Genomic DNA, 43,267 nt, shown 5'->3' with positions numbered 1-43,267 from the left:
CATGGGTGCAACCTAACCGGCCAATGTCTCTCCGGGCACTCCTTCCTCTGGGCCCGGCACCCTGAGCAGAAACAGGGTGCCGGGCCCGACTCATAGCCCTTACCGGGGCTCGAAGTTGCCCATGCCGCGGCGGCTGGTGATGACGTCGTACACCGTCTGGCGATACCAGTGGTACGAAAGCACCCGGGGCGTCTTCCCGTCGTCCGGCGCTCGGTCGGCGAAGGGGATCTGCCCCCTGCTGTGGTACGACGCGACGGTGCCCGGCTCCAGCGGCTCGCCCCGGGTTGCGTTGCCCCAGACCTCGGCGAAGTCGTTGACGTCCAGCAGGTCCCGGGGATTGCCCTCGGGCAGCGGGTTGACCAGGGCCGGCCCGGACCCGGTGAACGACGCCCAGACGTGCGGCCGGGCTTCCTCCACCCATGCGTCCACGTCGTCCTGGTCCCACACGCGCGGGTTCCTGCGCAGGGGCTGCGGAAAGGCCCGCTGCACGACCCGGCCGCCCTCGCGCCGCTCCTCGGCCCTGGTCCAGCTGACGCCGGTGGCCACCGGCGAGCCGTACCTCGGGCCAAGTTGCTCAAGCGTCAGCTCGACGCCCTTCTTCCGACGGGAGCCAGCCCGGGCAGGAGGCTTCGCCTCCTGCTCACCTGCGCCCGGCACCGGACTGTCGGCGGAGGACGCGGCCGCCGGCGCCGCCGACTGCTGAGCTTTCTGCCAGGTCCGTGGCCGCTGGGAGCGCACCCAGGCGTCGACCGCCGCGGCGTCGTAGAAGGCACCGTCCGTCGGCGGAAAACCCTCCGTGCGCGTCCACTGGGTCGCCGTCGGCCGGATCACGCCGTACCGGTCGACGATTCCGTCCACGTCCAGCTGCTCCGACTTCTTCGCAGGGGCGCTGGCCGGCTCCGCCGGCTGCGTCCCGGCATCTGCCGGCACGGCCTTGACCCTCTTCTGGGACCTCGGGCGGTTCAGCCACTCATACGCAGTCCTCCGGAACCACATTCGGTCCGACACCTCGGGCCGAACCCCATCCCCGGGCGTCCGGTCCGGCTCCGGCATCTTGCCCTTGGAGAGGTATCCGCGCAGGGTGGCCCGCGGAACGGGTTCGTCACGCCCGAGGACCTTGGCCTCGAGCTCGCACAGGTCCTGCAGCGACAGCAGGTCCTTGGGACCCCCCTCCGGCAGGCCGTGAGGATTGTCAGAGTCCTGGCCCTGCGCCCAGATCACCGGGAAGGTCTTCCGGAGCCAGTCGTCGACCTCCTGGCCGTCACGGACAAGGGTCCGGCCAGGCCCGTCCGGCCAGGCCTCGGGGAACCCCTGCGTCACGGTCCAGCCCTGGAACTGATTATCGGTGACCTTGTACTTCTGCTTGATCTCTTCGGAGGTCAGGACGACCTCGTCAGCATCGGCGGGGATCACCGGGATCACTCCTTCGTCGGGCCGGCAGCGGTGCGGGCCGTGGTGGTGGCTCCGGGGCCGGAGACGTGGGTGGATGGTTCACTCGAGGTTCTGGGCTACGGGCGGTGCCCCTATCGCGCAGGGGCACGGATTAAAGTACATCTCGCAAGATGAGTATGCAACGACGCCTCGAGGTCGCGGCCGCAGATAGGAAGACCCGGATGCGTGTGCCGGGCCGAACGGAACATCCGTTCGGCCCGGCACGCGCATCCGGAAGGGCTCAGTGAACCAGGGTGAGATTATGCTTGGTAGAAGAGTTCTTTGCCGCCAACTTCGCGTCGCGCGCCCGTTGGAGACTGCCGAAAGTCTCCTTGCCCTGGCGTTTCAGCAGCATCGGGATCCGATTCGCTGGAATTCCGACCAGAGGCGACTCGCCGAGAACAGAGAGAAGATCGGATTCTGTCTGGTCGGAGTATCCGGAGGAAATGAGCGCTTCAATGTCCGGAAAAACGTCGGCATGCCGCTCCGAGCCTAGGTCGATGAGGTGGTCCTCTTTTCCGCCGAGACTGTAGCACCAGAGGAAGTTGGCCGGAGGGCTCGGCACTACAAGCCGCTTAAATCGACTGATTTCCTTGGTGTAGCAGTAGAATCGGACAGCAGGAGAATTCTCCATGATCCGCATCCAGGTGAGCAGGTACTCGTCGGAAAAGAACTCTCCGGAATCATGCAGCCGGATCCATTTTCCCTCGTAGCGCCTGTGGCTCAATTCCTCCGTCATCTTCTTCTCGAACTCCTCGGGAGAGTCCCGGCAGAGCAGAAGATTGCGGATATGGGCTGCGCGCACGTTCTTGAACCGGTACGTCCCCACTCGCGCGTAGCACAGCTGGGCGCAGACGCCGGCCTGAGGGCACACATTGAAGTTGCTGCCGTCAGGGAGTTCCACAACGAAAGCCGGCAGAGTCCAGTTCCAGACGCCGATTCTGCGGAGATCAGAATTCTGGGTGAGCAGCCACTTGCGGGGGCTTCGCTTCTTTGTGCTGGTGGCGTCGGTCATGTCTGTCACGTCTTCGCTTCCGGAGTGGGTGGGGGCGCGGCGTTGAACCGGCCAGGACAGCCGGCATGAGGCTTGAGGCAGGCGTGGATCCCGAGCGCGGTGACGCCTCCGTCGGCCCGGGCGAGAAGGGCAAGGCTCTTGGCAATGGCGTTGCGGGCGCGGGCCCGGTTCTCGCCGCCGTGCTGGGCATCGTCCGCGTGGCTGGCGATCACGTCCCCAGCGTTCGCGCCCATCTGGTAGGCCAGATCGTCGGGGACATCCCTCAGGTCTGCGATGAAGAGCGGGACCATCAGCAGCAGCCAGTTGGTCCAGGCGGGCGGCACCGTGGTGTTGGCGGGGTCGGTGACCACCAGTCCGAAAGGGCTGGGGCTTGCGTCCATAGCGAGGTCTCCCGAGTCGGTGCGGCACGGCGCCGGTGCGCGACCGCGCGTCGTGCAGGGCGCCCCCGGCTCTGCGCGAGCCGGGGGCGCCCTTGTGGTGGTGGAGGTGTCGGTCAGTCGCCGCGGGCGGGACAGGCGGCGGCATGTGCCGGGGAGTCCCGGAACCGGGGAGATCCTCCGAGGGCGTCGCGGGTCTGGAGGACGAAGTCGCCGAGATCTGCCAGGCAGTTGACTTCTTCCACGGGCACCGGCTGGTCGCAGAGCGGGCACGGGGCGACGAGGTCGAAGACGAGCCGCCGCTGCGCGTCGTAGGTGGCCAGGAAGGTGACCGAGTTGCTGGCGAAGGGAACAGTCAGTGCGACGGCGCGGTAGTGCCGGCCGGCGGCCAGCAGCGGGTGGAGACGGTCGTACTCGGCGCGGACGGCGACCGGCCGACCGAGAGAGCCGAGCTGGAGACGGTGACGGAGGACCCGTTCCAGCCACACGAGTTCGCCGCGCTTCTCGTTGTGGAGAGCGGGGTCCGGCCCCGGCCGCGCGGAGGCACCGCTGCGTGCACGCTCCACGGCAGCCCCGACGGCGGCGAGCTGGAGAGGGTTGAAGACAGAGTTCGTCGTTGTGCCCGGCATGAGGCCTCCGAGAAGGATGGGCCCGGGGACATGGGTCGTGTTGACGTGGTGACGCCCGAGCAGATCTCACGGGCCGCTAGCGGCGGCCTGGATCGGGCGGGTTCTCCCACCCGGTGACACTCACAGTACATGGTGGAACAGGCATTAGCAACGCACGGGCGGGGGCTTGGAGTCACCGACGGGTTCAGTCGGTCGGTCCTTTGCACCAACTTCTGGGAGACCGGCGAACGCCCTCCGGCCGCCGATCGTCGTGATCTAGCGGGAACACTCGGACGACACCGACATCCAGTGGAAGGGACAGCCCCTGTGGACCTCACCGAGTTGCGGGAACAGGCCGTACGGATCCATGACCGCTACGACGAGCTGAATCTCCATAAACGCGGGCGAGTTTGGTCACGCAATGAGTTCATGCTCGGCTTCATGGGCGACGTCGGCGACCTCGCCAAGCTCGTCATGGCTGAGGAGGGCGCCCGCGACGCGCCGGGCGGCCGGGCCGCGCTGGAGCACGAACTCGCCGACTGCCTGTGGTCGGTGCTGATCCTGGCACACCGTTACGACGTCGACCTCGAACGTGCCTTCCAGCGCACCATGGCCGAGCTGGACGAAGCCATCACCGCCCGGCTCCCGCGGCGGACGTGACACGGGAGCCGGGCGAGAGACGGGCCGCCTGGCGGGCCGGCCAGAGGCCGGCCAATCACTTGCGCCGGACCAACAGCCGTGCCTTCTCCGCCCGCACGGCGGCTGCTGGTAGTTGGCTGGTCAGGTCGTAACCCGGCGCCGGGACGGTGAGCCGGTGAGCAGGACCCCGGCCGTAGGCCGGCGGGCAGATCGACGTCGGCGCCCGGGGTGCGCGACCAGCCGGCCTCCCCGTCGGCCTCAGTCCTCCCACGCTGCGGTCTCCAGCTGGCCGACCTCATCGAGCAGCAGCTGGGCGCGGTCGAACGCGGCCTGCTTGTGACCGTACGAGGGCACCACCAGGTGCATGGTCTCGTGCGCCAGGGCACGGTCCGCTTCCTCGCGCGTGGTGACCAGCGCCAGGTTGACGGCCATCAGCGGCTTGGCCAGTCGGGCACCCTCAGGGCCGCGGTACACCTGAGCGGCGTAGTGCGCGTAGAAGGGCATCCCGGTCACCGAGGCGTAGGCCTGAAGGTCGAGGACCAGGTGGAACGGCCGCTGCGAGATACGCGCGAACTGGCGGGCCCGCCGGCGCAGCCAGACCGTGTCGACCGGGAGAGAGCGCTCGTGATCGGGCAGGGGGCTGCGCAGCGCCGCGTGCCGGGCGTCTGTCACCGGGTGGCCACGGTGCACGGTCATGGGGTCCTCCTCTCGGTCGGGTTCTGCATAGTGCGGGCGAGGTCAAGCAGGGCTTCGCACGAGATGCCGAAGTGGCTGGCGAGTCCCTCGAGTACGGCACCCTCGAGGACGGGTGCCGGCTCGCCGGCAGCGTGAACCGTCGCTGCGTGGGCTCGGAGTACCACGTCCTCGTCGACGTGCCACGAGGCCGCCAGCCGCGCCGCGACCTCGCGCCTCAGGGTACGGGTGTGTCCGTTCTCAAGCATGGCGTAGCCGCTGCGCGTCAGCCCGGCGGTCGTGGCCGCGTCGGCCTGGCTCTGGCCGGCGGCGCACCGCAGGTCCTCCATCGTGGTGATGTGCCCGGGACGCAGTTCGTCGACGGTGCTTCCGATGGCGTCCGCGAGCGTGGTCAGTGCTTTCCATTCCGGGATCCGCCGACCGTCTTCGTAGGCGCAGATCAGAGCTGGCGGCATGCGGGCGGCCCGCCCGAGGTCCTCCTCGGACAGGTGCTGGCTCGTTCGGGCGCTGCGGAGCGCGGCTCCGTCGAAGCCGCGCACGCCGCGACGTCGTGCTGCCATGCTGTTCACCTCCCTGATGTGCTGCGCCGCTGGCCGAGCGGTCCGCCGGTGCCCCGCTGTCTACGGGGCCGGTAGGCCATGATGCCAATACGGCTGCCGGCACGTTCGGCGCCGGACTCCGGGCTGCTCAGGCATAGCGTCCCTGCCAGGAGTCGGCGTCCAGGTCCCGTAGCGCCGCGTCTTCCTCGGGGGTGAGGCGGTTGGTGAACTCCTCCCAACGGGTCAGCTCCGTCAGTTCGGGCCCGTCTGCCGGTTCGATGCGAGCGCGCTGTTCGTTCACGAGGTCTATCTCGACGCCGTCGTCGACGAGGCGGACAGCCTCCCAGCGCAGGGAGCGGCGCCTTGCCAGGCCGAGGTTGAACAGGTAGCCGTCTCCGGTGTCCTTGCCGCCGACCAGCGGCCTGATCCACACCACCGGCTCGGCGTCCTCGAAACGGTGGTGGCGGGCGAGCGCCGCGCGGAAGGCTTCGCTGCCGTCGGGGTTGAAGACGAGCAGGCGTGCCCCGGCGTCCACAGGGTCGCCCGTGGTGCTGTGGTTGCCGGCGAGGAGGTCGGAGAACCGCCGCTTCCACTGGATGTCCGTTGTCATCGTGAAACTCCTCGTCAGCTGTAGTCGGTGTCCAAGCACAAAACATCCTCGACGGGCTTGCCGCCGAGTTCGGTGATGCCCCGGGCCGCGAATGAGGCCAGGATCGTGCTGCGTTCGCCGGCGGACTTGCACACGATCCGGCTGGGCGCCTCCGTCCCGAGCAGATCAATCCCGTTGCCGAACATCACCTCGTTACCGTCGTAGCCGAACTTGGCGATCTTCATGGGATCCCGGGTTATCGCGTCCTTGCTGTACTTGTAGTGGTTCGGGTTGATCGCGCCGTAGTGGTCGCTGGCGTAGCCGTAGTAGTCGCTGCGCTGCATGAGAACGCTGGGGTCGTCCCAGATCAGCACACCTTTTCCGAGGTCGGAGCCGCTGTGCTGGACCCGCAGGAAAACGCTGTTGGCGCCGCCGGTCATCTTGTCGTCCTCCTCGCTCATGCCCACGCCGCTGCCGATGCCCATGACGGCCCGCTTCTCGGTGGAGGCCAGCACACCGGTGCTCAACAGACTGCCGAGGTCTCCGCTACCCAGGCTGTGCGTCAACGACCGGCCCTTGAATGCCTCTTTGATCTCCTCCTGCTTGCCGGTGACGTCGAAGCGCGACCAGGTCAGCCACTTGCCGGTCGTCGCAGGCGTCGGCTGGTAGCCGGGGCTCGCCGCCAGCGCGTCGCCATCGGCGAACCCGGATGCCTTGGCCACGGCATCCCGCACCACCTCCACCTTCATCGGCAACACCTTCTGTGCCGCCTCCAGGTGGATCCGCTTCATCTGGGTGTGCAGGGCCTCGCTGTCGAGTCCCATCAGCGTCTCCATGCGTTTGTGGACGATCTCCTGGACCTGTAGGTCCTGAAGGCCCTGGGCCGTCTCCATGGCTGCCTTCATGCCGGCTGCATTGCCCAGCCCCTGCGCGCTGATGTTGTTCGCCAGGTACGTCCACTCGCCCTCGGCTGCCGTCATCGGCTGGTTCATCAGGTGCAGCTGCTCCAGGCGCTCCACCAACTCCTTGCCGTGGCCGGCACCGGGCGGCGCATGGACCTCAAGCTGCCCACGCAGCGAGTACTCCGTGTTCGACGGGTCGTTGTCCTTGTAGGGCCGGTAGACCGCCTTCCACCCGTCGCCCATGTCAATCTCGTACTCGGTACCGGTCGCGTGACTGCGGGCCACGCCATCCCAGGAACTCTGCCCGGTCTCCGGGTCCAGACTCGCCTTGATCCGGCTTGCCTCGCGCACGGTCGCGTGGAGCGTTCCCGGTTCCGGGTCCGTGTCGGGCACCGACACCTGCTTGGTGACCACCTTGGTCTCGGTCACCTCGTACGGAGACATCCACGGCAGCGGCGCTCCGCCGTTGTCGATCTTGTCCTTCACCTGGTCCAGCTGGTCCATGTAGTGCTGGGCCATCGCCTTCTCGGCGTCGCTGATCGTCGGATCGTTAAGCACCGCGGAGACTGCGTCGACGGCCGCCTGGTGCTTGGCGATCGACGCATCCGACATCGGCAGCTGATTCTTCAGCTTGTGCTGTACCGAGGAGACCGCCGTTGAGGTCAACTCGCCCAGCTTCTTGTCCTGGTCGAGGCTGAGCCGCGCTTTGACCTCCTCCTCGACCTCGACGTCCTCCATGTGAGTGCCGGGGATGTGCAGCGCGTCGAGAAGCTTCTCCTCCGCCTCCTCGGAGACATGCGTGAGGAGGACCTCCCGCGGGCCGTCGGCCGAGTCGTACGCGACCAGTGCCGCCTCGGAGTTGATGAAGTCGTCGCCCCCGACGAGGATCGGGGCTCCTGTCGGCTGCCCGACCGGCGGCGCCGCCGGCACCGGAGTCAGCGGCGGGTCCGTCTCCTCCTCGTCTTCCTCAACTTCCTCATCTACCCCGTTCTCGGGGAGCAGCTCGGTAGCTTCCTCCGCCACCGGATCCAGTTCACCGCTCTGCTCGTCCTCGGCGAGCGCAGGGGACTCGGGTTCGTCCGAAACCGCGTCCTGGGCCGCGGGCACCTCGTCGTCGGACGGGGCCACCTCGGCCGCGGCCTCCTGGCCGAGCTCGGCGTCCTCGACCAGGTCGTCCAGGGCGGGGTCCAGGCCGGCCTCGGTGGACAGCTGTTGCGGATCATCGGGCGTCAGGGTCGGTTCTTCCGGTATCGCCCCCGTGTCTGCCCCGCTCGCCAGCCCTGCGAGAGCGGTGCTTTCCTCCGCGGCCGGGGCGCCGCCGAGATCCACCGGGGCAGCAGGGCTGTCTGCGAGGGCCGTCGGGCTGACCGCGTAGCTCTGATGACTGGACTTCGATCCTGTGCCCATCAGCTACCACCGTGCTTCAAGGAGGCGCCGGAGGGCAGCTTGAGCTGCTTGACGAAGAAGTCGGCGAAGTTCTCGCGCAAGGAGTTCTTCCTCTCTACTGCGTGGTCCAGGAACGCGTTGGCGATCTGCTCGTGCGTCACCTGGGACTGGGGGATCTTCAGGGCCGTGGCGGCCCGGCTGCGCATCTGCGGCACCCAGGCCACGCCCGACTTGGCGCCTTCGTGGGCGGTGGCGTGCAGGACGGAGCGGATCTGGGCATCCGGGATGGACTCGAAGTTCTTGATCACCGGATGGGCGGCGGCTGGGTTGATCTTGATGCCCTTGCCCAGTTCTCCGCCGAGGGCGGCCTGGTAGAGACGCTGGTGGACGGGGGTGAACCCGCCTCCGCCGCTGGGTGCGTAGTCGACCGACAGCTTGTCCAGGCCAAAGTGCTTGTAGGCCTGTCCGCGGTCGATCTGGACCAGCCCCTTGGAGGGGGTCTCCAGCCAGTTGTCCTTGTGTCCGTCGTGCTCGCCGATGACCCACGAGCCCACGTGGGAGCGGACGATCGCGTCGACTTGGGCTTGCGTCCACTGGCTCGGGCTGGAGGTGAACTGCTGGGCGCCCTGGAGCAGCGGCTGGATAGAGCCGGCCGTCCCATCGGCCTGCTTGTGGTGGTACACGGGCACCGACGGAACGCCGCCCATCGACAGCAGGTGGGAGGCGGCCGCCTCCGCGTGCCCCAGGGCGCCACCGTGATTGTGGTCGGCCTTGAACAGCCACTTCGAGCCGTCCGGCGCATCGTGCACGGTTTTGGCGTACGTGCCGCCGAGGTTCGACGCTGTCGTGCCGGGTCCGAAGGTCCAGGTGGCGACGTCCTTGGCGTCGACGCGTGCCGGCAGGTCCTGGCTGGTCGCCTTCGCGTGCTGAACCTCGGCCATCAGTGCCTGGATGTTCGCGTTGAACGACCCCGGCTTGGGCGTCTTCTTGAAAGGCGTCGCCGCTTTCGGGGAGGCAGGTGCTGCCGGTGGCGCAGCAGCGGTCCCGGCCGGGGCCGAAGTTCCCTGGGGCTTCTGCAGCTTGCTCGCGAGCGCCTGGACCTCTTCGTCGGAGGCCAACTCGCCGCTGTGCACGGCCTCCTGAGCCGGGGCGGTGGCCTGGGCAACCCCCTGAGTCGAGGTGGCGGTCTGGGCGGCCGCCTTAGCCGGGGCGGCGGTTTTGGCGGTCTGCTTCTTGGCCGCGGCGGCCGCGACCTTCTCCTTGATCGCCTGCTGGTCGTACTTGGGGTTGAAGCTCGCGGCGATGTAGTTCTGCACCTGTGCACGTGTGGCCTGGTCGGCGTTGTCCATCCCCAGCTCGCCGGCAACGCCGCGCAGGTCGGAGAGTTTTTGTCCCTTGGCCCACGCCTTGAAGTCGTTGGTCAGGGCGTCGGGGGAGACGAACTTCGAGGCGTCCGCACCTGGGTGGTCGGCGAACGGCTCGTCGGCGGCGAACTGCTGGCTCTTGGAGTACCAGCTGTGCGCGGCGTGCTGCATGTCCTTGAGCTCGCCGGCGTTCTTCGCCCACTCGGCGATCGCCTGCGGCGCCCCAGGGTCGCCCGCCGGCGGCAGGGCCAGCGGCTGTCCGTTTTCCGGCGCGAGGGCGGAGTGCGCGGAGTAGGAGACGTCGAGGGCCGCCAGCTCCTGCGCGCGCTTCGCCGCCAGATCCTTCAGCGCGGTCGCCTCGCTCTCCGGCGTCGTCGACCGCATCAGCGCGACGGCTTCCCGCGCCGTGAGGTGCTGGGCTTCACTCTCCGTGAGCTGCCCCGAGGCGATGGCGTCCTGGATCGCCGGCTGGACGTTGTACGGGGTCAGGCTGAAGGAGGCGAGCGCCTTGTCGACCATCTGCTTGCCGTGGGCTTTGGCCTTTTCGAGGTCTTCTCCGAGCTCGGGGCAGTCGGCCGTGGACAGCTTCTGCTCCGCCGCGAGCATCTTCTGCAGGGCCTCGCCCTGGGCGGGGCCCGCGGTGTACTTGGCGTCGTGGAGGTAGGTATTGATCGACTGGACGAGCGCCTGCCCTGACTCCTTGGCCTCCTCGGGTGTCGCCGACCACGCGCCGCCGGTCAGTGGCGGTTCGGTGCCCTCGATCTCGTGCAGGTCCGCCAGTGTCATCCCGCCGACCGTTCCGCCGGCGAGCAGCTCGTTGTACCGGTCGAGGGCGGCAGCCTGGATCTTCTGCTTGGTCGGGATGCCGTCCGGGTACGCGGGGTCGAGCCAGTGGACCAGTGGGTGCTGGCCCTTGCCCGACAGGCCCACCAGGGCAGGGTGTTCGAACCCCTTGGCCTCGGCGATCTCCCGCAGATCGTCATCGTCGAGGGAGTTCAGGTACTCGAGGGTCTGCGCCTTGAGCGCCTTGGTGTGGGCCTCGATCTCTTCGTCGGAGGCGCCCGCCTCTTTCAGCTTCTCGATGGCCTCCTGGGCCATCTTGACCTGACTGACGAACAGGTCGTACCTCTCCACCGGGTCGCTGGGCGGCAGGTCCTCCCAGTCGATGCCGGCCCCGGGCTCCGCGATCTCCTCCATGTTGTTCATGGCCATCAGCAGGTCGGCCTTGGCCTGGATCTCCTCATCGGACATCGGCGGCGCCGGTGTTTCGGCAACTGCCTCCTCCGAGCCCTCCGCAACGGCCGTGGGGCCCACGGCGTAGGAAGCGTGGCTGGACTTGCTGCCCGTGCCCATCAGGCATCACCGCGCTGCGGAAGTGCGGGAAGGACTTCGGCGAGCAGTTCGTTGAGCACGAGATCGGCGGCGTGGGCGAGGTCGGTTGCACCCTCCGGCACGGCAGCGGGCTCGATCGCGCAGGCGCCGCCGGACTGCGCGATCCAGCGCTCGACGTCTTCGGTGGTGGTGCTTTCGCCCAGGCGTTCCCGCCACGGATCGGCCGGATCGTAGACGAGCGGGACCCACCGCACGATCCGGGCCCCGGGCCCGTTTTCTTCGTTGAGTCCCAGCACGGCGACGGGATCGACCGGGAGGCCGAGGGCGGGGTGCCAGACGAGCAGGATCCACAGCTGGCCAGCGACCTCAGGCAGAGAATCTGCCGGCTCGATGTCGGGCTGGTGGGGGTCGGTCGTCACGGAGGCTCCTCCCGTCGGTGGTGTCACCTGCTACAGGTGTGGGAGGAGCCATCGGTGTGACAGAGCGGGCGGAAAAATCTCAGCGGGCCGGCAGCAGCGAGGACATGTACCGGACCGTCGCGGCGAAGGCGTCCTCAGCCCGTGCGTGGACGTCCTCGCGGCCGTTCGCGGTCATGATGGCGCCGTGCAGGGCGTACTGGTGCGGATTCTGCGAGATGAGAGTCAGCCGGGTGCCGAAGAGCTGCACCATCTCCGCGATCCGGTTTGTCCGGGACAGGCCGGTGAGGATGACCGGCATGTCGTCGGGCAGGTTCGCGGCCAGCCAGTGCAGGCCCGGGCGTTCCCAGCTGTCCCAGACCGCGTTGTCCCGGACGGTCTGCACGTTGACGGCGATCGCCGCGGGACGGGTGTCCTCGATCCAGGCCAGGTAGCGCTCCAGGTCCTCCAACCGGAACCAGTAGACGTTCGGGACGACCGGCACCCCGGCCTCGGCGAACTCCTGCGCCAGCAGCAGGCTGCGCCTCATGTTCAGCAGGTGCTCGGTTCGCGGCCAGTCGCCGTAGATCGAGTAGTTGCAGGACAGCACCAGATCCCACTGCTGTTCCGCGATCCGTGCGACGAGGTCGTCGCGCTTGCGCCTGGTCCAGAAGGCCTCGACAAGGGGGTCTTCGCTGTATCCGACGAGCACGGCCTTCTGATGCGGCTGAAGGGCGAGGGCTTCGCGGGCGGACTGCTGGGTGAAGCGGCGGTAGAGCGTGTGGGTGTCGGGGGAGAAGACTCGCCTGAGGCCCACGCCGTAGGCCGGCCAGTTCAGGCTCGCGTCGAGTTTGGACACGGCAGACCCGTCGGTCATGGGAATGAAGGCCGGCAGGCCGCCCGGCAGGGTGCTGTCGATGCTGATGTCGTCGAAGGTCAGGGTGCCGCCAACGTCGCTCATCCACTGGGCGATGTCGGTCCGGCTTCCGCAGCGGATCGGGCACTGGCGGGCCACACACGCGTTGGCGGGGGCATCGGCTTCCGCCGCGGCGCAACCGCAGAACCGGCAGTCAGTGTTGGTGCCAGAGCACAACGGCTCGACGGTGGCCGGCCCGCCCCGGCCGTCGGGCCCGGCGTAGAAGGCGCAGCTGTTGCAGTCGCAGCCCCGTCCGGGAAGGGGCACGCCGATGGTCGGGGAGGGCAGGAAGACACTGGTCATGCTGCTTCGGTTCCTTCGTGGGTGGCGTCGGTGTCCGATTCGGCGGCGGTAGCGTCACCGCCGAGGTGGGTGCTGAGCTCCTGCAGGACAAGTTGCAGGGAGCCGCGGTCGTAGCGGGTGATCTCCTTGCCGGCCCGGACCTCGACCAGCAGGCCGCGAAGTCCGTCCAGCGCGGTGCGGACGATCCCCGATTCCACGGCCGGCTTCGGCGAGGTCGGCCCGGGATCCGCCTCAGGCGACTGCTCGACTTCAGGGGGCGACGACGGCGCGGCGGGCTCCTCGAGCGAGGCATCGGCGGAGCTGTCGGCGTCGGACGGGTCGCCCTCGGGCGCATCGTCGGCTTCGGCGGTGTCGGGGACGCGGGACAGCTTCGCGCGGCGGCCGGCGTTGGCAGCGTCCAGGCGCTGCTCCGCCTCCTCGATGATCTCGTCCGTTCCGAGTCCGGGCACTTCCAGGCCGACGTTGACGGCGGTGGGCAGGAGATGGAGCCGCTTGGAGGTCTTCAGTGCGGCCCAGATGCCTTCGGCCGCTTCCGCCCGTCCGTTGCGGAGTTCCGCGTAGCGGATCCGGGTGTTCAGACGAATCGCTTCCTCGTCCATCTCCTCGGTCAGGTCCCGAGGCAACGCCCGGAAGGCGCGCACCAACTCCCCGGCCTTGCGTTCGTTGAGCTGAAGTCCGAGGCGGCTGAGAACCTCGCTCCAGGGGGCGGCGCAACTGTGGTCGGTGCCGCGGATCTTCTCCAGAGCCTGGAAGCGTTCGGCCGGGTCCGGGATGGCGTAGACCTCCTGCGGCACCGGCCGGCCGGACTTCAGCAGCTTGCCCACGAGGATGGCGCACCGCTGGTACAGCAGGGCGGCGGCCTGCTCACCGGGACGTAGGGGCTCGCGGGCGAAATTCTCCACGAACCGCCACATATGCCGTTCCTCGTCGGACAGCGGCCCCGGGCAGACCACGGCGGGCAGGGCCTGGAAGTGGGGGTTGTCCGGGCGGTTAGTGGCGCCCCAGCGCATGGCGCGCAGGCGTCGCTCGCCGGTGACGAGACGGATCGTCGGCGCCTTGCCGTCGATGACGATCTCCTCGGCGAGAACCGGCTCCAGCAGACCGATCACGGACATGGAGGAGATGAGGTCCGCGAGCTCGGACGGAGGCAGCGAGTCCGAGGGGTTGCGGGCCTGGGCCTCGGTGAAGGGGGCGCCCGCGCCGCGCAGCGGCAGCATCTCGAACCGTCGCTGCCGCAGCTTGACGCTGCGGTGCAGGATCTCGGTGAGCCGGATCATGCTCCCGCCGTCGGGCGGAGTCTCCAGCGAGGTACTGGTCATCGGGCTGCTTCCCTTGAGGGCCGTTTCAGCGGCGGGTTACTTCGTGGAGAGGTAGAAATCGGCGGCGGCCGGCCGGGCGGACGGTGTGCCCCGCAGCAGCGGCGTGAAGATCGGGGCGCAGGGCCCGTGCTGCTGGAGCTGCTGCAGGGTGGTGACACCGATCGCGATGTCCTCCTTGAGCCGGCTGAGCCGGACGTCCGCGGCTGTGCGCGCGTAGAGGTCTTCCGTCCGGGCTGCCAACCGCGCCGGTCGGCGATCCGGTTCTCCTTCTCGGGGCGGCGCGGCGTCCAGCACGACCAGAACCCGTGGGAAGACCGGGTAGTTGTACATCCACGCCGGCCGCGTGGCATTCGGCTGCCGGCGCGCACGATCCGACCCCTGCGGGACGTACTCGTACAGCCGGCCGTACGCCTGGAGCTTCGCGGCCAGTCGCGCCGTGGTCATGGTGGCCCGGTCCAGCTCGACGAAGAAGCTGAGCATGGTGCGCCGGCCACGCTCCACATGGACGTAGTTCAGGACGGCGTCGCTGATGACATGGTCGTCCTCGAATCGGCGCTGCCCGTCACGGATGCGGTTGGCGACTTCCGGTGTCCAGTCCAGGGGGCCGCACTCGTGCCCGAGTCGTTCCGCGTACTCGAAGAAGGCGATCCCGACGTCGTTGAGCGCGAGGGTGTGCGCCTGCCGGCTGCCGGCGACCGACTCGGGCGTGACCCGGTAGGGGCGGATGGGTAGTTCGCCAGCCTCCTCGACCGCCTCGGCGCCGGACTCGGTCAGGAACCACAGGAACGGCCTTGTCCGCACCCGCCCCGGCCCGGCGCCGCCTCCCTGGGCCCGGACCCGGCTCACCAGGCCGGCCTTGTGGAGCTCGCCCAGATGCCTGCGCAGGTAGTCGGGGCGGCGCGCTCGCTGCTCGGGCGAAGTGAGCAGCACATGCATCTGCTGGGTCGACAGCACCCGGTGCTGGTACAACAACTCCAGGGCCCGGCGGGCGATCGTGTGGAAGCTGCGCGTGCGGGTCGGCACCGCGGGTGCTTCGGGAAGGTGCAGGGTCATCCGAATCTCGACTCGTTCTGCTGGGACTTCAGCGGCCGGACGTTGTCCGGGGCGGTCTCGGCGGAGTTGTCCTGTCCTCCGCTGAGGAGGGTGCCCTCGCTGTCGTGGACGCGGGGTTTGTCCGAGCTCGCGGTAGGCGGCCCGTCGCCCGGTCCGTCGGGACCGCCGTTGTCCGGCGGGGCGGTCTCCTCGGCTCCGGGATCCTCGGGCGGCACATCGGCGGCTGCCGGGTCGTCGTCGTCCGGCGGCACGTCGAGGGTGACGATGAAGCGGCGGAGCCGCAGATCCAGCCGCCGCAGGTCGGTGAGGATGTCGCGGACAGGCCGGCGCTTCAGGTTCTCGTCGATGGCCCTGCTCAGACGCTCCTCGTTCTGCGGCCGGAAGTAGTCGGCGTAGAGGTCTTCGACCGAGGCGCCGCGCACGCGGAAGGGGTCGGTCTGGCCTTCGCCGAGGGTCACCGACATCACGTAGTGGTAGCGGTTGAGCTGGGTGATCGTGTCGGGGGACACCTTCTTTCCCCAGCGGCGGGTCACCAGGGTCGCCTCGTCGACGTCGGAGGCCGTCGTGGAGAGGATCGACAGGTTCTGCAACAACCCCTGCCTGGTGGTGGGGCTCAGCCGCTGCGCCATCTGCGTCATCGCCAGCAGCCGGACGTTGAACTTGCGCAGCTGCTCGGTGATCTGGGCCAGGGTTCCCTTCGATGCTCCGTCCACGCTGGTCAGCTCGTCGATGAAGGAGAAGAAGTCCCGCCGCTGATCGACGGGGGTGTCACGCCGGGACAGGCCGGCACGGAACAGGTCGTAGATCAGCAGGGAGCTGATGATGCGGTCGACGTCACCGGTGCCGGCCGGGCACACAAAGACGATCTTGCCGTGGTCCATGGCGTAACGGATGTCGTACGTCGATCGGCTCGACCCCAGGAAGGCCTTGATCGCGTTCGAGGAGGACAGACGCTCGATGATGTTCGTGACAACCGGCACCGCCTCCTTGGAGTAGCTCGGGAAGACGTTCTCCCAGAAGTCCCGCACGTCCTTGGGCAGGTAGGGCAGCACCGTGGCGCGCCAGACCGGGTCGGTGAGAATCGTGCGGATCTGGAAGATGGTGGGCGCCAGGTTGGGCCGGCCCGCCCGGCAGACCTGCCACGACAGGTACACCAGGGACTCGACCGCGCGCGTCAGGATGGTCTTGGCGCGGCCGGCGCTGTCGCTCCAGTTCAGGGCTGCGGCGAATCCCGTGACGATGTACTGGACGATGTCGGGGATCTCGGCTTCACGCCGGCGTTCCATGGACAGGGGGTTCCAGGAGCCGACCATCTTGTCGAGTTCGGGGCTGGTGAGGTCGATCTCCCAGATCCGGTCGGCGAGTTCCTTGTGGGCGAGGTAGGGCCGTGCGCGAGCCCAGCCGTCGCCGTGCGGGTCCAGGAAGAGGACGCCGAAGCCGTTGTGCGCCAGCGCGATCGCCTGGACCAAGCTCATCTCGGTCTTGCCGAAGCCGGACTTACCGAGGAACAGAGCGAACAGCAGGTACTTGAGCGGGACGCCGGCCAGGCGCTCGCCGCCGCCGGCCTTGGCCACCCAGCCAAGGGGAAGCAGCCCTCGCTGTCCGTTCCAGGACGGAAGCCCCAACGGTGGCGGGGGCACGACCCCGCCCGATCGCAGGATGTTGGCCGCGGTGTTGTTCTTGGTGGGCGGTTTGAGAAGGCCTGCGATCTCCTGGGCGGTCACCCAGGAGTTGCGCCGCGGGACGAACAGCCCGGTCTCGAAGCGCCGGTCGAACCGGTGCCGGTAGAGCCAGTGGTCGGCTCGGACACGGGTGATGCCCAGGTGCAGGCCGACGGGGCGGAGGTAGTTGTCGCCGGACCATGGCTCCAGGGCGGCGAGGACCTGGTCCAGCAGCATCCGGGCGCGGTCGGCGTCCCGTGCGCAGGTGCGCACGAGGAGCTGGAGAGAGAAGACCGGCTCGGCCCCGGGGGCGAGCTTGCCCATGGCGGCCTTCATGTCGGTCATGCGCTGGGTGCGCTGGCCGTGGTGGTGGTACGGGCGCGGCCGGGTCCCGGCCTGATTGCCCTTCATCTCATGGGCGATCTCGGACATCACAGCGCCCAGGTCGAAGCCGAAGCGGTTGCTCTGCTGCGGCATGCCGGGTATCGCCGGTGCGTCGGACGGGTTGCGGCGGGCCTGCGCCAGTAGGCGCCGACGGCGGCTGCCGACCCGGGAAGAGGCGACGGGAACGAGGTCCAGGACGACATCGGCGCTCTCGCCGAGGTCCTCCCGGACGTCGGCGACCGCGTTGGCCAGGGCCTCGAGCGGATCGGGAGTAAGTGGCACTTCGCGCAGGGCGAGGTGATGCGGGAGGGCCAGGGCGAGTTCGGCCCGGGCATAGTGCAGCTGCTGTTCGGCCTCGTCGCCGTGGTCCCCCGACGGCTTGGTGACGTCGACCGGCGCGGCGGACTCGGCGGTTGCGGTGGTCATGGTGTTCCTGTTCTTCCGTGTCTCAGGAGGCGGAGTGGGTGCCGAGCAGGATCTGGGGGCGGTCGCCGCTGGTCTGGCCGCCGGCCTGGACGGGGCGCATCTCGACCTGGGCGTAGCCCTGGTGGCGCAGCACCGTCATGGCCTTGGCCGGCCCTTCCACCCGCATCGCCAGCGCCCCGTCCGAGCAGGTGAAGCGGATACGGACGGCGCTGCCGCGAGGAGAGGAGAACAGCCACCGCGAGACGCTCTTGTGCGCGCGAGCTATCTGGTGCCCGAAGCGCACCACTTCCTCGACCTTGGGGTCGAAGCCGGTTGTCGGCAGCACCTCCAGGGCTGTGCGGTCGGCCATCGGTCCCCGGGAGAGCAGCCACCGGGCGGTGCCGATGGCAGCGCCTCCGGCGAGCATCAGCAGGCCAACCCACCAGGCGTTGTTCACGGCCCAGTTGGTCAGCCGTTCGACGTGGCCGGGGAGGTCCTGAAGAACGCCGAATGCCCCGTCGATCAGGTCGGTCGTCGTCATCGGTCACCGACCGGGGGCAGGCTGGCCGGCCTATGGCCGTACGCCGGTGCGCAGGGTGGAGAGAGTGGGAGCACGGTGGTACCTCCATAGGGCAGACGGATCTTTCGTCTGCTACAGGTGTTGGGACCGGGCTCGGTGTGACACTCGTGCCGAACTTTCTTCGCCGGCAGCCTGAGTTCCGGTGCCTGCTGACCTCTCGAAGCGAAGGTTGAGCAGGAACCAGCCCAGATCCGGCCGAAGAACGCATCGTGAGCGGGGCAGTACGCCATCCTGAGTGCTATGCAAAGCATCGAGACGGTTCAGCGTCGGCTTGCGGCTCGGGAAGCGTCGCTGGCCAAAGCCCGGGAGCGGCTGGCACACAGCAGGCCGGGGACCCCGACCCACCGACGTGCCAGTTTGGATGTTGAGCAGTTGGAGCGCGCGGTGCGCAGCCGGCAGGCTCACTTGGCTGAGCTCACTGCGGCGGCAGACGGCTAACTGAGCGCAAGGGCAGAGGGCAAGGACATGTACAGCGCTCAGACTTCGGTGAGAAGGCTCAACGTTCGTTGCGACAGGTCACCTGCGGCCTCGCCGAGGAGGCCGCAGACAACGGAAACGGGAGGTCAGATCTTCACTCCGTGGCTGCGGAGGTATTTCAGCGGATCGATGTCCGTGCCGTACTCGGGCCCGGTCCGGATCTCGAAGTGCAGGTGGGGGCCGCTCACGTTGCCCGTCGCGCCGGAGTAGCCGATGCGCTGCCCTCCGCTTACTTTCTGGCCCACGGAGACGAGCAGTTTGGACTGGTGGGCGTACTGGGAGTACTTGCCGTCCGCGTGTTTGATCACGACCTGGTAGCCGTACGCGCTGGACCAGCCGGCGGTGACCACGGTGCCCGGGCCGACCGCGCGGATCGGTGTGCCGGTGGGAACCGGGAAGTCGACGCCGGTGTGGTAGCCGCTAGACCACATCGAGCCCGAGGCGTGGTAGCGGGTGCCGATGGTGGTGTCGGCGACCGGGGCGACCCACGTCCCGTTCGACGCCGGGTCGGTGTAGGGCGGGCGCTTCATCACCAGGATCTGCGGCGTCCAGTACGACAGCGGCTTGATCCGGACGGTGGCGCCGGTGTGCGGGGCGTCGATGGCCTGGCTGCCGCCGATGTACATGGCCACGTGTTCGGGCGCCGATGCGCTCCCGCCGGAGAAGAGCAGGTCACCGGGGCGCAGGTCCTTCACCGACGTCACTTTGGTGCCGATGCCCACCTGGCCGTAGGTGTCCCGGGGCAGGTTCACACCCACCGTGCTCCAGGCGTACTTCACCAGGCTCGAGCAGTCGCAGCGGTTCACGCCGTCGAAGGGGGGCTTGCAGTTGCCGCCGAACAAGTAGGGCGTGCCCAGGGCCTTCTTCGCCGCGGCCACGACCTTCTCCAGGCCGCCGGAGACCTGCCCGTCTGCAGGGGCCGCCCATTTCTCCGCCCGCTCACGGATCTCGCGGACGTAGTTGCGGGTTTCCTCGTACGGCGGGATTCCGCCGTACACCTGCACCGCGTACGCGCCGGCGTTGTACGCGGCGAGCATGTTGTCCACCACGTCGCCGGGGACCTTGCGCACGGCGTCGGCGAGCTTGCAGTCGTAGGACACCATCGCCGGGACGGCGTCTTTGGGGTCGAGCGGGTCCTTCTTCCCGTCGTTGTTCCCGTCGACGCCCTCGGCCGCCCAGGTGCCCGGGATGAACTGGGCGATGCCCAGGGCGCCAGCGCCGCCGTCGGGCGGGTTGGTACGGAAGCCGGACTCCTGGAAGAGCTGGGCGGCGATCAACGACGGCGTGACCTCGGTGCAGCCGTACTGTGCGACGGCGTCGAGGATGATCGGGCGAAGCCAGTCGGGTATATCCGCGTTGTCCGCGAGGCCGCCCCCGAACCCCGCGTTCTCCAGGAACTGGCTCGTGTTGTCCTCGCCGATGGCCTCGGAGAGGGCCAGGACCGCGGTCAGGATGAGGCCGAAGCCGAGCAGGGCTGTGACCAGGACACCGATCAGGAGGTTCCTGCCGAGCTTGGACTCCTTCTCCTCAGACATTGGGCAGTCCGCTCACGCGCCAGGTGCCGTCGCCATCGCGCCGGAGCTTGAGCACGACGTGCTCCTGCGACGTGGCCGGCGGACCGGCGGCCGGCTTCTGCGTCACCGCGTAGAGGACCTGGGCGTAGCCGGAGTCCTCGGTGAGGGCAGGGGCCCCGTCCGGCAGGGAGACCCGCAGGACCGAGGCGGTGACGCGGACCCGGCTGTCCTTCCACTCCAGCCACTGCCGGACGCCGGCGCTGCCGCTGCGCCGGGTGCGCAGGTCCGTCGCCAGGTCGCCCGCGGCGTACGCGGCCGCGCGATGGGACGCGTCGTCGTACGAGGAGTCCCCGCCGGGCCGTGCGTCGTGGCTCGCCCACGCGACCACGAAGGCGCGGGCCGCGTCCTGCATCGGCTTGGTCACCGGAAGCGGTGCCGCAGCTGCGCTGGGCGCGGACGACGTCGGCGGCGGGGTGCGCGGCGCGGGGGACGCGGCGCTGGCTGTGGAAGGTGACGGCGAGAGCGCCGTGGGCGCCGGCGCCGGTGTGCCGGTGGCGGAAGAAGGCATGCCGCTGCTGGTGCCGTACAGCAGACTCACTCCGACGGCCGCGAGTACGGCGGAGGCGGCGAACAGCGCGAACGTGCCGCGGCGGGCGTCCTTGTCGTCGGTTTCGGGCATGAGAGTCCCCCGTCGGGTGGTACTGGGCTGGTGATCCGGGCGGCCGGGGCCGAGGGCCCCGGCCGCGTATGCCTACGGCCGCCGCTTGGGCGGGCCGGCCGGGCGGGTGGCGCGCCGCACGGTCCTCGGTTTGGGCGTGGGCTTCGGCGGCGGAGCAGGTGTGGGCGGGGTCGGCATCGCCGGCACCTGCGTGGGGCCGGCCGCAGGGGGCTTGGGCAGGGGCGGCGTCTTGGCGCCCGGCACCTTCGGGGCAATGGCCCCGGCCCGAGTCCCGGGCGGTGCCGAGGACTTGGGATTCGGCTGGATCGGGGCCAGCCCCAGGTTCACCTGAGCCTTCGTCCCCGTCTTCGCGACGAACCGGCCGGCCGCGGCAACGTTGTGCTTGTACTCGGCGCCGAAGTCCTTGGCCTCCTGGACCTTCTTGTCGACGGTCCGCGCCTTGACGGCCTTGAGCTGTCCACGCACCTCATCGGCGCGAGCCTTCGCCGCGGCCGCGCCCCTCTTGGTCGCGGCGACGCCGCGGGGAATGCCGACCGGTGCACCCACCGTGGCCATGAAGGCGAACTTGCCTGCCTTCGCTCCGTACTTCGCGGTGGCGGCGGCGGCCTTGCCGGTGGCCATGGTGGCCCGCCCGCCCCTGGTCTGGGACATCTTGGTGGCGGCCGCCGTCGCCAGTCGCTTCTTCAAGGTGGCCTTCGCCGTCTGCTGGGCCGCGACCTTCGCCGCCGCGCTCGCGCCACCGGTACCGACGGCGGCGGCCGCGTTGGTGGCCAGCCGCGCCGCCGTCCGCAGGCGGCTGGTCGCCTTGCGGTTGGCCTGCGGGGAGCCGACCCAGGCGTTGCGCGCGGACTTGAGGCCCTTGCCCACCGGCTGGGACACGCGGCGCGCCTCACCCCGGGCCTCGCCCCACATCTGCTTGAGCCCCGGCGCGGTCTCGGCGTAGCGGCCCGGGCTGGCGAACACGCTGCGACGGGAGCCGCCGACGCGGGCGTTGGCGAGCCTGCGGTTCAGGTTGACCGCGATGGTCTGTGCCGTCTGCTTGATCCGCCTGTGCCCGGCCAGACCGGCCACAGCCGTGACGTCGATGACGATGAACTTGACGGCCAGCACGTCGCCGGTGTCCGCGTCGATGAGGGCGAGAACGACCAGGATGAAGATGGCCAGGAACAAGATGGCCAGGACGATGCCGAGGACGGCCTTGGTGATCGCGGAGAGCCAGCGCCACAGCGTCGCCCGTCCGCCGCCGGGCAGGATGCCGGCGGCCAGGGCCCAGTGGCCGCGGATGGCCTCGAACGCCAGCCAGCCCTGCGCGGTGAGGAATCCGCCGGTGACCAGGACCATGAGGATGGCCACGATGATCGCGGCGATCGCGACGAACAGGGCCGAGAAGGCCAGGTCGGCCGAGGCACGTTTGGCCTTGGGCTTGTCTTCGCCGCACGCCGCTTCGAACTTGTCGGACGCCTTGTTGAGGGACCCGATGAGGTTCGTGTCGTAGATCGAGTCCATCACCACGACGTTCCAGTAGTCGTCGCCGGCCTCGTTGAGATTGAACTCGGCGAGCTTGAACTCGCGGAACGCCTTGTCGCAGGACCCGTCGAAGGTCTGCCCGTAGACCATGAGTTCGTTGGGCTTGACGATGAACGCGTCGACCAGCGCGTCGGTGATCGGCTTCGCCACGTTGTTGGGGTCGGCGCTGCCCTGGGCGCTCGCCGGGTCGTCCGCGAGCACGATCGAGGCGATCTCCAGGGTGAAGTCCTTGGCCTTGCCCAGCAGGCCCTCGTCCGACAGGAGCATGGTCGAGCCCTGCGGCTGCGCCTGGTGGTGCTGGCCGAGCAGGACCTGGGCCGGCGAGACCAGCACGGTGGTGGCCACCGCGGCGACCACGAGCGAGACGCCGATCTCGGCGAAGCCGCGCGCGCGTTCCTTGAAGAGGATCAGCCAGCCGGCGTAGAAGCCGGCGAAGAGGAGGAACAGGCCCGGCAGGCCGAGCCGGTCGATGACCTGGTTCTTGATCGTGGTGGAGATGTGGTCGACGGGGCCGATCAGGACGTCGGCCAGGCCGAAGTTGAGGGCCCACTTGATCAGCCAGCAGGTGAAGCCGACGACCCACTTCGACAGGCCGAACAGCAGCTGGGCGACAATGTTCCAGATCTTGAGGTCGATGTCCTTCCAGCCACCGGTATCCGTTTTTACGGTGTAGGCGGAGATCGGGACGCCGTCGCGGTCGGTGACGTTGAAGGGCTGGAGGATGCCGTCGCTGGCGTCCTTCAGCTGCTGCTCCTTCAGCTTCTGCGCCGCGTCCTTGGCCTTGGAGCTCTCGTCGGCCGGCCCGGACGTGGCAGAGGTGCTCGGCGCAGGGGTGGGGTCGGCGGAGGCTGCCGGCGCCAGGACCATCGTGAACAGGACCAGCAGTAGCGCGATCAGCCCGAGGCGCCTTCGGCCGGCCGCCGGCCGGCGCGCGGCGTTCATACCAGCGCCCCGTCTGCCACCGCTTCGAGCTCCGCGGCCTCGTCGTCATCGTCGTGGCCCTGACCCGGGGTGGTGTGGATCGCCGCGGCGGCGTGCTCATCCGCCGGGATGAGTACCTTCAGTCCGCCGATCCGCTTGCGCAGGTCCCGGTAGAGGGATTCGCCGGCCCGCAGGGCCCGCTCGGTCTCGCTGACGTTGAGCGGGCTGAGGTTCTCGGTGATGACCTTGATCATCTCGGCGTCCGCCGGGTCCAGGTCGATGAACTCCAGGCAACGCGCCGCAAGGGTCTTGCTGCGGTGGCGGAAGACGAAGATGTGGGACAACAGGGCCCGGATCTTGTCGCCGACCTCGGACTTCGGGCCGATGTCATACGGGTCGTGGCTGCCCGCGAAAGCGCCGGCGTTGTGCTTGCGGCCGTCGGCGATCAACTCGAGCAGGAGGCTGGAGCCCTCCGCGGAGGCCGTCAGCCACCAGCACTCGTCGAGGAAGACGCCGGTGAACTCGTTGGGGTCGGCGAAGGCAACTTCCCTGCACAGCGCCGTCATCAGGTACATCAGCCGCCAGCCGAACCGCTTCTCGACCTCCAGACTCGGCAGGCGGTGTTCGGAGAGCTCCTCCTTGGTGGGCAGGCCCAGGCGGTCGACGGCGAAGACGATGCTGTCGGCGTCCGTGATCCGTACGACCGGCAGCGAAGGGTCGAAAATGACGCGGCCGAGGTCCTTCTTCGCCAGCGACCGCAGCTTGCGGACCAGCTCCGATGCGGCGGCGCGGACCGCGGCATCGTTCGGCTCGTCCGGGTCGGGGGTGCGGGCCCTGTTCGCGAGGGTGTCGATCAGAGCGGTCATGCTCGGCTGGGGGCCGAGCCGGGTGGCCTCGATCGCCTCCGCGAGAGTGATGCCCTCGACGCTCATCGAGCCGATGTCCAGGAGCGGGGTGAGGAAGGACTCGGTGTAGCGGGCGGCCCGCGGACCGCGGAAGACGCGCAGGGGGTCCAGAGAGACGCCGGCGTCCTCGTCGACGTTGATGATCTGCGTGGTGCCGGGGCAGGCACTCGCGAACCGCGACCACTCCTGCTGCGGGGTGCGGTCGATGACCAGGGCGCGGCCGCGGGAGTTACGCTGTCCGGCCCGGTGTCCGGTGGTGAGGATCGAGTACATCGCGCACTTCATCGCGACGCTCTTGCCGGAACCGAGCTCGCCGACGAACGCCGCGCTCGCGCTGGCGTTGACACGGGGGCCGTGGGAGAAGTCCGCCAGCACCGGCCGCACGCCGCCGCCGTTGAGCTGGAGGCCGAAGAGGCTGCCGGTGTCGTCGCCGAGCTGGGCCCCGCAGAAGGGCATCGACATGACGAAGTCGCGGGCGAGGAGGTACTGGGTGTAGTCGAGCATCGGCCGGGGCGTCGTGACGCCCGGCAGCATGCCGTGGAAGAGCGCGACCTGGTCACCGGTCGGCCGCACGAGCGTGTAGTCGTTGCCGCCGAAGTGATTGGCCAGCAACGTCGCCTTCTCGTCGGCTTCCTCGGCGGTGGTGCCCCAGACGCAGGTGGCGACGGTCGCGCGGATCTCGACCTCGGTCGAGGAGGCGGTGAGCCGGTCGCGGTACTCGTCGAGGGCGAAGGAGGCCTTGTCGAGGGAGGCGGGCACGCCCGAGGTCTCACCCTCGTATTCGCCGCGCTGGTGCGCGAGTTCGCGCTGCTGTCGCCGGCTCTTCGGCTCGGCCTTCGCGCCGGACTCGACGTGCAGGCGGACGGCCCAGTCCACGGGGAAGTTGAAGTCGTCCAGCGCAGCCAGGTACTCGCTGCCGGGGAAACGGAATGCCTCGGGCATCTCGGAGAGCACGCAGAATGCCTGGTAGGAGTCGCCGTGCTCGGAAGTGGCGCGCAGGTAGCGGCGCTTGAAGGGGTTGGTGGGGCCCTTGGAGGGGCGGTTGCCGCGACCGCCCTCGTCCAAGATCACCTGGGTGTGGGCGGCCACCGTGTGGCCGCGGCCGCGCAGGGCCCGCGGCGCGCCGTCCTCGGGAAGCAGCGGTTCGCTCAGGCCGCGGCGGGCGCTGTGTCCGTAGATCCACAGGATCTCGGCCTCGGTGGCGGGCCGCATCTTGATGCCGGAGGGCCAGCCGGCGGCCAGGCGGGTGGCCTGCCCCAGGCGCCGGCGCTCCTCGGAGACGGAGATGGGGCCGACGGGCAGACCGAGCGCGCCCATCACCTCGGCCTGCAGGGAGGAGATGACGGCGCGGGTGCTCTGCTTGAGGTCGAGGTGGGGCAGGGGGACGGCGAGGAAGTCGACGCGGCCGGTCAGCTCCAGGTCCTGGAGCTGGTCGAGGACCTTCAGCGAGAGGTCGACGTACTCGGGGGACTGGTCCAGGTCGACGCCGGCGGTCATGCGGGTGACGACGGAGGCGGCGTCGACGCTCGGGCACAGACTCAGCAGCAGGGCCTCGCCCCGCAGGGACTTGAAGAGCGCCTCCAGGGAGTCCAGGCGCTCGCGCTTGGTCGACTTCGAGGCATGGGTGTAGTTGTCGGTGTCGACGCGCCAGACCGCCCACACGGTGGCGGCGGTGGTCCAAAGAAGGTGGCCGCTGATGTGCCGGACGGGGAGACGCATGGCGATCTGCTTTCTGTGCTGGGGCGGTGAGCTGGCTGGTCAGCTCTCGTCGAGGGAGGCGAGAAGGGCCTGCAACCCGGTCTTGGGCGTGGGCCGCGCGCCGGTGACTGGTGCGGCGGCCGGGGGCGTCGTCCGGGCCGGAACGGACGCCGGCTTCGCGACGCGGGTGGGTACCGGCGCCGGCGGGGGCCGCTCGGCGGACCGGACGCGCACCGTGCAGGTGACGGATGCCAGGCGCGGTCGAGTGACCCGCTGCGGCTTGCCGGCGAGACGGCCCTGGGCTGGGGTGGAGGAGTAGATGAACAGGCTGCGTAGCGCGCGGGCGGGGTCCCGGCCGTCCAACCGCGCATAGCGCAGCACCCAGGCAAGGCCCCACGGCACCAGGACCATGAGGACGAAGTTCATGGCGCCGAAGTGGGCCCACAGGCCCCTGGTCATCACCAGGAGCCCGAAGGTGATCACCATCGTCATGACCTGGGTGATCGTGTAGGGCCCTCCCGGGAGCCGGCCGGCTCCCGGGAGTTTGCCGATGACGAGCGGGTGCCGGCGGGCGCGCGTGTACGAGCGCCCGATCAGCTCCTCCTCCGACGCGCTCACGAAACCCGCCAGCCGTCACCTGTCAGGGCGGGCGCGTCGCCGGTGACGTGGACGACAGGCGCCGAGGCCGCGCCGTCGTCGATTTCGGATCCGACCTTGGTCTTCAGCACCGAAAGGTTGCTGATGCCCCACAGCACCAGGGCGGCCAGGACGAAGGCCACGAGGGTGCCGACGAAGGAGCGGGTTCGCCACCAGGCCATGAGGACGGCGATGATCGCCATCAGGCCGGCGACGGTCAGGACCAGCGTGCGGACCTGCCCGGTCTTGGTGTTGGCCCAGTCCAGGATGTCGCCGGCGAGGACGACGTGGTCGGGGCTGGCCAGTGTGTGCATGAACGGTTCCTCTTTCTTCTTCAGGAGGCCGACGGCGAAGGCGTCGCCTTGGCGGCGTCAGGGGCAGGGGCGGTGTGCGGCGCTGCGGAAGGAGTGCCGCTCGCGCGCAGGGCCGGGGCGTCGTCGACGGACGCGACTTCCCAGCGGCCGGCGCGGGACTTGAGGGTGAGGGCGTAGTTCAGCGAGACCGGGCTGCCGCCCTGGTCGGTGGCATCGACCTGGACCAGCTGGTGCAGCACGGTCCCGTCGGCGGGCACCTTCTGCTGGCTGGCACTGGTGGAGTCGTCCTGAACCCCGGTCACCTTGGCCTCGGTGTACGGCGCGGGGCTGATGGCCCTCAGCCCTGCACCGGGGGAGGTGTAGCGATCGAGCTCGGAGGTCCCGGTCAGGTACGCGGTCAAGAAACCCTTGGCCGCGTCGACCGCCGGGTCCGTGCTGCTCGATCCGCGGTCGGACTCGTACGCCAGGGCGCCGGGCTTGAGCGCCGAGGGAGCGGCCACCTGCGCCGGCAAGGATGTCGCCGTGTAGCCGGTCACCGCGGTGTCGGACTTCGAGGTACCGCCGGCACTCGTCGGCCCTGCGGCCTGGACGCCGACGCGGAAGTACTGCACGCCCAGGTGCTGCGCCTTGCCCTGGTTGTCACGGGCGGTGACGTCGGCGGCCACGGTGATCGACCAGTAGCCGGCCTGCACCTCCCTGGAGGCGATGACCGTCGACTGCGTGGCGGTCCGGGTGTCGGGCTCGACCGACAGCGCTACGGAACCGGAGAAGTACGGCGCCAGATCGCCTTCGGTGCCCTGGCCGGCCTGCAGGTAGGCCGAGACGAACAGCTCGGCGAAGCCGGCCGGTCCCACTTCGGAGGCCGGCGACGGAGCCGAAGCCGGCGTGGCGACCCCCTGCACCTGGCCGGAAGCGGCGAGAAGGGCCATCGCCCCGAGAGCCGGCCCGGAGGCCACGAGCGCCCACACACCGACGCGGAACACACGGGCGATCCCGTTCAGGTGCGCCGTGCTCGTCTTCCACCCGGTCTCGTCCGGCTCGGCCGCCGGCGCATCCCGCGCCTCCTCGGCCTCCTCGAACTCGTCATCCCAGGCCTCCACCTCGACGGCCCGCTTCCGGCCGGCCCCCCGCTGACGCCGCGCGCGCATCACGAGACCCTCCGCAGGGCCTGGGCGGTCAGGACAGTCGAGATGCGTTCCTTGAGCTCGTCGGGCGTCCGGGCGACCAGCACGTCCCACGACGTCAGGGCGGGCTCTGACTCCGTTTCCAGGAAGGAACGCATCTGCTCGTGCAGGTCGCGGTCCATCGGCCGGCTCACCATGGCGGCGGCGAGCTTGGTCAGTTCACGCGAGGCTCGCGCCACACGGGCTTCGTCGGCATCGAGGAGCGGTCGGCCGGTGCCTGTCGGGGACATCGTGGTCACGTCGGTTCTCCCGGATCGCAAAAGGGTGGAGGCGGTCTTGAGGTGGGGCGGCGCCGCGTCGGGCGGGGGTTCTCGGTTGCTACAGGTGTCGAGGAGGCGCGCGGTGTGACAGCGCGGCCGAGGTTTTTCCGAACGGCCTTCCAGGAGGGCCGGTGCAGGCGCCGGTGGAGGTCCGCGTGCCAGCGCCTTACGCGGCGGCGAGGTGTCGTCCGAGGTCCGTGCTCTTGCGCAGCGTCCGGACGGCGCGGCTGGCGTGCTGGCGCAGCAGGGCGCCCTCCTGGCCCATCGACCGTGTGGTCATGTGCTGGCGGTTGGGACCCTGGGAGCCGGAGAGGTAGTAGCGGGCGATGCGCTGCGCCTCGGTCTCCTTCAGCGCTCCGGCCTGAACCGCCCACAGCAGCAGGTCCAGGACCTCCGTCCGCGGTTCGTTGTGCTGCAGCGCCGGCTCGTCGGCGTCGACGAGCTCCATCTGCGCCGCGCGCATCAGAAGGTCGGCGAGCTCGAAAGTGTCGTGCGGAGTGTCCGGGTCCTCGCTGGCGACGACGTGCGTGTACCGGGTGTGGGACTCGGCGGCCGCGAGCGGGGCGACGCCGGCGGCGAACTCCTCGACCTGGCCGGCCTCGTCGATGTACGCGGCCAGGGTGCGCCGGGCGAGCTGCAGGGTGTCGAGCGCGATGTTGTTGAAGATGCGCCGCGGCCGCCGCTCGAGCGGATAGGTGCGCACGATCTCGAAGGCGGCGCCCAGGACAGCCGCGCAGACGTCGTCCCACGGCAGGCCCGTGCGCCGCTGCGACTTGGCCATCAGGATCGCCTTGGGCAGCAGGACCCGGACCGCGATCCGCCAGGCGAGGTGTCCGTCGAAGCCCTCGGTGCCGGCCTGCTCGACGAGCAGGTGCATCACGCGGTCGTGGGAGTCGTAGTCGGCAGCCCGGTAATAGGCGGAGATCTTGTCGACGACGTCCTGGGGGCCGGTGGCACCGTTGAGGACTGGGTGCCGCTCGGCCCACTCGGTGACCCGGTCGGCGGCGCGCAGGTCACGGCACAGCACGTCCCAGTCACGGTTCATCAGGCTGATCGTGTTGTAGCGGGTCACGGACTCGGAGGAGTCGGATACCGGGGTGTTCTGGAGGGTGGCCACGTCCGTGTCCGTCCTTTCGCGCCATCTGGTCTCGATGGCGCCGACACTTCCGAGGCCCCCCTTGACCGCGGTCTGACGGCCGTATCGGCACGTCGCGGTCAAGGGGAAACCGGCACCGTCGGCCGGACGTGCAGGGTGGGCAAGGGTGCGGCGGTCAAGGGGTGCGGTCCGCGGTCAAGGGGGTTGGGCGACCGGTCGATGCCGATGCCGTGAACTCGCGGCTCTCTTGGCGATGCCGATGTCCTGCACCGGCATCCGATGTCCTGCACCGGCATCCGGGCACTGACCGCGGCCGCGGCATCGGACGCACCGGAGCTGCCGATGCCCGGCACCCGATGCCCGGCACTCGTGCACATCGACATCTCCTGTCGACGATGCACGCCCTGCATCGTCGCGACGGGCGGACGGCATCCGGATGCCCTGCATCGGAGACCGGAATGGCCTCAGTGCCGCCCGCGGCGGCGGAGGAGGATTCTCGGTTTGCTCGGTGACCCGGCGTGGGCACCGGGGGGCGACAGCGCCCCGGCACCCGCGCGTCATCGCGCCCCGAGGGCCGAGGAGCGAGTGGGCCGTGCCCGTTCCCGCCTGCCGCCAGGCGCCTGGCCCGCACCACGGCGCGACGTTCTTCTGCGACCCGGCAGACCTGGTCTGTTTCCCCTTGACCAGCCCCGTGGTCAAGGGGAAACCGCAGCGCCCGCGCCCCTGGTCAAGGGGGGGAGCCGTCAACGTGGTCAAGGGGTTGCCCGCGGCGGCCGGGAGACCAGAGCCAGAGGGACAGGTCCGAGTCCGCGGACCGAGCGCTCAGCATCAGACATGCGTCCTCGGCCCTTGGCAAAGCGGCTTGCTCCAGGATGCCGGAGTGCACGGCATCGCCGGACGATGCCCTGCACCCGGGACGCCGGCGCGGTGCATCGGATCGTGGAGCGGTGCCCACTCATCGACGATGCGGCGCACTGCACCGGGTGCACGACATCCTGCCGACGGGGTGCATCGGATGCCGAACATCGGGCCCCGTCCGGGCCCAATGCACGAGGGTCGATGCATCCGGTGTCCGTACATCGGATGTCGAGCATCCGATGTACTGGGCGATGCTCGGCACTCATCCTCCGACGCAGCCAGTGCACGGCGCGGGCGACGACGCGGTCCGTCGGCATCGCCCGCGGGCAGATTCCGGTGCACGATCCGGGCATCAACCTGGCGGGGCGACGGCCTCTGGGCGCCGGTCATCCGGCCTGCCCGCGCTTCGCGCTTCCTGCCGCTATGGGGCACAAGGCCAAGGGGAGCCGGAGCGCCCTGCCAGCCCCGCCTCTGCGCCGGGTTTCCCCTTGACCAGCCCCGTGGTCAAGGGGAAACGACTCCGTCGGTCGACCCTGGTCAAGGGCTAGCGGTGCCCTGGGGTACCGGCCCGGCTGCTGCCGCTTCAGGAGCGTCCGTGAGCCCGGGAATTGCGACCAGGTGGTGCGAGGAACCCGGCCGAAGAGGGACCCGGACATCGGCACCCGCGCTGTGCATCCCGTCCAACACGAAGGGGGGAACCTCGGGTCGGTGCGACCCGTCGATGCCTCGGGCCGTCGGCTCACGATGCAACGCAGTCGAGCTGGCGGGCACGGCACCGGACGCACAAGCCGGCAGCACCCAGCGCTGGCCGGGTGCACCCGCCGCCGTCCCAGCCGGTGCACTGGTCCGGCGCCCGGTGCGGCACCGGAGTCGTCACGCGTGCATCGGCCTGCTCTTCGCGGCAGGGCCGGCACAGGCTGTCCTCGACCGCGCGGTTCACCTTGAGGACGGTGCAGCCGCATCCGCGGCACTGGCCCCGGGGGATCGCAGGCGCCGGTGCCGCAGGTGCCGCACTCGCCCCGGTGCCGGTCATGACCGGCATTGGATGCCGGGCATCGGAGCAGCCTTCGGATTCTGCGGCGACGCGGTGCCGGTCGCGCACGATGTCCTCGCACACCGGGCACCGGCGGCCGCTGCTCCACAGCACGCCGGCTTCGCAGTCGTGGATCCCGCAGCCCCAGTGGGGCAGGCCGACGCCCAGGATCCACCGGCCGGGGTCCTTGATCTCGTCGCTCATGGTGCGGGCGTACCGGCTGGTCAGCCGGTGCCGCAGCCGGGCGTCGTCAACGCCCGAGCGCAGCTGGCGGCCGACTTCGCGGGCGATGCGTCGCTGGACGTAGACAGTCGCCTGCCGGTAGAGCCAGTGCACCGGTTCGAGGACGGAGTGGACGCGGGCGCTGATGGTGAGCCGGGGTCCGGAGTAGCTCTGCCCCCGGCTGGTCAAGGGGGTGGCCGCAGGGGTGGTCAAGGGGGTCTTGTTGTCATCCGCGCGCAGCGCGAGCCCGTCCTCGGCCGGCGAGTGGGGCGGCTGGGCAGCCGGGTTTTCCACAGCTTCATCCACCTGTACTTCGCCTACGGCGGGTGAGGAGAGCGCGCGTTCGTCTTCGGGTCGGTCAGTTCTAGGTTCTTCCTTGTTCGCGAGCGATCCCGCATCAGCCGAGGAACCCGATCCCTCACCAGATGCAGAGGTGGAAGGAGCGGGAGCGGCGGCCGGAACCTGCTGTCCACAGGCGGATTCGGTGACGGTGCCGGGCGGGATGTCGTGGGCGATGAACCGGTGGCGTCCGCGTGCACCGGCGCGCCGCTCCACCGTGATCCACCGTGCGGCCTCCAGGTCGTCGACGATCTCCCCTGCGGCCGCGGTGGTCAGCGTCCGGCCGGCTCGCGGTCCACTGTGGTGGTGGAGGACCCCTGCGATCTCCGTCTCCGTCAGCGGGATCGACTGGACCTGGGCGTAGGCGATGAGCGCGTATGCGCGCAGCTGCCGCGGGGTGAGGTCCTCGGCGGCCGCCACGGGGATCCAGACGAACCGCTCGGTCTTCGTCAGGGCGCGCACGCGGCGCAGCGCCGAGGTCCCGGAGCCCCCGGGCAGGGACCTGCGGGTCGAGGACAGCTCGATGACACCGTCGGGCCCTGGACGTCTGAGCTGCGTCATGCCGCGTTCGACCGATGCCTTCGACAGACCGAGGTACTGGGCGATGGTCGCGGTGGCGGCCGTGCAGCCCTCGGGCCGGGACGCCAGGGCGGCGATCTTGACGTACACGCTCACCGCGACGTCGGCGTACTGCGGGGAAGTGATCAGGCGCAGGGGCACCTTGACCCGCTGACGGCGTGGCGGGCGCTCGGCTGCGCCCGTCGGCGGCGGGACGGCGGACTGTGCTGCTGTGCTGGGCACGCTTCTCCTGGCGCGCTGGTGCCGCGGGGCGGTGACCTGGGCGCGCTGGGTCTCGACGGCGTCCCGGGGGACGCGCTATCTGGGGTCTGGCCAGGGGCACTCGGACGGAAGCTGAAGGGACGGGGCCTTCAGCTGCTACGGGTGTCGAAAAGCCCGGCGGTGTGACAGCTGGGCCGAGAAATTCCTCGACGGGCCTGTGACCTGCAGGTCAAGGGGGTGCCCGAGGACGTGGTGGACCCCCTTGACCAGGTGCCGGGGCGGCCGCGGGCCAGGGTCTGTGACCCAGGGGACGGCGCTGCTGGTCAAGGGGGTCCTGGCGGACCTGGTCAAGGGGGAACGTGCGGTGGCGGCTCCGGTCCGTGCGCGGGCCGGCTCGTGCGGCGGCCGGGCCGGCACACGCAGTGTCGGAGCCGTCACGGACGGGCGAAAAGTGGCCCTGGACGCTGCGGAATAGGGGTGGCCGAGCTGACAAAGGGCATGACTGTGCTGCAAGATGGACCCCGTTCTCCCGGGTCACCCCGGGAAACGACAAACCCCTTCGGGGGGATTGCTGCTGGAGGGCAGTGATCGCCGGACCGAATCGGTCCGGTCCTCGCTCGGACTGGGCTGCTAACCCGGATCTGAGCGGTGACGGCCGGCGCAGGAGCTGCTAACTCCCAAGTCGGCGAGGAGGGCGAGGAGCGACCTTTGCTAGAGGAGCCCGCCCGGATGTTCTACGACATGACCGGCTCCCCCTTCCCGGGGGACTGCTGTGAGCGGCCGAATCCGAGCGCGCCGGACAGCATCCGCAGCTGAGTCCCGGAGGCCGCGCGAAGTCCGCACGGTGTCCGGTAGTGCACGATGCTGGTCATTGGGGAACCGCCTTCTCGGTTCACCGGGCCCTGACCGGGCGCTGCGCGCCTGGGCCCCGACGGTGAGGCGTAGTGGATCAAGCGGATGCCACCCTATCCCCTGACGGGCGCCGTGCACATGCATTGGGAACGCCGCCGGCCGACGGACTTCCCGGTCCCGAAAGGCATCCCCGTAACAGGGCAGTTAGGCGCAAGAGTCCTTAACTTGCGCTGTCTACCTCAATAGTTACGAGATCGGACCGTACTACCGTCAAAAGGCAGGAAGTTGGTCGTTCATCCGTGAAGCCGACTCTGCGGATCTCCATCACGACCGCGTTCCCCTGTGCTCGGAGGAAGCCGCGCTCCTCCGGCGTGGCCGGCCGCGCCGACCAGCTGCTGGTGTAGCGCGCCTCCTTCCCGAGCGGGCCGTCGGTGAACGGCCCGACAGTGGCGGCCTGCCCAGCAGGGCCCGATGGCATCGCCTTCGGGGTGAACAGCGTCTGGAACGCCCATGGGGAACCGCCGTGCAGCAGCACAGCCTGCCGGACGAAGAGAGGGACGCTCGGGGTGATGCCGAGTGCCTCCGTCGCACCGGGGTCCGCGCTGCGGCCGCTGGTCCGCAGGTCGTTGTAGCCGAGGTCATCGGTATCGGCCGGCCAGAGGAGGCCGTCGCCGTGCAGCCGCGCCCGAAGCGGTGCGGCCGGCTGGAGCACCCGGGCCTTGCGGCGCGGCGCCGTCTCTACAAACCCCTCGCGCTGGAGAATCTCCAGGGCCTTGCGCATCGTGTCGCGTACGACTCCGTACCGCTCCGCGAGCTCGCGCCCGCCGGGCAGTTCCTCGCCGACGCCGAACTTCCCCTCCAGGATGTCGCGGCGTAGTTCCGCGGCGGCGCGCTCGTGCGGGTGAGGGGTCGTCATGGGCACATACTGCCTCACCCGCCAGCGCGGCTCGGTCATCTCACTTCCTCCGCTCTTGACGTGATCAACGATCAACGTGCATCATCTGGCCTAACTGGACTATGCCAGATAGGCCAGATGGCGCGTGCGGTCCCCGGGACTTGCCCTCCCGGAAACCGCGACACGCGCCTCACCCACCCGTCACAGGAGATGAGACCGCGTGAACACCATGATGGCAGCCCCGCTGCCGGCCCAAAGCCGGCCACGGGCAACAGCTGAAGCCGACATCGCCCACTTCATCGCCGAGGCCGAGCCGCCCGACAGCCTCGTCGCCGGCGGCTTCCTCGACCGCCAGGACGGCCACTACGTCGCCCAGCAACTGCGCACGCCCCAGCTGCGCCGAGCGATGAAGTACTCGGTCTGCCTGGCGACCGACCCGGACATCGGCCACTTCTACCAGGAGGACGGGGAGACGGACGCCGACTGGCGCCGCCGCCGCGCCCGGACAGTCCGTGACCACTGCTCCGTGTGCCCGGTGCGCGCCGCATGCGCCGAACTCGCGCTCCGCGAGGGCGACACGGCCGGCATCCGCGGCGGTCTGACTCCCGAGAGGCTCAAGCGCCGGCTCGCGGAGGAGCGCCTGCGGCTGGACGCGGCCGCCGCCGAAGACCACCGCACCGCCCAGGAGCAGCAGGACCGCATCGCCGCGGCGCACGAAGTACAGAAGCTGGCTGGCCAGTACCTCGGCGGATCCGTTCCCGCCGGCACGCGGGAGAAGAACCGCCGCGCGATCGCCGCAGCACTCCAGCGGCGCGACGAACTCGTCGCGGCCCATCGCCGCACCGCCGGCTGGACGGAGGCCGCGTGAACACCGACGACGAGCGCGCCCGCACCCGTGCCCTGGTCCGCTGCCTCGCCCGCCGCGACGACGCCGTCCTCCTGCCCGTCCTGGTCCCGGTCGGCACGTCGGCACCGCGCATCCACCCGCTCACCGTGCTGCTCCTGGCCCAGCTTCGCCAGGTGACCCTCGAGCGCGACGCCTACCGGGCCTGGATCACCCAGGACCCGGCGCCGCTCGGCGACGGGCAGCTGCGTACCCGCGCCGCCGATGCGGCCGGCTTCCTTGCGGGGAGGGATTCCCCGTGAAGTCCGACCTCGTCCCCCGCGGCGTGGCCGTGGCCGACCTGCTCGGCAGCTGGCAGTTCGTCCTGGGGGCGCTCGTCCTCACCCTCGGACCGGCGATCGCCCTGCGCAGGCACCGGCTCGCCCAGGCCGCGCTCAGCGACGACGAACGCGCCGCGGCCGCGGAACGCCGCGGCCGGCGCATCGAGGACGTCCTCACCGTCGTCATCGCCACAGCCGCGGCCGCACTGTCGGCCACCGGGCTGCGCAGGGTCGGCCGTCACCAGATGGGCCTGACCGACCCCTTCGATCTGCTGCCCTTCGTCGCCCTGGACGTCGCCGCCATGGTCTGCGGACGCCGAGCCCGCCGCCGTGCTCGCGTCGGCGAAGGCCCGGGCCTGTCCGGGGCACTCTTCTGGATCCTCGCCGGCATCAGCGCGGTCTTCTCCGCCGCCGAAGCCACCTCTCTCCTCGGCTCCGCCGTCCGCGCCGTCTGGCCGGTACTGGCTGCCGTGCTCTGGGAGATCGGATCCCTCGAAGAACGCCGCACAGCACGCGCCGGCCGCGGCCGCCCCGACCGCCGGATCGCCCTGGTACGCCTGTTCCACCCCGTCGAGGCATTCCGCGTCGCGCTGCTGCTCGCCGCCCGGCAGGACCTGTCACAGGAAGAGGCCACCGCCGACATCCGCGTCGGCAGGGCCGCCCACCGCTGGTACCGGCTGCGCCGCACCCAGGAAGCCGCCAAACACGCCGGCGGGATGACCAGCTGGGCATACCGGCTGGCCGAGATCCATGCCGACACCCGTGCCCAGCGCGCCAGCGAGAGAGCGGGATGCTCCGACACCCATGTCCTGGAGCAGGTCGTCGCACGGCTGCAGATGCGGGTGCTCCAGACGGACATGGCGGGGATGAACCTGCGCACGACCAAGGCCTTCGAGCACCTCCGCAGCACCCTGATCGGCACCATCCCCGCCATCCTCCCGCAGGACCCCGCCCCCCATCCCCGCAACCCATCCCACCCGGCCGACGAGGAGAACCCCCAGGCCACAGCAGGGATGGGGACACACGAGGACACCTGCGACGGGAGCGGCGACACCGGCGCGGGCAAACCCGACCCGGACGAGGACACGCACGGGGATGAGCCTGCACCGGCCGACCACAAGACCGACGACGAGGTCATGGCCGCCTTCGTCGAGACCGTGCCACGGAAGGACGACGGTGCCTTCGCCTGGGGCATCAACAAGTGCGCCAGCGCGCTCGGCATCGGCAACAAGCGAGCGAAGCGGTTCCTGGACACCCAGCACGAGTGGCTGCCGCAGGTACTCAAGACCCGCACAGCCGCAGGCACCGTCGCCGCCGGCCCGGACCACTTCGACGAGGCTGTCGCGGTCGGTAACGGTCTCCAGCCAGTTGACGCCCCCAGCACGTTGCCCATCTCCCGGACCCTGGCCGAGCAGCCGCCCCTGGACGAGCTCCTCACCCCGGCCGCGGGTGACGGCTTCGCACGGCTCGGCAGCGGCCTGCTCGTCCCCGCCGGCGCCCGGCAGTCCTGACTCGACGCTTGCTCCGCAGGGCGCCGTGATGCTGCCCGCGAGCACGATCACGAGGAACGCACCCCATGACCACCTTCGACGAGCACGTCGACGAAGTACTCGCCCTCATCGCCCCGGACCGGTCCACGGCTGCCCGGCCACGGCCCGGACAGCCCGCCCGCGCACCGAAGGCCGGCCGCCCCCGTCTGGTACTCGTGCGCTGCGACTCCGAGGGGACGTTCCGGCGATGAGCAGCTCCCGCAACACCCCTTTCACACGCAGGCGAAGGCGCACGCGGGATCACCGCCTGCCCGCTTCCGCACGCAGGGGCCAGGCGGTAGGAGCCGACGAGAGACCGCTTCAGCGCATGCTGGCCAAGGTCGGCGCGCGTCCGGTCGGCCACGCAGACACACTCGCCGGCGACCCCGCCCGACCGGACGAGACAGCATCCTCCACACCGCCGACGGCCGGCTGGACGCCCGCCGGGGAGACGGACCCGTCCGCCGCCCCTCCCCGGGGCGCCCCGCGCCTGCTGGACTGGCGTCTGCCGGACAAGCCCGAGCTGGCGCTCCGCGATCCGAAGGGCGAACCGGAGCCCGAACGGGCGGAGAAGCAGCCGGACACCGCACCGCAAGACAGCGGTCCCGAGGAGCAGCCCGGGGTTGGCGGCCGCGTCCGGGCCTGGGCAAACAGTGCAGGGGAGCGCGTCGTCGGCCGGCTCCCGGCCGCTGTGAGGGAGCCGGGAGAAGACCACGACGAAGACGGGGACGAGGAGCGGACGGGGGATGATTCGGACGGCCTCCACCGCCCGCGCCTTGGCAATGTGCCGCGACTTCGCCAGCGAGGTCGTCGACCGCCGTTCGCGGCCCCCGGCCTCGTCCAGGTCCTGCGACCGGCGCAGGAACGCCGCTCGCTGATCGAGGCGATCCGCTCCACTCCACCCCGCCCCATGTCGTCTGGCTGTTCTACTCCGGCAGTGCCCTCGGTGTAGGGCTGTGGCGCGGCTGGCCGCCGTGATCGCCGAGCGATGGGGCACCACCGGGGTTTCCCGCGCCCGGACAACGAAGAGCGCAGGGACACCCGTGAAGACGGAACGGCCCGCGCTCGGCCCGCTGACCGCTCGCCTCGCGGAGGTCCTGACCCCGCCCACGAACACCTCGGCGCCGGCCGACCAGAACGAGACCGCTCCCGCGCAGGGCCCGTACGGCATGGGCGAGGAGTCCGCTCAGCCCCCGGCCGACGGCCCCGCAGAAGACCTAGGTGCGCATCGTCCCCGACCTTGAAAGGGGGCCTTCAGCCTGGCGCGTCGAGCGGCTCCCGGAGTGAGTGGCCCCCGCGGGCAGTCCGCACGCGTCGAGGACCCTCGGACTCCCGGCGGGTGGTAGCCGCACCGACGGAGGGGCGGCGGCAGCCTGCTGACCGTCAACTGCCCGACCAGATCCTGCGGAACGTCCGGGCGTCAGGTGAGACCCATTCAACTACCGTTGCAAAAACCAGATTCAACATGTAATTTCATTGACGGCGGGAAAGTCCGCCCTCCCTGTTGTCACACGCAGCTCGCGCACAACACCTGTAGCCAACGAGCGCACCCACCCACGCCCAGGAGATACCTCGTGCCCACCATCCACGCACTCGTGATCACCTCGACAGCCGCCGCTGCCCTGGCACTCACGGGATGCTCCACCGAACCGCCCCTCCGACACGGAGAGGTGATCGCCAAGCACGGCCAGGAGGGCCGCTGGATCACGGACTACGAGAACGTCTACCGAAACAACTGCACCAGCGTCCACACCAGCGCCTTCACCATGCCCCTGACCGGCCGCTCGACCGGAGGCAGCGGCAGCGGCAGCAGCTCCAGCGGCAAGGGCAAGAGCCTCACGGGCGGATCCAGCAAGAGCAACGGAACCAAACCGGGCGGCACAAAGCCCGGAGACAACTCACTCACGTCCGGCGCCAGCAACGGCAGCTCCACATCGGGCTCGTCCGGCTCCACGGGAGGCCAGCCGACCCAGCGCTGCCACAAGGAGTACGCGGGCCGCAAAGAGACCGGCCGGCACTGGCAGGCGGGGCGCTGGGAGCTCAAGCTCCGCGACGGCGACCGCACCGGCTGGATCAAGGTCTCCGAACACACCTACGACACCACCGACCTTCACGACCACATCTGAGACCAACAGGAAGCCGACGCCGTGCCCACACCGCCCGACGACGCCGACCCCTACGAGCACCTCACCCAGGCCCAGCTCCACCCCGTCACCGACTCCCCCTGGCTCGGCCAAACCGTCCACGGCCCCCGCCGAGCCAGATCCACGGTCGAGCGCGTCTACGCCACGCCGTTCGGCGTAGACGTCGCCCTGTGTCTGCACCGGGCGTCCGTCTACGACACCCTCCGCCTGGAGACCACCGACATGCTCTCCACGCCCGAGCGACCCGCCGCCCAACGAACCGCCTACCTCCGCAACTACCGGCAACTGCTGCTCCTCCACGGCACCGTCGTGGACGGCACAGCGACCCTACGGACCCACCGAGCCATCCAGCGCCGCACCGCCATCTGGCAGCAGTTCCACCACGCCAAGGTCTACGTGGAGGCCGCCCTCCTCGAACGAGTCGAGACCGGCGACCGCGTCGTCAACAACCTCGGCGTCCAGATGACCGTGACCGACCCGGATGCCAAACGATGCCGACTCATGGGCTGGCGCACCCAGATGCAGGTCGAACTCACACCCGACTTCCTCAAGTTCAGCGGCCCCTGGGGCTGGCCCGACGGCCGCGGCACCCGGCACATCGAGCACGAAGGGTGGGGCCTGCTCCCCACCCTCGGCCTCATCTGACCCACACCACAAGACAAGAAGGGGACCGACATGCCCAACCGACCACACTGCGCCCTTCGAGCCGGCGACCCCCTGCCACGCGACCAGTTACACCACCCACCCAGACCAGCGCCGAAGCCCCCTCACACAGCGTCGTCCCGCCGAGAACCCCAACCGCTCGGCGGGACGACGCATACCCCGCACCCCCATACGGGACCGGCCACCGACCGACCGCCTACTCCAGAAAGCACACGCAATGCACGCCACCCTGCACCCCGAACACACCATCCACGCCTACCGACAAGAGAGGCCATCCCTCACTCGCCTGATCCGAGAAGCCCAGTGGGCGTACTACCAACTCACCTACGCACTGGAGCACCAGCCGGACACCGACGCAATCCTGATCCTGCGACGCCACCAAGCCCTCCACCTCGGCGCTCTCTGCGACGTCCTCGCCCTGCGAACAGGCGACCCCAACCTTCATGAAGCTGCCCGAGACCACGGCGACATGCTCCGAGAAGTCGACAGCATGAGCCTCCACGACCACCCACGCAACGGGCGCGACCACCTCCGCACCCAGTACGGACACCTGCACGGCCACGCCCGCGGCGCAGCCCACGCAACCCCACTGCCAGCCCTCTCACCCCTGCGCCGCCTGCCACTCCAACGCACCGGACCCTGGCTGGTACACCACATGTGCGACCACTACGCCTGGGCCCTCCTCGGACAGTCCCCCCAGTTCCCCGGCATCGACGTTCCGCACGAACAGCGGCGACACCTGATCACGCAGGGCGTGATCCTCGACTGGGCCGCTTCGGCCTCCCCCACCGACACGGCCACGACCACCGCAGCCGCCCGAGCCGGCCACGCCCTGCGGGCACTCGACAGCCAGCCTGCCCTAGACGACCAAGGCGCTCGCGCCTACCTCCTGGACATCGCCCTCGAACTCGACGACCAGGACCACCAGGACGACGACCCCCACCCCCTGGACTGCGCAGGGGGATGCGCCGGCGACGGAGAAATCCTCACCGTGCTCACCTGGGAGCACCACGGCGAAGGCATCTACACCCCCGTCCACCAAGAACCGATCCTCTGCCTCGGCACGGCCACCAGCCACGCAGCCGACTGCCCCACCTGCGAAGGGCACGGCTACACCTACCGCTCGGGATACCGCGAACTCTGCCTCGACGGCAGGACGGCCGAAGTCACCCACCAGGACGGCTGACCCCCCGCCCGGGTGCCGGCGCACGGCCGCCGGCACCCCCTGCACACGCAGCTCCCGCTCGCCGCCACGAACAGAGATTTCTCCCCCCTGACGGTCCGGGAGAGAGATTTCTCCCCCAGACCGGCACAGAGACTTCTCCCCCCTGCCCGGCACAGCCGAGCAACATAGGGGGTTATTTCTCCTCCCTTCACACGCGGCCGGGGAGAAATCACCCCCCCCTCAGCGCCGGCCACCATCACACCCCGAAAGGGGAGAGATCTCTCCCCCTCGGCCAGCACCACCGGAGACAGAGAAATCTCCCCCCTCGGGCCAACAAGGCCCCAGGCGCACCGCGCAGCACTCCTGGGCCAGGTCGCCCTACGAGTCGCCCTACGAGTCGCCTCACGAGTCGCTCTACGAGTCGCCTTACGAGTCGCCCTACAAGTCGCCTCATCGCGACGGCCGAGACAGAGAAAGCAGCACGTCACAAGCTCGGTCAAGGGGTACCGGCCGCACCGACTACTTCTCTACGAGACCCCCAAAGGCACTGAGGACACAGCGAAGAACAACAAACCAACAGCGGAAAGGCAGAAGCCAGACGACACACGGAACCAACGACAGCAACGAGAACGGGCGGAACAGCCACAGACAACGACACACGGAACTCACGGAGCAGCACACCAACACGAAGAAGCAGAAGAGCCGGAAGCGAACAGCAGAAGAGCAAGAGCCGAGACACGAACACCAGACAGAGACACGAGACGAGACGCGAGACAAGCCAACGACCAACGACCAACGACAGGACACCGACCACGAGACCAAACGGGATCACGCACGACACCAACGGGCACCGGAAAGCCTGCGGCCCCACCCAGCGAAACGCTGAGCGGGGCGCGCACCGAGGAGGAGAGGAGAGCGGGAATCACTCGCGCGCGCGGATCATCCGCAACGCGGCCGCGCGCCCGCTGGCACGGAAGCGCTCGCCCGCCTCAACACGGACCGCACGCGCCCGCAGGAACGCGGCGGCGGCCCCCATGTCCCCGCCCGCTGCGCGGGCGAGCAACTCGGCCATCCTGTCCGACTCCATCGCACGTCCCTTCGTCGCCACAGTTCAGACCTGCGGGTTCTTCTCGTACGTCAGCTCAAGATCTGACCCCTTGTCCGTGAACCGGAACCCGGCATGCAACAGCGCGGCAACGACCTCCGTACGCACAACCCCGCTCTCCCCATCAATCCAAGGGGCCGGGGCGGTACGGCGCTCCTGCTCCGTGGCGTACCACCACCACACCGACACCCAACTACCCCCGACGTGGACGTAAACGCCGCTCCCGTCGCGCTGCATGTACCGCGCCATCTGGACCCCGGCGGCCCGGAGCGCAGCCGCTACGGCCTTCCCCAACCGGGCGTTACCGTCGATCCTCGCGCCGTTCTCCGCCATGATCGCGGCCACGTCATCCGGGGTGGCGGGCCGGTAGGTCATCGTGCGGCCGGTCCTGCTGAACGTGACCGTGAACGAACCGTCCGCGTGATCCTCGGTCGGGTTGGCGGCGGTCTGGGCGTCAACAATCCGAGCCTCGGTGAGGCCACGCCCACCGGTCGATCCGGCGTACTGGTAATAGCCGGTCACGCGAGCAACAGAGCGCGTCATGAAAGACCCTTCGGCAAGGTTGGAAACAGTGCGCGGACGTTGCCCGGCGGACTGAGCCGAGCAAGGAACTTGAGTTGCGCCGACGGGACTCGAACCCACGACATCGCCCTTATAAGAGGCGCGCTCTACCAACTGAGCTACGGCGCATCACACCCCGCCCGTGTCACCCGAACTCACCCGGAGCCCAATGGACAAGCGCCGGACGACACGGACGGAGGTCTGTGCCCCGGGAACCAACGACATGGTCCCCGGGTACCGCCACCCCACGGGGCGCGGCCAACTCCCCCAACCCGGACCCGGCCCGGGGCTATAGGGGGAGTGACCCCGGGCCGGGAGTCTGAGAAGTCAGGAAGCGATGCCGGAAGACAGGGCACGTTCCCGCGCGTCTTCCAGGTCATGCATGGCGAAGATCCAAGCCAGCCGCTCCGTGGAATGAGGTTCGCCGTACGGAAGTCCGGTTTCGGGGCAGAGCGGTTCCGGCTCCGAAACCTTGGAGTCGGAGGGTGCAACTGCCTTCGCGAAACGACGGAGCAGGGCGAACATGGGGGCTCCCATCAGGGGGTGGGTTGAAGCCGGCCGGATCGGCCCGCCTGATGTAACTAGAATACATGGTGAAAAATGATTTGGCAACGTCTCTAGACCGGAATCCGGGGGGACTGCGCATCCAGCCGCGCCCCGTGGCAGTCAGGGCAGAGATCCGCCCCCTGCTCGGTGTCGTTCCCGCACTCCTCACCCCACCCGGGGCAAGTACGACTCTGAGGCGTGTTGTTGGGCTGCGGCATGGGGTGGGCTCCGCGTAGCCCTCGACCAGCTGCATCGTGTACTCGCTCACCGGCGGCTGCCGGGTGTCGGTCCGGGAGAGCCGGATCCAGT

General features: G+C 69.7%; 39 protein-coding genes, 1 tRNA gene and 1 pseudogene. 9 read left to right on the top strand and 32 right to left on the bottom strand.

Features of this window, described 5'->3' with window-relative positions; all coding sequences use genetic code 11:
• Nucleotides 1-99: 99 nt before the first annotated feature.
• The 4 genes from ABZ896_RS22980 to ABZ896_RS22965 all read right to left on the bottom strand — a co-directional run bounded on the left by ABZ896_RS22980 (nucleotide 100) and on the right by ABZ896_RS22965 (nucleotide 3,452).
• Nucleotides 100-1,413 (bottom strand): hypothetical protein, encoded by a 1,314-nt coding sequence (locus tag ABZ896_RS22980; RefSeq protein ID WP_360932018.1) that lies wholly within the window; start codon nucleotides 1,411-1,413, stop codon nucleotides 100-102.
• Nucleotides 1,414-1,672: 259 nt separating this feature from the next.
• A complete protein-coding gene (locus ABZ896_RS22975) occupies nucleotides 1,673-2,446 on the bottom strand; it encodes a hypothetical protein (RefSeq protein ID WP_360932015.1) in 774 nt (257 codons plus the stop codon).
• Between the two features lie 5 nt (nucleotides 2,447-2,451).
• Nucleotides 2,452-2,826 carry a hypothetical protein gene (locus ABZ896_RS22970; RefSeq protein WP_360932012.1) on the bottom strand — a complete coding sequence of 125 codons (375 nt, stop codon included), beginning with the start codon at nucleotides 2,824-2,826 and terminating at the stop codon, nucleotides 2,452-2,454.
• 113 nt (nucleotides 2,827-2,939) lie between these two features.
• Nucleotides 2,940-3,452: a hypothetical protein gene (locus ABZ896_RS22965; RefSeq protein ID WP_360932010.1), complete on the bottom strand. Its 513-nt coding sequence runs from the start codon at nucleotides 3,450-3,452 to the stop codon at nucleotides 2,940-2,942.
• Nucleotides 3,453-3,758: 306 nt separating this feature from the next.
• Between ABZ896_RS22965 and ABZ896_RS22960 the strand changes: the two genes are divergently transcribed.
• Nucleotides 3,759-4,091, top strand: a complete 333-nt coding sequence (locus tag ABZ896_RS22960; protein ID WP_360932007.1) for a MazG nucleotide pyrophosphohydrolase domain-containing protein — start codon at nucleotides 3,759-3,761, stop codon at nucleotides 4,089-4,091.
• 237 nt (nucleotides 4,092-4,328) lie between these two features.
• Here ABZ896_RS22960 and ABZ896_RS22955 read toward each other — a convergent pair whose 3' ends face one another.
• The 23 genes from ABZ896_RS22955 to ABZ896_RS22845 all read right to left on the bottom strand — a co-directional run bounded on the left by ABZ896_RS22955 (nucleotide 4,329) and on the right by ABZ896_RS22845 (nucleotide 34,102).
• Entirely contained in the window at nucleotides 4,329-4,766 is a 438-nt protein-coding gene (locus ABZ896_RS22955; RefSeq protein ID WP_360932004.1) for a hypothetical protein, read from the bottom strand.
• Nucleotides 4,763-5,323, bottom strand: coding sequence for a helix-turn-helix transcriptional regulator (locus tag ABZ896_RS22950; RefSeq protein WP_360932001.1), 561 nt, complete (start codon nucleotides 5,321-5,323; stop codon nucleotides 4,763-4,765). Before ABZ896_RS22950 ends, ABZ896_RS22955 begins: the two co-directional genes overlap by 4 nt.
• 127 nt (nucleotides 5,324-5,450) lie before the next feature.
• Entirely contained in the window at nucleotides 5,451-5,912 is a 462-nt protein-coding gene (locus ABZ896_RS22945) for a hypothetical protein (RefSeq protein ID WP_360931998.1), read from the bottom strand.
• 14 nt (nucleotides 5,913-5,926) lie between these two features.
• On the bottom strand, nucleotides 5,927-8,200 hold the full coding sequence (locus ABZ896_RS22940; protein ID WP_360931995.1) for a hypothetical protein: 2,274 nt from the start codon (nucleotides 8,198-8,200) through the stop codon (nucleotides 5,927-5,929).
• Complete coding sequence (locus ABZ896_RS22935; protein ID WP_360931992.1) at nucleotides 8,200-10,794, bottom strand: hypothetical protein; 2,595 nt, start codon at nucleotides 10,792-10,794, stop codon at nucleotides 8,200-8,202. Before ABZ896_RS22935 ends, ABZ896_RS22940 begins: the two co-directional genes overlap by 1 nt.
• 101 nt (nucleotides 10,795-10,895) lie before the next feature.
• Nucleotides 10,896-11,294 (bottom strand): hypothetical protein, encoded by a 399-nt coding sequence (locus ABZ896_RS22930; protein ID WP_360931989.1) that lies wholly within the window; start codon nucleotides 11,292-11,294, stop codon nucleotides 10,896-10,898.
• 79 nt (nucleotides 11,295-11,373) lie between these two features.
• Nucleotides 11,374-12,489: a DUF4417 domain-containing protein gene (locus tag ABZ896_RS22925; RefSeq protein WP_360931985.1), complete on the bottom strand. Its 1,116-nt coding sequence runs from the start codon at nucleotides 12,487-12,489 to the stop codon at nucleotides 11,374-11,376.
• Nucleotides 12,486-13,808 (bottom strand): ParB/RepB/Spo0J family partition protein, encoded by a 1,323-nt coding sequence (locus ABZ896_RS22920; RefSeq protein ID WP_360931982.1) that lies wholly within the window; start codon nucleotides 13,806-13,808, stop codon nucleotides 12,486-12,488. The genes ABZ896_RS22925 and ABZ896_RS22920 overlap by 4 nt, the downstream gene beginning before the upstream one ends.
• 36 nt (nucleotides 13,809-13,844) lie before the next feature.
• Nucleotides 13,845-14,861, bottom strand: coding sequence for a replication-relaxation family protein (locus ABZ896_RS22915; RefSeq protein WP_360931979.1), 1,017 nt, complete (start codon nucleotides 14,859-14,861; stop codon nucleotides 13,845-13,847).
• Complete coding sequence (locus ABZ896_RS22910; protein ID WP_360931976.1) at nucleotides 14,858-17,332, bottom strand: ATP/GTP-binding protein; 2,475 nt, start codon at nucleotides 17,330-17,332, stop codon at nucleotides 14,858-14,860. Before ABZ896_RS22910 ends, ABZ896_RS22915 begins: the two co-directional genes overlap by 4 nt.
• A 22-nt stretch (nucleotides 17,333-17,354) precedes the next feature.
• Complete coding sequence (locus tag ABZ896_RS22905) at nucleotides 17,355-17,852, bottom strand: hypothetical protein (protein ID WP_360931973.1); 498 nt, start codon at nucleotides 17,850-17,852, stop codon at nucleotides 17,355-17,357.
• 602 nt (nucleotides 17,853-18,454) lie between these two features.
• Nucleotides 18,455-19,903 carry a peptidoglycan DD-metalloendopeptidase family protein gene (locus ABZ896_RS22900; RefSeq protein ID WP_360931971.1) on the bottom strand — a complete coding sequence of 483 codons (1,449 nt, stop codon included), beginning with the start codon at nucleotides 19,901-19,903 and terminating at the stop codon, nucleotides 18,455-18,457.
• A complete protein-coding gene (locus tag ABZ896_RS22895) occupies nucleotides 19,896-20,561 on the bottom strand; it encodes a hypothetical protein (RefSeq protein ID WP_360931968.1) in 666 nt (221 codons plus the stop codon). Before ABZ896_RS22895 ends, ABZ896_RS22900 begins: the two co-directional genes overlap by 8 nt.
• Nucleotides 20,562-20,633: 72 nt before the next feature.
• Nucleotides 20,634-23,030: a hypothetical protein gene (locus ABZ896_RS22890; RefSeq protein WP_360931965.1), complete on the bottom strand. Its 2,397-nt coding sequence runs from the start codon at nucleotides 23,028-23,030 to the stop codon at nucleotides 20,634-20,636.
• A complete protein-coding gene (locus tag ABZ896_RS22885) occupies nucleotides 23,027-25,633 on the bottom strand; it encodes an ATP-binding protein (protein ID WP_360931962.1) in 2,607 nt (868 codons plus the stop codon). Before ABZ896_RS22885 ends, ABZ896_RS22890 begins: the two co-directional genes overlap by 4 nt.
• A 39-nt stretch (nucleotides 25,634-25,672) precedes the next feature.
• Complete coding sequence (locus ABZ896_RS22880; RefSeq protein ID WP_360931959.1) at nucleotides 25,673-26,230, bottom strand: hypothetical protein; 558 nt, start codon at nucleotides 26,228-26,230, stop codon at nucleotides 25,673-25,675.
• Nucleotides 26,227-26,562, bottom strand: a complete 336-nt coding sequence (locus ABZ896_RS22875; protein ID WP_360931957.1) for a hypothetical protein — start codon at nucleotides 26,560-26,562, stop codon at nucleotides 26,227-26,229. Before ABZ896_RS22875 ends, ABZ896_RS22880 begins: the two co-directional genes overlap by 4 nt.
• Before the next feature lie 20 nt (nucleotides 26,563-26,582).
• Nucleotides 26,583-27,710, bottom strand: coding sequence for a conjugal transfer protein (locus ABZ896_RS22870; protein WP_360931954.1), 1,128 nt, complete (start codon nucleotides 27,708-27,710; stop codon nucleotides 26,583-26,585).
• Complete coding sequence (locus ABZ896_RS22865) at nucleotides 27,710-27,976, bottom strand: hypothetical protein (protein WP_360932071.1); 267 nt, start codon at nucleotides 27,974-27,976, stop codon at nucleotides 27,710-27,712. Before ABZ896_RS22865 ends, ABZ896_RS22870 begins: the two co-directional genes overlap by 1 nt.
• A 196-nt stretch (nucleotides 27,977-28,172) precedes the next feature.
• Nucleotides 28,173-29,123: a hypothetical protein gene (locus tag ABZ896_RS22860; RefSeq protein ID WP_360931951.1), complete on the bottom strand. Its 951-nt coding sequence runs from the start codon at nucleotides 29,121-29,123 to the stop codon at nucleotides 28,173-28,175.
• A 1,576-nt stretch (nucleotides 29,124-30,699) separates the two neighbouring features.
• The gene (locus ABZ896_RS22855; RefSeq protein ID WP_360931948.1) at nucleotides 30,700-32,355 is read right to left on the bottom strand and encodes a hypothetical protein; all 1,656 of its coding nucleotides are present in this window, start codon (nucleotides 32,353-32,355) and stop codon (nucleotides 30,700-30,702) included.
• Between the two features lie 713 nt (nucleotides 32,356-33,068).
• Nucleotides 33,069-33,206, bottom strand: a complete 138-nt coding sequence (locus ABZ896_RS22850; protein ID WP_360931946.1) for a hypothetical protein — start codon at nucleotides 33,204-33,206, stop codon at nucleotides 33,069-33,071.
• Nucleotides 33,207-33,406: 200 nt separating this feature from the next.
• Nucleotides 33,407-34,102 carry a GntR family transcriptional regulator gene (locus ABZ896_RS22845; RefSeq protein WP_360931944.1) on the bottom strand — a complete coding sequence of 232 codons (696 nt, stop codon included), beginning with the start codon at nucleotides 34,100-34,102 and terminating at the stop codon, nucleotides 33,407-33,409.
• A 208-nt stretch (nucleotides 34,103-34,310) separates the two neighbouring features.
• On the opposite strand from ABZ896_RS22845, the gene ABZ896_RS22840 reads away from it, so the two are divergent.
• From ABZ896_RS22840 to ABZ896_RS22805, 8 genes are all read left to right on the top strand, one after another.
• On the top strand, nucleotides 34,311-34,949 hold the full coding sequence (locus tag ABZ896_RS22840) for a WhiB family transcriptional regulator (RefSeq protein ID WP_360932068.1): 639 nt from the start codon (nucleotides 34,311-34,313) through the stop codon (nucleotides 34,947-34,949).
• On the top strand, nucleotides 34,946-35,227 hold the full coding sequence (locus ABZ896_RS22835) for a hypothetical protein (RefSeq protein WP_360931941.1): 282 nt from the start codon (nucleotides 34,946-34,948) through the stop codon (nucleotides 35,225-35,227). The genes ABZ896_RS22840 and ABZ896_RS22835 overlap by 4 nt, the downstream gene beginning before the upstream one ends.
• Entirely contained in the window at nucleotides 35,224-36,756 is a 1,533-nt protein-coding gene (locus ABZ896_RS22830) for a hypothetical protein (RefSeq protein ID WP_360931938.1), read from the top strand. Before ABZ896_RS22835 ends, ABZ896_RS22830 begins: the two co-directional genes overlap by 4 nt.
• Nucleotides 36,757-36,821: 65 nt before the next feature.
• Complete coding sequence (locus ABZ896_RS22825) at nucleotides 36,822-36,986, top strand: hypothetical protein (protein WP_360931935.1); 165 nt, start codon at nucleotides 36,822-36,824, stop codon at nucleotides 36,984-36,986.
• 831 nt (nucleotides 36,987-37,817) lie between these two features.
• The gene (locus ABZ896_RS22820; protein ID WP_360931932.1) at nucleotides 37,818-38,018 is read left to right on the top strand and encodes a hypothetical protein; all 201 of its coding nucleotides are present in this window, start codon (nucleotides 37,818-37,820) and stop codon (nucleotides 38,016-38,018) included.
• Between the two features lie 330 nt (nucleotides 38,019-38,348).
• Nucleotides 38,349-38,900 carry a hypothetical protein gene (locus tag ABZ896_RS22815; protein ID WP_360931929.1) on the top strand — a complete coding sequence of 184 codons (552 nt, stop codon included), beginning with the start codon at nucleotides 38,349-38,351 and terminating at the stop codon, nucleotides 38,898-38,900.
• Nucleotides 38,901-38,921: 21 nt separating this feature from the next.
• Nucleotides 38,922-39,563, top strand: a complete 642-nt coding sequence (locus ABZ896_RS22810) for a hypothetical protein (RefSeq protein ID WP_360931926.1) — start codon at nucleotides 38,922-38,924, stop codon at nucleotides 39,561-39,563.
• A gap of 235 nt (nucleotides 39,564-39,798) precedes the next feature.
• A complete protein-coding gene (locus ABZ896_RS22805) occupies nucleotides 39,799-40,767 on the top strand; it encodes a hypothetical protein (RefSeq protein ID WP_360931924.1) in 969 nt (322 codons plus the stop codon).
• Between the two features lie 901 nt (nucleotides 40,768-41,668).
• Here the strand turns inward: ABZ896_RS22805 and ABZ896_RS22800 are convergent.
• The 5 genes and pseudogenes from ABZ896_RS22800 to ABZ896_RS22780 all read right to left on the bottom strand — a co-directional run.
• Entirely contained in the window at nucleotides 41,669-41,833 is a 165-nt protein-coding gene (locus ABZ896_RS22800; RefSeq protein ID WP_360931921.1) for a hypothetical protein, read from the bottom strand.
• A gap of 24 nt (nucleotides 41,834-41,857) precedes the next feature.
• The gene (locus ABZ896_RS22795) at nucleotides 41,858-42,394 is read right to left on the bottom strand and encodes a hypothetical protein (protein ID WP_360931918.1); all 537 of its coding nucleotides are present in this window, start codon (nucleotides 42,392-42,394) and stop codon (nucleotides 41,858-41,860) included.
• 74 nt (nucleotides 42,395-42,468) lie between these two features.
• Nucleotides 42,469-42,541, bottom strand: a tRNA-Ile gene (locus tag ABZ896_RS22790).
• Nucleotides 42,542-42,739: 198 nt separating this feature from the next.
• On the bottom strand, nucleotides 42,740-42,937 hold the full coding sequence (locus tag ABZ896_RS22785) for a hypothetical protein (protein WP_360932073.1): 198 nt from the start codon (nucleotides 42,935-42,937) through the stop codon (nucleotides 42,740-42,742).
• Between the two features lie 247 nt (nucleotides 42,938-43,184).
• A pseudogene (locus ABZ896_RS22780) lies at nucleotides 43,185-43,267 on the bottom strand (N utilization substance protein B); the annotation flags it as partial.

Source organism: Streptomyces sp. NPDC047072 (assembly GCF_040643855.1).
Taxonomy (GTDB): domain Bacteria; phylum Actinomycetota; class Actinomycetes; order Streptomycetales; family Streptomycetaceae; genus Streptomyces.
This window is presented reverse-complemented; position numbering and strand designations above follow the sequence as displayed.

What these genes read in the sequence shown, in the direction of transcription:
- ABZ896_RS22840 (WP_360932068.1), top strand. Translation starts at nt 34,311, where the DNA reads ATGATGGCAGCCCCGCTGCCGGCCCAAAGCCGGCCACGGGCAACAGCT.
- ABZ896_RS22970 (WP_360932012.1), bottom strand. Translation starts at nt 2,826, where the DNA reads ATGGACGCAAGCCCCAGCCCTTTCGGACTGGTGGTCACCGACCCCGCC.
- ABZ896_RS22915 (WP_360931979.1), bottom strand. Translation starts at nt 14,861, where the DNA reads ATGACCCTGCACCTTCCCGAAGCACCCGCGGTGCCGACCCGCACGCGC.
- ABZ896_RS22805 (WP_360931924.1), top strand. Translation starts at nt 39,799, where the DNA reads ATGCACGCCACCCTGCACCCCGAACACACCATCCACGCCTACCGACAA.
- ABZ896_RS22890 (WP_360931965.1), bottom strand. Translation starts at nt 23,030, where the DNA reads ATGAACGCCGCGCGCCGGCCGGCGGCCGGCCGAAGGCGCCTCGGGCTG.
- ABZ896_RS22895 (WP_360931968.1), bottom strand. Translation starts at nt 20,561, where the DNA reads ATGCCCGAAACCGACGACAAGGACGCCCGCCGCGGCACGTTCGCGCTG.
- ABZ896_RS22950 (WP_360932001.1), bottom strand. Translation starts at nt 5,323, where the DNA reads ATGGCAGCACGACGTCGCGGCGTGCGCGGCTTCGACGGAGCCGCGCTC.
- ABZ896_RS22785 (WP_360932073.1), bottom strand. Translation starts at nt 42,937, where the DNA reads ATGTTCGCCCTGCTCCGTCGTTTCGCGAAGGCAGTTGCACCCTCCGAC.
- ABZ896_RS22845 (WP_360931944.1), bottom strand. Translation starts at nt 34,102, where the DNA reads ATGACGACCCCTCACCCGCACGAGCGCGCCGCCGCGGAACTACGCCGC.
- ABZ896_RS22800 (WP_360931921.1), bottom strand. Translation starts at nt 41,833, where the DNA reads ATGGAGTCGGACAGGATGGCCGAGTTGCTCGCCCGCGCAGCGGGCGGG.
- ABZ896_RS22935 (WP_360931992.1), bottom strand. Translation starts at nt 10,794, where the DNA reads ATGTCCGATGAGGAGATCCAGGCCAAGGCCGACCTGCTGATGGCCATG.
- ABZ896_RS22955 (WP_360932004.1), bottom strand. Translation starts at nt 4,766, where the DNA reads ATGACCGTGCACCGTGGCCACCCGGTGACAGACGCCCGGCACGCGGCG.
- ABZ896_RS22940 (WP_360931995.1), bottom strand. Translation starts at nt 8,200, where the DNA reads ATGGGCACAGGATCGAAGTCCAGTCATCAGAGCTACGCGGTCAGCCCG.
- ABZ896_RS22945 (WP_360931998.1), bottom strand. Translation starts at nt 5,912, where the DNA reads ATGACAACGGACATCCAGTGGAAGCGGCGGTTCTCCGACCTCCTCGCC.
- ABZ896_RS22870 (WP_360931954.1), bottom strand. Translation starts at nt 27,710, where the DNA reads ATGCGCGCGCGGCGTCAGCGGGGGGCCGGCCGGAAGCGGGCCGTCGAG.
- ABZ896_RS22925 (WP_360931985.1), bottom strand. Translation starts at nt 12,489, where the DNA reads ATGACCAGTGTCTTCCTGCCCTCCCCGACCATCGGCGTGCCCCTTCCC.
- ABZ896_RS22975 (WP_360932015.1), bottom strand. Translation starts at nt 2,446, where the DNA reads ATGACCGACGCCACCAGCACAAAGAAGCGAAGCCCCCGCAAGTGGCTG.
- ABZ896_RS22865 (WP_360932071.1), bottom strand. Translation starts at nt 27,976, where the DNA reads ATGTCCCCGACAGGCACCGGCCGACCGCTCCTCGATGCCGACGAAGCC.
- ABZ896_RS22795 (WP_360931918.1), bottom strand. Translation starts at nt 42,394, where the DNA reads ATGACGCGCTCTGTTGCTCGCGTGACCGGCTATTACCAGTACGCCGGA.
- ABZ896_RS22965 (WP_360932010.1), bottom strand. Translation starts at nt 3,452, where the DNA reads ATGCCGGGCACAACGACGAACTCTGTCTTCAACCCTCTCCAGCTCGCC.
- ABZ896_RS22850 (WP_360931946.1), bottom strand. Translation starts at nt 33,206, where the DNA reads ATGACCAGCATCGTGCACTACCGGACACCGTGCGGACTTCGCGCGGCC.
- ABZ896_RS22910 (WP_360931976.1), bottom strand. Translation starts at nt 17,332, where the DNA reads ATGACCACCGCAACCGCCGAGTCCGCCGCGCCGGTCGACGTCACCAAG.
- ABZ896_RS22825 (WP_360931935.1), top strand. Translation starts at nt 36,822, where the DNA reads ATGACCACCTTCGACGAGCACGTCGACGAAGTACTCGCCCTCATCGCC.
- ABZ896_RS22900 (WP_360931971.1), bottom strand. Translation starts at nt 19,903, where the DNA reads ATGTCTGAGGAGAAGGAGTCCAAGCTCGGCAGGAACCTCCTGATCGGT.
- ABZ896_RS22875 (WP_360931957.1), bottom strand. Translation starts at nt 26,562, where the DNA reads ATGCACACACTGGCCAGCCCCGACCACGTCGTCCTCGCCGGCGACATC.
- ABZ896_RS22885 (WP_360931962.1), bottom strand. Translation starts at nt 25,633, where the DNA reads ATGCGTCTCCCCGTCCGGCACATCAGCGGCCACCTTCTTTGGACCACC.
- ABZ896_RS22920 (WP_360931982.1), bottom strand. Translation starts at nt 13,808, where the DNA reads ATGACCAGTACCTCGCTGGAGACTCCGCCCGACGGCGGGAGCATGATC.
- ABZ896_RS22905 (WP_360931973.1), bottom strand. Translation starts at nt 17,852, where the DNA reads ATGACGACGACCGACCTGATCGACGGGGCATTCGGCGTTCTTCAGGAC.